Source organism: bacterium endosymbiont of Pedicinus badii (assembly GCF_002075085.1).
Lineage (GTDB): Bacteria > Pseudomonadota > Gammaproteobacteria > Enterobacterales > Enterobacteriaceae > PRUG.
In genome coordinates this window covers 125,168-170,491 of the sequence record NZ_LKAS01000002.1, presented here as the reverse complement: position 1 = coordinate 170,491, position 45,324 = coordinate 125,168, and the positions used below count along the sequence as shown (strand labels likewise).

The 45,324-nt window shown below is 24.2% G+C and carries 59 protein-coding genes, 6 tRNA genes and 3 pseudogenes; 9 read left to right on the top strand and 59 right to left on the bottom strand.

What is annotated here, in order from left to right:
• Positions 1-415 (bottom strand): single-stranded DNA-binding protein (gene ssb / locus AOQ89_RS02250; RefSeq protein ID WP_143715384.1); only part of this gene is annotated, 415 nt, incomplete at its 3' end.
• Between the two features lie 20 nt (positions 416-435).
• Positions 436-1,812: a replicative DNA helicase gene (dnaB, locus tag AOQ89_RS02245; protein WP_080873043.1), complete on the bottom strand. Its 1,377-nt coding sequence runs from the start codon at positions 1,810-1,812 to the stop codon at positions 436-438.
• Between the two features lie 162 nt (positions 1,813-1,974).
• Here dnaB and AOQ89_RS02240 point away from each other — a divergent pair, with 162 nt between their 5' ends.
• The gene (locus tag AOQ89_RS02240; RefSeq protein ID WP_080873038.1) at positions 1,975-4,299 is read left to right on the top strand and encodes a 1-acyl-sn-glycerol-3-phosphate acyltransferase; all 2,325 of its coding nucleotides are present in this window, start codon (positions 1,975-1,977) and stop codon (positions 4,297-4,299) included.
• Positions 4,300-4,301: 2 nt separating this feature from the next.
• Here AOQ89_RS02240 and AOQ89_RS02235 read toward each other — a convergent pair.
• A pseudogene (locus AOQ89_RS02235) lies at positions 4,302-5,116 on the bottom strand (4-hydroxybenzoate octaprenyltransferase).
• Between the two features lie 23 nt (positions 5,117-5,139).
• On the bottom strand, positions 5,140-6,738 hold the full coding sequence (gene pgi / locus AOQ89_RS02225) for a glucose-6-phosphate isomerase (protein WP_080873029.1): 1,599 nt from the start codon (positions 6,736-6,738) through the stop codon (positions 5,140-5,142).
• A gap of 118 nt (positions 6,739-6,856) precedes the next feature.
• Between pgi and AOQ89_RS02220 the strand changes: the two genes are divergently transcribed.
• The gene (locus tag AOQ89_RS02220; protein ID WP_195909767.1) at positions 6,857-8,194 is read left to right on the top strand and encodes an aspartate kinase; all 1,338 of its coding nucleotides are present in this window, start codon (positions 6,857-6,859) and stop codon (positions 8,192-8,194) included.
• 125 nt (positions 8,195-8,319) lie between these two features.
• On the opposite strand, the gene AOQ89_RS02215 is transcribed toward AOQ89_RS02220, so the two are convergent.
• Genes AOQ89_RS02215 through tsaC form a run of 4 tightly spaced genes read right to left on the bottom strand, consistent with a single transcriptional unit; the run spans position 8,320 to position 11,535 of the window.
• Complete coding sequence (locus AOQ89_RS02215; protein WP_080873027.1) at positions 8,320-9,117, bottom strand: biotin--[acetyl-CoA-carboxylase] ligase; 798 nt, start codon at positions 9,115-9,117, stop codon at positions 8,320-8,322.
• Positions 9,108-10,121 carry a UDP-N-acetylmuramate dehydrogenase gene (gene murB, locus AOQ89_RS02210; protein WP_080873025.1) on the bottom strand — a complete coding sequence of 338 codons (1,014 nt, stop codon included), beginning with the start codon at positions 10,119-10,121 and terminating at the stop codon, positions 9,108-9,110. Before murB ends, AOQ89_RS02215 begins: the two co-directional genes overlap by 10 nt.
• 33 nt (positions 10,122-10,154) lie before the next feature.
• A complete protein-coding gene (locus AOQ89_RS02205; protein WP_080873023.1) occupies positions 10,155-10,961 on the bottom strand; it encodes a hypothetical protein in 807 nt (268 codons plus the stop codon).
• On the bottom strand, positions 10,954-11,535 hold the full coding sequence (gene tsaC, locus AOQ89_RS02200; RefSeq protein ID WP_080873021.1) for an L-threonylcarbamoyladenylate synthase type 1 TsaC: 582 nt from the start codon (positions 11,533-11,535) through the stop codon (positions 10,954-10,956). Before tsaC ends, AOQ89_RS02205 begins: the two co-directional genes overlap by 8 nt.
• A gap of 25 nt (positions 11,536-11,560) precedes the next feature.
• On the opposite strand from tsaC, the gene def reads away from it, so the two are divergent.
• The 4 genes and pseudogenes from def to trkA all read left to right on the top strand — a co-directional run bounded on the left by def (position 11,561) and on the right by trkA (position 15,652).
• Positions 11,561-12,016 (top strand): peptide deformylase, encoded by a 456-nt coding sequence (gene def / locus AOQ89_RS02195; protein WP_080873019.1) that lies wholly within the window; start codon positions 11,561-11,563, stop codon positions 12,014-12,016.
• On the top strand, positions 12,013-12,972 hold the full coding sequence (fmt, locus tag AOQ89_RS02190) for a methionyl-tRNA formyltransferase (RefSeq protein ID WP_080873017.1): 960 nt from the start codon (positions 12,013-12,015) through the stop codon (positions 12,970-12,972). Before def ends, fmt begins: the two co-directional genes overlap by 4 nt.
• 72 nt (positions 12,973-13,044) lie before the next feature.
• Positions 13,045-14,274, top strand: a pseudogene (gene rsmB / locus AOQ89_RS02185) (16S rRNA (cytosine(967)-C(5))-methyltransferase RsmB); the annotation flags it as partial.
• A 13-nt stretch (positions 14,275-14,287) separates the two neighbouring features.
• Complete coding sequence (gene trkA, locus AOQ89_RS02180) at positions 14,288-15,652, top strand: Trk system potassium transporter TrkA (protein WP_080873014.1); 1,365 nt, start codon at positions 14,288-14,290, stop codon at positions 15,650-15,652.
• A 3-nt stretch (positions 15,653-15,655) separates the two neighbouring features.
• On the opposite strand, the gene rplQ is transcribed toward trkA, so the two are convergent.
• The 38 genes from rplQ to AOQ89_RS01995 form a co-directional block, all read right to left on the bottom strand.
• Entirely contained in the window at positions 15,656-16,033 is a 378-nt protein-coding gene (gene rplQ / locus AOQ89_RS02175; RefSeq protein ID WP_080873012.1) for a 50S ribosomal protein L17, read from the bottom strand.
• 18 nt (positions 16,034-16,051) lie between these two features.
• Positions 16,052-17,047 (bottom strand): DNA-directed RNA polymerase subunit alpha, encoded by a 996-nt coding sequence (locus AOQ89_RS02170; RefSeq protein WP_080873010.1) that lies wholly within the window; start codon positions 17,045-17,047, stop codon positions 16,052-16,054.
• Between the two features lie 17 nt (positions 17,048-17,064).
• Positions 17,065-17,685: a 30S ribosomal protein S4 gene (gene rpsD / locus AOQ89_RS02165; RefSeq protein ID WP_080873008.1), complete on the bottom strand. Its 621-nt coding sequence runs from the start codon at positions 17,683-17,685 to the stop codon at positions 17,065-17,067.
• Positions 17,686-17,700: 15 nt separating this feature from the next.
• Entirely contained in the window at positions 17,701-18,090 is a 390-nt protein-coding gene (gene rpsK, locus AOQ89_RS02160; RefSeq protein WP_080873006.1) for a 30S ribosomal protein S11, read from the bottom strand.
• A gap of 9 nt (positions 18,091-18,099) precedes the next feature.
• A complete protein-coding gene (gene rpsM / locus AOQ89_RS02155) occupies positions 18,100-18,456 on the bottom strand; it encodes a 30S ribosomal protein S13 (RefSeq protein WP_080873004.1) in 357 nt (118 codons plus the stop codon).
• A 3-nt stretch (positions 18,457-18,459) separates the two neighbouring features.
• On the bottom strand, positions 18,460-18,576 hold the full coding sequence (rpmJ, locus tag AOQ89_RS02150) for a 50S ribosomal protein L36 (protein WP_080873003.1): 117 nt from the start codon (positions 18,574-18,576) through the stop codon (positions 18,460-18,462).
• Between the two features lie 13 nt (positions 18,577-18,589).
• Positions 18,590-19,921, bottom strand: a complete 1,332-nt coding sequence (gene secY / locus AOQ89_RS02145) for a preprotein translocase subunit SecY (protein WP_080873001.1) — start codon at positions 19,919-19,921, stop codon at positions 18,590-18,592.
• A 3-nt stretch (positions 19,922-19,924) separates the two neighbouring features.
• Positions 19,925-20,368 carry a 50S ribosomal protein L15 gene (rplO, locus tag AOQ89_RS02140; RefSeq protein ID WP_080872999.1) on the bottom strand — a complete coding sequence of 148 codons (444 nt, stop codon included), beginning with the start codon at positions 20,366-20,368 and terminating at the stop codon, positions 19,925-19,927.
• Positions 20,355-20,552 (bottom strand): 50S ribosomal protein L30, encoded by a 198-nt coding sequence (rpmD, locus tag AOQ89_RS02135; protein WP_080872997.1) that lies wholly within the window; start codon positions 20,550-20,552, stop codon positions 20,355-20,357. The genes rplO and rpmD overlap by 14 nt, the downstream gene beginning before the upstream one ends.
• 1 nt (position 20,553) lies before the next feature.
• Positions 20,554-21,051 (bottom strand): 30S ribosomal protein S5, encoded by a 498-nt coding sequence (rpsE, locus tag AOQ89_RS02130; RefSeq protein ID WP_080872995.1) that lies wholly within the window; start codon positions 21,049-21,051, stop codon positions 20,554-20,556.
• Positions 21,052-21,076: 25 nt separating this feature from the next.
• Entirely contained in the window at positions 21,077-21,430 is a 354-nt protein-coding gene (gene rplR, locus AOQ89_RS02125) for a 50S ribosomal protein L18 (RefSeq protein WP_080872992.1), read from the bottom strand.
• Between the two features lie 5 nt (positions 21,431-21,435).
• Positions 21,436-21,969, bottom strand: coding sequence for a 50S ribosomal protein L6 (gene rplF, locus AOQ89_RS02120; protein ID WP_080872989.1), 534 nt, complete (start codon positions 21,967-21,969; stop codon positions 21,436-21,438).
• Between the two features lie 12 nt (positions 21,970-21,981).
• Positions 21,982-22,374: a 30S ribosomal protein S8 gene (gene rpsH, locus AOQ89_RS02115; RefSeq protein WP_080872987.1), complete on the bottom strand. Its 393-nt coding sequence runs from the start codon at positions 22,372-22,374 to the stop codon at positions 21,982-21,984.
• A 16-nt stretch (positions 22,375-22,390) separates the two neighbouring features.
• The gene (gene rpsN, locus AOQ89_RS02110; RefSeq protein ID WP_080873359.1) at positions 22,391-22,696 is read right to left on the bottom strand and encodes a 30S ribosomal protein S14; all 306 of its coding nucleotides are present in this window, start codon (positions 22,694-22,696) and stop codon (positions 22,391-22,393) included.
• A 16-nt stretch (positions 22,697-22,712) separates the two neighbouring features.
• On the bottom strand, positions 22,713-23,243 hold the full coding sequence (rplE, locus tag AOQ89_RS02105) for a 50S ribosomal protein L5 (protein WP_080872985.1): 531 nt from the start codon (positions 23,241-23,243) through the stop codon (positions 22,713-22,715).
• Positions 23,244-23,256: 13 nt separating this feature from the next.
• Positions 23,257-23,568 (bottom strand): 50S ribosomal protein L24, encoded by a 312-nt coding sequence (gene rplX / locus AOQ89_RS02100; RefSeq protein WP_080873358.1) that lies wholly within the window; start codon positions 23,566-23,568, stop codon positions 23,257-23,259.
• 15 nt (positions 23,569-23,583) lie between these two features.
• On the bottom strand, positions 23,584-23,955 hold the full coding sequence (rplN, locus tag AOQ89_RS02095; RefSeq protein ID WP_080872982.1) for a 50S ribosomal protein L14: 372 nt from the start codon (positions 23,953-23,955) through the stop codon (positions 23,584-23,586).
• Between the two features lie 16 nt (positions 23,956-23,971).
• A complete protein-coding gene (rpsQ, locus tag AOQ89_RS02090; RefSeq protein ID WP_080872979.1) occupies positions 23,972-24,232 on the bottom strand; it encodes a 30S ribosomal protein S17 in 261 nt (86 codons plus the stop codon).
• Positions 24,216-24,422: a 50S ribosomal protein L29 gene (gene rpmC, locus AOQ89_RS02085; protein ID WP_080872976.1), complete on the bottom strand. Its 207-nt coding sequence runs from the start codon at positions 24,420-24,422 to the stop codon at positions 24,216-24,218. Before rpmC ends, rpsQ begins: the two co-directional genes overlap by 17 nt.
• Before the next feature lies 1 nt (position 24,423).
• Positions 24,424-24,831, bottom strand: a complete 408-nt coding sequence (gene rplP, locus AOQ89_RS02080; RefSeq protein WP_080872971.1) for a 50S ribosomal protein L16 — start codon at positions 24,829-24,831, stop codon at positions 24,424-24,426.
• A gap of 11 nt (positions 24,832-24,842) precedes the next feature.
• The gene (gene rpsC / locus AOQ89_RS02075) at positions 24,843-25,526 is read right to left on the bottom strand and encodes a 30S ribosomal protein S3 (RefSeq protein WP_080872969.1); all 684 of its coding nucleotides are present in this window, start codon (positions 25,524-25,526) and stop codon (positions 24,843-24,845) included.
• A 16-nt stretch (positions 25,527-25,542) separates the two neighbouring features.
• Positions 25,543-25,884 carry a 50S ribosomal protein L22 gene (gene rplV, locus AOQ89_RS02070; protein WP_080872965.1) on the bottom strand — a complete coding sequence of 114 codons (342 nt, stop codon included), beginning with the start codon at positions 25,882-25,884 and terminating at the stop codon, positions 25,543-25,545.
• 3 nt (positions 25,885-25,887) lie between these two features.
• Positions 25,888-26,178 carry a 30S ribosomal protein S19 gene (gene rpsS / locus AOQ89_RS02065; protein WP_080872961.1) on the bottom strand — a complete coding sequence of 97 codons (291 nt, stop codon included), beginning with the start codon at positions 26,176-26,178 and terminating at the stop codon, positions 25,888-25,890.
• Between the two features lie 19 nt (positions 26,179-26,197).
• Entirely contained in the window at positions 26,198-27,028 is an 831-nt protein-coding gene (gene rplB / locus AOQ89_RS02060; RefSeq protein ID WP_080873357.1) for a 50S ribosomal protein L2, read from the bottom strand.
• Between the two features lie 20 nt (positions 27,029-27,048).
• On the bottom strand, positions 27,049-27,351 hold the full coding sequence (gene rplW / locus AOQ89_RS02055; RefSeq protein WP_080872957.1) for a 50S ribosomal protein L23: 303 nt from the start codon (positions 27,349-27,351) through the stop codon (positions 27,049-27,051).
• Complete coding sequence (gene rplD, locus AOQ89_RS02050; protein ID WP_080872953.1) at positions 27,344-27,958, bottom strand: 50S ribosomal protein L4; 615 nt, start codon at positions 27,956-27,958, stop codon at positions 27,344-27,346. Before rplD ends, rplW begins: the two co-directional genes overlap by 8 nt.
• Before the next feature lie 9 nt (positions 27,959-27,967).
• Positions 27,968-28,603: a 50S ribosomal protein L3 gene (gene rplC, locus AOQ89_RS02045; protein ID WP_080872949.1), complete on the bottom strand. Its 636-nt coding sequence runs from the start codon at positions 28,601-28,603 to the stop codon at positions 27,968-27,970.
• 14 nt (positions 28,604-28,617) lie between these two features.
• A complete protein-coding gene (gene rpsJ / locus AOQ89_RS02040; protein ID WP_080872947.1) occupies positions 28,618-28,929 on the bottom strand; it encodes a 30S ribosomal protein S10 in 312 nt (103 codons plus the stop codon).
• 128 nt (positions 28,930-29,057) lie between these two features.
• Complete coding sequence (gene fusA / locus AOQ89_RS02035; RefSeq protein ID WP_080872945.1) at positions 29,058-31,163, bottom strand: elongation factor G; 2,106 nt, start codon at positions 31,161-31,163, stop codon at positions 29,058-29,060.
• Positions 31,164-31,188: 25 nt separating this feature from the next.
• Positions 31,189-31,659: a 30S ribosomal protein S7 gene (gene rpsG, locus AOQ89_RS02030; protein WP_080872942.1), complete on the bottom strand. Its 471-nt coding sequence runs from the start codon at positions 31,657-31,659 to the stop codon at positions 31,189-31,191.
• 30 nt (positions 31,660-31,689) lie between these two features.
• Positions 31,690-32,064: a 30S ribosomal protein S12 gene (gene rpsL, locus AOQ89_RS02025; protein ID WP_080872939.1), complete on the bottom strand. Its 375-nt coding sequence runs from the start codon at positions 32,062-32,064 to the stop codon at positions 31,690-31,692.
• 176 nt (positions 32,065-32,240) lie between these two features.
• The gene (locus AOQ89_RS02020; RefSeq protein WP_080872937.1) at positions 32,241-32,837 is read right to left on the bottom strand and encodes an anthranilate synthase component II; all 597 of its coding nucleotides are present in this window, start codon (positions 32,835-32,837) and stop codon (positions 32,241-32,243) included.
• A gap of 34 nt (positions 32,838-32,871) precedes the next feature.
• Positions 32,872-32,994, bottom strand: coding sequence for a hypothetical protein (locus tag AOQ89_RS03065; protein WP_280938075.1), 123 nt, complete (start codon positions 32,992-32,994; stop codon positions 32,872-32,874).
• Between the two features lie 14 nt (positions 32,995-33,008).
• Positions 33,009-34,010: a tryptophan--tRNA ligase gene (gene trpS, locus AOQ89_RS02015; protein ID WP_080872935.1), complete on the bottom strand. Its 1,002-nt coding sequence runs from the start codon at positions 34,008-34,010 to the stop codon at positions 33,009-33,011.
• A gap of 10 nt (positions 34,011-34,020) precedes the next feature.
• Complete coding sequence (gene rpe / locus AOQ89_RS02010; protein ID WP_342585752.1) at positions 34,021-34,698, bottom strand: ribulose-phosphate 3-epimerase; 678 nt, start codon at positions 34,696-34,698, stop codon at positions 34,021-34,023.
• A 17-nt stretch (positions 34,699-34,715) separates the two neighbouring features.
• On the bottom strand, positions 34,716-35,807 hold the full coding sequence (gene aroB / locus AOQ89_RS02005; protein ID WP_080872933.1) for a 3-dehydroquinate synthase: 1,092 nt from the start codon (positions 35,805-35,807) through the stop codon (positions 34,716-34,718).
• A gap of 4 nt (positions 35,808-35,811) precedes the next feature.
• Entirely contained in the window at positions 35,812-36,339 is a 528-nt protein-coding gene (gene aroK / locus AOQ89_RS02000) for a shikimate kinase AroK (RefSeq protein ID WP_080873354.1), read from the bottom strand.
• Between the two features lie 86 nt (positions 36,340-36,425).
• On the bottom strand, positions 36,426-37,178 hold the full coding sequence (locus AOQ89_RS01995) for an alpha/beta fold hydrolase (RefSeq protein ID WP_080872931.1): 753 nt from the start codon (positions 37,176-37,178) through the stop codon (positions 36,426-36,428).
• 44 nt (positions 37,179-37,222) lie between these two features.
• Here AOQ89_RS01995 and AOQ89_RS01990 point away from each other — a divergent pair, with 44 nt between their 5' ends.
• Positions 37,223-37,810 carry a NifU family protein gene (locus AOQ89_RS01990; protein WP_080872929.1) on the top strand — a complete coding sequence of 196 codons (588 nt, stop codon included), beginning with the start codon at positions 37,223-37,225 and terminating at the stop codon, positions 37,808-37,810.
• Here AOQ89_RS01990 and AOQ89_RS01985 read toward each other — a convergent pair.
• A complete protein-coding gene (locus AOQ89_RS01985; RefSeq protein ID WP_080872927.1) occupies positions 37,807-38,910 on the bottom strand; it encodes an aspartate-semialdehyde dehydrogenase in 1,104 nt (367 codons plus the stop codon). The two genes, AOQ89_RS01990 and AOQ89_RS01985, sit on opposite strands and share 4 nt — an antisense overlap.
• A gap of 69 nt (positions 38,911-38,979) precedes the next feature.
• On the opposite strand from AOQ89_RS01985, the gene AOQ89_RS01980 reads away from it, so the two are divergent.
• Positions 38,980-39,576 (top strand): YhgN family NAAT transporter, encoded by a 597-nt coding sequence (locus tag AOQ89_RS01980; RefSeq protein ID WP_080872925.1) that lies wholly within the window; start codon positions 38,980-38,982, stop codon positions 39,574-39,576.
• 38 nt (positions 39,577-39,614) lie between these two features.
• Here AOQ89_RS01980 and AOQ89_RS01975 read toward each other — a convergent pair whose 3' ends face one another.
• Positions 39,615-40,415, bottom strand: coding sequence for a Cof-type HAD-IIB family hydrolase (locus AOQ89_RS01975; RefSeq protein WP_080872922.1), 801 nt, complete (start codon positions 40,413-40,415; stop codon positions 39,615-39,617).
• Positions 40,416-40,495: 80 nt separating this feature from the next.
• Here AOQ89_RS01975 and yigB point away from each other — a divergent pair, with 80 nt between their 5' ends.
• The gene (gene yigB, locus AOQ89_RS01970; protein WP_243469332.1) at positions 40,496-41,287 is read left to right on the top strand and encodes a 5-amino-6-(5-phospho-D-ribitylamino)uracil phosphatase YigB; all 792 of its coding nucleotides are present in this window, start codon (positions 40,496-40,498) and stop codon (positions 41,285-41,287) included.
• A 2-nt stretch (positions 41,288-41,289) separates the two neighbouring features.
• Here yigB and dapF read toward each other — a convergent pair whose 3' ends face one another.
• The 11 genes and pseudogenes from dapF to AOQ89_RS03040 all read right to left on the bottom strand — a co-directional run.
• Complete coding sequence (gene dapF, locus AOQ89_RS01965) at positions 41,290-42,084, bottom strand: diaminopimelate epimerase (protein WP_080872920.1); 795 nt, start codon at positions 42,082-42,084, stop codon at positions 41,290-41,292.
• A gap of 17 nt (positions 42,085-42,101) precedes the next feature.
• A tRNA-Pro gene (locus AOQ89_RS01960) sits at positions 42,102-42,175 on the bottom strand.
• Between the two features lie 7 nt (positions 42,176-42,182).
• Positions 42,183-42,255: transfer RNA gene (locus AOQ89_RS01955), tRNA-His, on the bottom strand.
• A gap of 23 nt (positions 42,256-42,278) precedes the next feature.
• Positions 42,279-43,538, bottom strand: a complete 1,260-nt coding sequence (gene rho / locus AOQ89_RS01950; RefSeq protein ID WP_080872918.1) for a transcription termination factor Rho — start codon at positions 43,536-43,538, stop codon at positions 42,279-42,281.
• A gap of 110 nt (positions 43,539-43,648) precedes the next feature.
• Positions 43,649-43,981 carry a thioredoxin gene (trxA, locus tag AOQ89_RS01945; protein ID WP_080872915.1) on the bottom strand — a complete coding sequence of 111 codons (333 nt, stop codon included), beginning with the start codon at positions 43,979-43,981 and terminating at the stop codon, positions 43,649-43,651.
• Between the two features lie 14 nt (positions 43,982-43,995).
• On the bottom strand, positions 43,996-44,361 hold the full coding sequence (locus AOQ89_RS01940) for a MaoP family protein (RefSeq protein ID WP_080873351.1): 366 nt from the start codon (positions 44,359-44,361) through the stop codon (positions 43,996-43,998).
• A 105-nt stretch (positions 44,362-44,466) separates the two neighbouring features.
• Positions 44,467-44,539: transfer RNA gene (locus tag AOQ89_RS01935), tRNA-Trp, on the bottom strand.
• Positions 44,540-44,544: 5 nt separating this feature from the next.
• A tRNA-Asp gene (locus tag AOQ89_RS01930) sits at positions 44,545-44,618 on the bottom strand.
• Positions 44,619-44,624: 6 nt separating this feature from the next.
• Positions 44,625-44,697: transfer RNA gene (locus tag AOQ89_RS01925), tRNA-Ala, on the bottom strand.
• 7 nt (positions 44,698-44,704) lie between these two features.
• Positions 44,705-44,778 (bottom strand) — tRNA-Ile (locus tag AOQ89_RS01920).
• Positions 44,779-44,874: 96 nt separating this feature from the next.
• Positions 44,875-45,324: pseudogene (locus tag AOQ89_RS03040) on the bottom strand (potassium transporter TrkG); the annotation flags it as partial.

Sequence of the window (45,324 nt, the reverse complement as noted above, 5' to 3'; positions counted from 1 at the left end):
TAATTGTTTCATTTTTTTCTTCATTTATATTTTTTTTCTCTATATTCTCAAAATCTTCTTTTTTATATCTTTTTCCTAACATTTGCATAACTCCATTGTTTCCTACAATTATTTCTGTAGTAGTTCTTTCATTCCCGTTTTGATCTTTCCATCTTCTATTTTTTAAACTTCCTTCTACATAAATTTGACTACCTTTTTTTAGAAAATTTTTAGCAATTTCCGCTATTTTTCCAAAAAGTACTATTTTATGCCACTCAGTTTTTTCTTTTCTTTCCCCAGTATTTTTATCTTTCCATATTTCGGAAGTAGCTAGAGAACAATTTGCAATAGTACTTCCATTTTGTGTATATCGTACTTCCGGATCTTGACCTAAATATCCTATTAGAATTACTTTATTAATTCCTTTACTCACTATATTTCCCTAATAATTATAGATTATTTATACATATAACCTAAATTAGAATAATTATCAAATCTAGAATATTTTCCATTAAATATCAAATTTATTTTTCCAATTGGTCCATTTCTGTGTTTACTAAGTATAATTTCTGCTATTCCTTTTTTCTTACTATTTTCATTATAAACTTCATCTCTGTATAAAAATATTACTATATCCGCATCTTGTTCAATAGAACCAGATTCCCTTAAATCGGAATTTATTGGTCTTTTATCAGATCTTTGTTCTAAACTTCTATTTAATTGTGATAAAGCAATAATTGGAAGATTCAGTTCTTTAGCCAAAGATTTAAGTGATCTAGATATTTCTGCAATTTCTAAAGCTCTATTTTCAAATTTTGCATTTGATCGCATTAATTGAAGATAGTCTATCATAATTAAACTCAATCCATTAGATTCTCTAAATATTTTTCTTGCTTTAGATCTAATTTCTGTTAAAGTGAGGAAAGAAGAATCATCTATATATATGTTATTTTTTTCTAGTAAAATAGATACAGTGCTATTTAATCTATCCCAATCTGAATGACTTAAATTTCCTGTCCTAATTTTTGTTTGTTCTACCCTTGATAAAGAAGACAAAATTTTAAAAATTATTTGTTCAAGTTGCATTTCTAAACTAAATATTAAAACTGGTTTTTTAGAATTTATTGCTACATTTTCACAAATATTGATTGCAAAAGTTGTTTTCCCCATAGATGGTCTTGCTGCAATAATGATTAAATCTGAATTTTGTAATCCTAATATTTTTCTGTCTAAGTCTATATATCCGCTTGGTAATCCTAAAATATCTTCTTTTTTATTTTTTAAAAATTTTATTTTCTTTATTGTATTTTTCAAAGTTTCTGTAATTTTTTTTGGACCTTGAAGCATTTTATATCTATTTTTTGATATTTGAAAAATTTTTTCTTCCGCAATATCCATAAGTTCATGGCTTGTTTTTCCAGAAGGATAGTAACCTATTTCTGCTATTTTAGAAGCTGCATTGATTATTTCTCTAATTATAGCTTTTTCTCTAATGATATCTGCGTATGCAGATATATTTGAAACATTTGGAGTATTTTTTGAAAGTTCTGCTAAATAAGCAAATCCACCTGCTGTTTCTAAAAGATTTTTTTTTTCCAAAGCATCTGACAAAGTAATTAAGTCAATTGGTTTTTTTTGTTCCACTAAATTTTGCATTTCTCTTACGATAATTTGATGTGCATAATTGAAAAAATCTTTTTCTACAATTTTATTAGAAATTTCGTGCCATTTTTCATTATCGAGCATTAATCCTCCTAAAAAAGATTGTTCTGCCTCTAAAGAATAAGGAAGAATTTTTATTTTGCTCTCCAATTGATTTTTAGAAAATTTCATCTTTAAATTTTTAGGTAATAAATACTTTTTACATTTTACTACAGAATTTTATTTTTATTTAAAAATAATAGATTTAGTATATAATTAATTTCATAGAATTTTGAATTCTACAAAATTTTTTTTATAAAGATAGATTTTAAATTTATAATATTCTTACTAAAAATGGAAAAAGTACTTTTTAAAAAAATAAAATACTTTAACTCTGAAAAGAGTAAAAAAATAGAAAAAAAATATATTATCTATGTTTTTTCTCAATATTCTTTTTTTGATCTTATACTATTAAGAATAATTTGTAAAAAAAAAAAATTTCCTAATCCTTTTGAAAAAATTAAAATTAATAAATTTTTTTACACAAGATACCTTAGTTTGAAGGAAGAGAAAAAAAAATTTTCAAAAAATGCATTTTATAATTTTTTTAATAATTTTTTTACAAAAAAAAATATAAAAGTTATTAAAAATACTATTTTTTTGCCAGTCTATATAGAAAAAGAAGAAAAAAATATTCTAAATTCAAAAATAAAAAATATTTTTCTTTTTATAAAAAAAATATTCTTTTTTTTTATTTTACAAAAAAAAAATATTGTACAATTTGGAAATTTTTTTTTGGTAAAAAAATTTTTTTATAAAAACAAAAAAGATAAAAAAAATATTTTTAAAAAAATTAAAAAATCTTTTAAAACTCATTTTTTTAGACAAAAAATTTTTTTTAGCAAAAAAAATTTCTTACAAAAAAATTTATTTATAAAAAAAATTTTAAATATTTATTTTTTACAAATTTCACAAAATAAAAAAAAACAAGAAATAAAAAAATACTATTATAAAAAAAAAAGTAATATAGAAAATATTATTAAAGAAATTTCCGCTAATTTTTCTTTTTTTGCAATCAAAATATGCAATTTTTTCATTACTCCTATTTTAAAAAATTTGTTTAGTAAATTAAAAATAAAAAATATAGAATCAATTCAAAATTGTGCAAAAAAAAATGAAAATATAATATATCTTCCTTGCCATAGAAGTCATATAGATTATTTTTTATTATCGTATGTATTGTATCAAAATGGGTTGACTCCACCATATATAGCAGCCGGTTCAAATTTAAATTTTTTTCCAATTAGTTACTTTCTTAGAAAACTAGGAGCTTTTTATATTAGAAGAACTTTTCAAGGAAATAAACTATATTCTTTAGTTTTAAGAGAATATTTTCATGAATTATTTAAAACAAAACATCCTGTTGAATATTTTATTGAAGGAGGAAGATCTAGAACAGGAAAATTGCTGTATCCTAAAATAGGAATACTTATTATGACAATACAATCCATAATGAAAAAAAAAAGAACTATATATTTAGTTCCTGTACATTTTGGATACGAAAAAATTTTAGAAATTAAAAGTTATCTTCAAGAAAGTTTAGGACAAAGAAAGAAAAAAGAAAATGTACTTCAAATATTTTTAGGATTGTTTCTTTTAAAAAAACTAGGTATTGCATGTATAAATTTTGGAAATCCTATTAATTTGTTAAAAGAAATTAAGTATAAAGATAGAAACTTTTTTAAAAACTATTCTTTTAAAAAGAAAAAAGATCATAAATTATTTAAAATAGCTCAAAAAATTTCTATAGAAATTATGAAAAAAATTAATTCCTGTTTTGTAATAAATCCAATTAATTTAGGATCAAGTATTCTATTTAGTTCTAAAAAATATTCTATGGAAAAAAAAAATTTTTTGTTTTTAATCACATTTTATATAAGCTATTTAAAGAATTTACCTTACTCTTCTAATTTCATAATTTTTGAAAAAAATCCAAAAAAAATTTTTTTGTATGCTGTATCCAGTAAAAATTTCACTTACTTTCGTAAAAAAGAAAAAAAATTGATTTTTTTTTCTAAAAAACAAGCTTTAGAAAATAGATACTATAAAAATAATATACAACATGTATTTATATTACAAACTTTAGTATCCAAAATTATACTCTCTAATGAAAAGAATAATTTTTTAGAAATTTTTAATAAGGTTTATTGTTTGTATTCTATATTAGAACTAGACTTTTTTTTATTTTTTAAAAGAAAAATGCTGTTTTCTTTTGTAAAAAAAAACATAAAAATTCTTCAAAAAAAAAAATTAATTTTTACTAAAAAACTACAAATTCGTAAAAATAAGAAAAATATGAATATATTAGAGTATTTATCAAAAAATGGATCAGAATCTTTTTGTCAATATCTCATAATTGTTTTTTTAATTTTTTCGAATCCAAAAATTAGTTATACTTGTCTAAAGAAACAATCAAAAAAAATTGCAAAAAGTATTTCTTCAGAATACGAAATGAGTAGTAAATTTTTTGATAAACATTTTTTTTTCGTAGTTAAAAAAATTTTTTTTGAAAAAGAACAAAAAACTTCTATTAAAAAATACTATAAAAAAGTTAAAAAAATTTATAGAATTCTTAGAAAAATTGTAGATAATGAAGTACTTCAAAAAATAGAAAAATAGAATTAAAAAAATTTCTGCAAAAAACTTAAAACCATAAAAATTCCAGAAAAGTTATTATTTAAAAAAGCTTTATAATAGTATTTATCTTTTTTCTTTCTAATATATATATTTTGCACTAAAAAAGTACAAAAAATCAAAAAATTAAAAAAATAAAATAAAAAATTAAAATTTTTATATATACCTATACAGATTAAAAAAAATATTTTTAAAAATTGTAGTATAGAAATAAAAAATACTATATGATCTTTAAATAAAATTGCAGTTGATTTAATTCCTATCTTAATATCGTATTTCATATCTACCATTGCATACTGAGTATCATAAGATACAATCCAAAAAAAATTTGCTAGATACAGTAGAATAAATTCTAAAGAAAAAATCTTTTTCGTTTCTAAAAAAACTATTACGATTGACCAATTAAAAGTAATTGCTAAAAATAATTGTACGAAATTAGTATATTTTTTCAATTTTGGATATACAATCATACAAAAAAAGGAAAAAATAGAACTAATTATAGAAAAAATACTTAGATTTAAAGATATTAGAAAACATGCGGTAGAAAGAAAAATGAATAATAAAAAAACTTTTTTTTTTTAACTTTTTTAGTAACAAATGGTCTTTTTTTTGTTCTTTGCACAAATCCATCCAATTTTCTATCTACAAAATCATTTATTATGCATCCTAATGAACGAGAAAAAAAAGCACCTAATATTAATAGTACTAGAAGATTTAAAGAAATACTATTTGAAGCTAGAAAGAAAGCAGATAATGTGCTATGTAAAAGTAGAAATAATCCATTTGGATTATTAATTCTCATTAAAAAAAGATAATTTTTCATTTTTAAATAAAATCTCTACAGAATTTTATTAGTCCATTTGTAGAACTATCATATTCATCACCAGAGGTTTTCTTTTTAAAATTAATTAACATTTTTTCAGCTATTTTTTTACCTAATTCTACCCCCCATTGATCAAAACTACATATATTCAGTATTACTCCTTGTACAAAAATTTTATGCTCGTATATAGCTATTAGAGATCCTAAATTATACGGATTAATTTCTTTTAATAGAATAGAATTACTAGGATTATTTCCTCGTACTTTTTTATAAACGTATTCTTCTTTTTTATATTCTTCTCCAAAAGCTAAAACTTTTGTTTGTGCTAAAAAATTAGCAAGTAACATATTATGATGCAATTTTATTGAATTCTTCTCTTTTATAGAAATAATAAAATCACAGGGAATTCTTCTAGTACCTTGGTGCATTAATTGAAAAAATGAATGCTGACAATTCGTTCCTATTCCACCCCAAATAATATTTCCTGTTTGATAATCTACAATTTTTCCATTTCTATCTATAAATTTTCCATTAGATTCCATACAAACCTGTTGTATAAATTGAATAAAATATTCCATGTTGTAGTCATAAAATAGAATTGCTTCTGTTTCAAAAGAAAAAAAATTATTGTACCAAATCCCTATTAGGGCTAACAAAACAGGTATATTATTGCAATAATCTGTACTATAAAAATGTTCGTCTATATGATTTGCTCCAAGTAAGAAAGATTCAAAATTTTCAAATCCTATTGATAAAGCTACAGATAATCCTATAGAAGACCAAACTGAGTATCTTCCTCCTACCCAATTCCAAATTTTAAAAAAATTTTTCTTTTCTATACCAAAAGATTTTACAGATTCAAAATTATTTGATATAGCAAAAAAATGCATTTTCATATTTTCTTTTTTCTTAGCATGATTTAAAAACCAACTCTTTATCGTTTCAGCATTGACTATAGTTTCTTTAGTAGAAAAAGTCTTTGAAGAAATTAAAAATATAGTACTTTCTGGATTTATTTTTTTTACTACTTCCAAAACATTTTTTCCATCTATATTCGATACAAAATGAATATTAAGATGATTTTTGTAATTTTTTAAAGCATCAATTACCATTTTTGGACCCATTTCAGATCCTCCAATTCCTATATTTACTACATCTGTAATTCTTTTTCCTGTATATCCTTTTCGATTTCCGCAAATTATATCTTTACAAAATAATTTTATTTTTTCTAAAGATTTTTGAACTTTTTTACTAATTTTTTTATTATTGAAAAGACTATTTTTTAATTCTCTTTTTCTTAAAGATACATGTAAAACAGATTTTTTTTCTGTTAAATTTATTTTTTCTCCTTTGAACATGGAAAGAATTGCTTCTTTTAAATAGCATTCTTTTGCTAACTGAATAAGTAATTCAATAGTCTTTTTTGTTATTATGTTTTTCGAAAAATCAACAAGTATCGTATTATTAAAAACTTTAGAAAAGTTTTTAAATCTATTTAGGTCTTTTTTAAACAGTTCAATAATTTTTGTATTTTTTATACTTTCATAATGTGCTTCTAATTTTTTCCATGCATTTGTTGTTTTTGGATTTATATTTTTCATATTATTTGTTTGATTGAATTTATTTAAAAAACTTTACAAAATCTATCTTCAAAATTAAATTATAAAGTTAAATCAAAGTAAAATAAATAGATAATTTCATTAAAATTAGGAAATGAATATGAAGAAAAAAAATATGGAAATTGCAAAATTTGGAGGAAAAAGTATCTCAAATATAAAATTGATTGATACAGCTATTAAAATAGTAGTAAAAAATAATATTAAAGTTATTGTATTATCTGCTTTTAGTAATACTACTGAACTTTTAATTTCTTTAGCGAAAGAAAAAAACAAAAAAAATTTTTATAATTTTTTTACAAAAATTGAAAATATTCAATATAGAATAATAAAGTTTTTAAAGAATAAAAGAAAAATAGAAAAAAAAGTTTCGAAAATAATTAGAAAAATTAAAAAATTGGCAAAATACCTAGTTTTCAAATTCGAAAAATCTAAATATCAACAATTACTTTCATACGGAGAAATAATTTCTACTTTAGTATTTGCAGAAAGATTAAGACAAAAAAAAAAAAAAATTAAATGGTTTGATATAAGAAATGTACTCTATACAAAAATGGAATTTTATGAAAATATTCCTATTGATAAAATTATTAAAAAGAAAATAAAAAAAATTTCAGAAATATTAAAAAAAGGATACACTATTGTTACACAAGGATTTATTGCCAAAGATATTAATACAAAATGCACTACTTTATTAGGAAGAGGAAGTAGTGATTATACTGCTGCATTATTAGGGAAATTCCTGCAATTTAAAAAAATTAGTATTTGGAAAGATGTAGTAGGAGTACATAAAATAGATCCTAAAATAGCTAAAAATAAAAATATTATAAGAAAAATTAATTACAGATTTATAAAAGATATGTCATTTTTTGGAGCAAATATAGTACATGAAAAAGCAGTTGGAACAATTATGAAAAACAGAATAATTTTGTATATTAACTCTATTACGCATCCAAAAAAAATAGGAACTATTGTGTGCAATAATGCAAAATTTTCTAATGCAATAGCTATAAGAACAGAACAAATTTTATTAAAAATATTTATAAAAAATATACTACAAATAAGATACGTACTAAATTCTGTAGTAAATATTCTTTTTAAAAATTTTATTTTTTTTGATTTTTTAGTGTTCTCTAAGAAAATTTTATATATTGTAATAGATTCTAAAAAAAAACAAATTTTTATAGATGATTTAGACTTAGAAAAAATTTTTAAAAAAATGAAAATTTATAACATAGAAATTATAAAAAATCTATTTTTGATAACTATAATAGGTAAAAATACAAAAAAAATAAAAGATTTATTTTTTTATAAAATTATTAAAAAATTTAAAATAGAAACACTATTTTTCGGAAGAAGCAAAAAAAATTTTTGCATACTATCCAATAGAAAAGAATCTGATTTTTTAGTTAAACAAATATGCAAAGTCTTTATATTTTGAATTTTCTGCAGTATACTTATAACAATTTAAAAGATTCTTACTAAGAATTTTAGCTTTTTTATTTTTTAAAATTGTGAATCTTTTTATAAAATTAGTATATTTTTAAATACCTATTTAAAATGCATCTAATTATAAAAATACGGATCAAAACCATATTTTTGAAATTCTAAAATTGTCTCTCTTACTTCTTTAATTATTTTGATTAGAAGAGCATCTCTATCAACAGACATACCAAATTTTTGAAGATAAGACCATTCTTGATTTATACTTTTTGCAATAAATTTAGGTATTTTTTGTATATTTATTCCAATTCCAATAATTACATGAAAAATTTTTCTTCTATTGTAGATTTCTACTAATATACCTGCTACTTTTTCATTTTTAAAAAATAGATCATTTGGCCATTTTACGCTAATATCTTTAAATCCTATACTTTTTAAGATTTTTGCAATCTTAATACTAATAGCTGTATCTAAACCATAAATTTGTTTTTTATTTCTATCTAATTTCCAATATATAGAAAAATTTAAATTTTTTCCAATAGGAGAAACCCATCTTTTTCCCATTTTTCCTCTTCCATTTGTTTGATATTCTGCTATACAAACATCTCCATTCTTATATTTTTCTATGTTATCAATAATGTATTGGTTTGTAGAATTGGTAATAGTTAGGATAGTAATTTTTCCATCTAATTCAGAAAGTATTTTTTCTCTATTTAAAAAATTTGCATAATAAGATAAAAAATATTCTTTTTTATTAATTTGAAAAACTTTTATACCAATTTCCTGAAAAATTTTTATATAAAAATAATAAAAATTACTTTTTTTTACTTTAAAAAATTCGTAGAATTCTTTAACAGAAAAAAATTTTTTTTTATATAAAAAAAGGAATATTTCTAAAAATAAAGATTTTTTCAATTCCATTTTATTCTTCCAAATTTAGAAATTAGATGTACTTCTGGAAGCAAGAAAACACCGAATTTGTTTTTTACTTTTTTTTGTACAATTCTAGAAAGTTTTAAAATAGATCTTCCAGTTGCTTTTCCAGTATTTAGTAGTATCAAAGCTTGTTTATCCCAAATTTTTGCTCCTAAATATTTGTATCCTTTTAATCCACATTTTTCTATCATCCATCCAGCAAAAAATTTATATTTTTTTTTATAAAAAGAAAATTTATAAGGAATATCTGGATATTTTTGGATAATATTTTTTGATTTTTCAAAAGAAACAATAGGATTTTTAAAAAAACTTCCAGCATTTCCAAAAATATTTATGTTTGGAAATTTCTTTTTTCTGATTTTACAAATTTCTTTATAAATTTTTTTTGGAGTAATATTCTGGTTCTTTAAGTAAAGAATACTTTTGTGATTAATTCTCGGATTCCATTTTTTTTTTATGATCAAACCAACAGCTATTACGACATATTCAGAAAAAAAATTGCTAAATATGCTACTTCTATATTCAAATTTACAATTTTCTCTATAGATTCTTTCTACTCTTTCCTTCTTTAAATTAAATACATCTACGTATTCACAAAAATCTTTGAATTCCACTCCATAGGCTCCTATATTTTGTATTGGTGCTCCTCCTACTCTTCCTGGTATTAAAGCTAAATTCTCCAGTCCAGGAATATTTTGATCAATACATTTTCTTACTAAATTTTTCCATATTTCTCCAGATCTTACATATATTTTCCATAAGTATTTTTTTTCAAAAACTTTGTATCCATAGATTCTATTAACTAGTATTGTTCCATAGTAATTTTTTAAAAAAAGTACGTTACTTCCATCTCCTAGAAATAGGATAGGCTGATTTTTTGATTTTTCTATCTTCCAATAATTGTACATTTGTTTTACAGAATAGAAAAAAAGTATTTTTTTAGAAAAAGCATTTAATGCAAATGTATTGTTGTTTTTTAAAGAAAACATATTTATATTGTACTATACAAATTTTTTATAAATTTACTTATGTTTATAGAGAATTTTTTTTAGAATTTCTATATTAGGAAAAATTCCATTCCAAAAAAAAAATGCATGCGCTGCTTGATAAAATAGCATTCCTATACCATTGGTATATTTCTTTACTTTTTTTTTATAATAGGAAGAATACGTGGTTTTTTTATTAGAATAATTTAAATCATAGAACAATGTGTTTTTTGAAATTTTCACAAATTTAGTTAGATTTTGTATTTCTCTGTAACTTACTATAGAAGTAGCTTGAATAATCAAATTATAAATTTGATTTTTTTTACAAGTATCTGCTATTTGAATATTTCTATTACCAAAAAAATTCTGTATTTCTTTGATTTTTCTAGCATTTCTAGCATGCAAAAATATTTTTATACTTTTAAAACTCATTAAACTAAGTACTATAGATTTTATTACTCCACCAGATCCTAAAATTAAAATTTTATAATTTTTTTTTAAAAATCCAATTTTTACTAAATCTTGCAGTAGTCCTATACCATCAGTATTATCTCCTATAAGAAATCCATTAATTTTTTTTATAACATTAACAGATCTACATTTTATACTTCTTTCAGTGTGAAAATCACATATACTATACGAAATATTTTTGAAAGGACTAGTAATATTCATACCAAAACCATCATTCAAAAAAAATTTTTTTATGTAGTAAAAAAAATTCTTTTTACTACAAGATATGCATAGATAATCTGACTTTTTATTATAGTACTCAAAAAATACTTTATATATGCTAGGAGACAAACTATCTTCTATGTTTTTACCAATAAGAGCAAATTTAGTCATAAAATTTATATTTTCTTAGTATTTTCCCATCTTTTGCATTTCTAATTTCTGAAGTATTTGTGTAATCTCCAGTCTTTTCTTGTAGAACATATACAGATTGAAATTTTCTTTTCACTTGATGGAATTTTTTATACGGTTTTTCTCCAGAAATATTAGCACTAGTAGAAATTATTGGTTTTTTAAAAAGTATACAAATTTTTCTTATTACATCAAATGCACTAATTCTTATAGCAATTGTAGAATAATTTCCAATTATCCATTTAGGAGTTGTTTTATTAATAGGAAATGTCCAAGTAACATTTCCTGGCCAAGTAGAAAAAATTTTTTTTTTCATTTTGTCGGAAATACTGCATTCGTTAACGTATTTTTTTAATTTTTCGTAATTACTTGATACAAGTACAAAACCTTTATTTTTATTTCTCTTTTTTATTGATATAATAGAATTAACTGCTTGTTCACAATCTGGATCACATCCTAAAGCAAAGACACATTCTGAAGGATAAGCTATAACTTTTTTATTTTTTAAAGCATATAGTATTTTATAAAAATTATTTTTGTCTTTTATTTTTTTCATCTTAAAATTATTAAAATAGTAAATTATGACTATACTAAAAATACTGCAGTATCCAAATAAAAACTTAAGAAAAGAAGCTAAAAAAGTTATTAAAGTAGATAGATATATAAAAAAAATTATACAAGATATGTTTGAAACAATGTACTATACAAAAGGAATAGGATTAGCAGCAACTCAAGTAAATATTCATAAAAGAATAATTGTAATAGATATTACAAAAAGTCGCAATCAAAAACTAGTTTTTATAAATCCAAAATTGTTGAAATATTCTGGTAGTATAAAAATGCAAGAGGGATGTCTTTCCATACCAAATAAGTTTGCTTATGTAAAAAGATATAAAAATATTAAAATAAGTGCTTTAGATGAAAATAGTAGATACTTTGAAATAAAAGCAAAAGATTTATTATCTGTATGCATACAACATGAGATAGATCATCTATTTGGAAAATTATTTATAGATCGTATTTCAGAAAATTTATGAAAAAATCTCATCTAAAAATTATTTTTGCAGGAAGTACAGAGTTTTCTTTGAATTACCTAAAATTTTTGCTAGAAAAAAATATTAATGTTGTTATGCTCATAACTCATAAAGATAAAAAATTTGGAAGAGGGAGAAAAATTCAAAAAAATGCAATTAAAAAATTTGCAGAAAACAATAAAATCTTTGTTTTACAAACAAACTGTATGAAAGATAAAAAGGTGTTTCAAAACATATCTTTTATAAAACCAGACTTAATATTAGTAATAGCATTTGGATTAATATTTCCAAAAAAAATTATACAAATTCCTAAATTTGGATGTATCAATGTACATCCTTCTATTCTTCCACGATGGAGAGGTCCATCTCCTGTACAAAGATCAATAATTTACGGAGATAAATATACTGGAGTTACCTTCATTAGCATGGATGAAAATATTGATACAGGAATGATGATAGAACAAATTTTTTGTAGAATACTAGAAACTGATACATCTGAGATACTTTATAAAAAACTTTTTGAATCTAGTAAACATAAACTAGTTTGTTTACTTAAAAATATAAAAAAAAGACATAAAATTTTTTTTAAAAAACAAATTGGAACTGCTACATATGCAAATAAGATATCTAAATGCGAAGCGAAAATTGATTGGAATCTCCCTGCTAAAAAAATAAATAGATATATAAGAGCTTTTATTCCTTGGCCTGTTTGTTATTTCTATCTAAATAAGTATAGAATTCGTGTTTTTAAGTCTAAAATAATAAAAAAAAAACAGGAAAGTAAAAAAAAAATATCTGGAACTGTAATAAAAATTGATAAATCTGGACTATATATTCAAACTGGAGATGGTATACTAAAAATAGAAAAAATCCAATTTCCTGGGAAAAAAATAGTATCAGTAAGAAATACTTTAGATTATCAAAAAAAAATTTTTCGTATAGGAGAAATACTAAAATAGAAATATGTATAATGTCAGAATGCAAATAATTAGCACTATTTTTCAAGTTTTAAATAAAAAAAAAGTTTAAAATTAATTTTTCAAAAATCTGCTAAAAAAGTTAAAAGAAACGATTTTTCTTTTTTTAAAGAAGCTTGTTTTGGAATTTTAAGAAGAAAGATAGTTTTAGATAGTTTAATAAAAAAATTAGTTAGTAATATAGATAAGAAAAAAATTTCCTACTATTTTATAGTACTAGGTCTGTATCAAATGATTTATATGAGAATTCCAGATTATGCTTCTATATCAGAAACTGTAAAAACTTTGTGTATGTTTCGTATGGAAAAACAAAAAAAATTTATAAATGCAATTCTAAGAAAATTTCAAAGAAATAGAGAAAATTTTTTAAAATATGTTTTAGTAAATAAAAAATATTCTATTCCATCATGGTTTAAAAAAAGAATAATTTCTAGCTATTCTGAAAAGATTTTATTTTATATAGTACAAGAAATGCAAAAAAAACCTCCTTTATGGATAAGAATAAATAGAAAAAAAATTACAAAAAAAGAGTACCAAAAAATTCTTAAAAAACGTAAAATACCTTATTTTAGCATTAGTAAATTTCCAGATTCTGTACAAATAAAAAAAAATTGTAGTACTAATAATATTCCAGGATTTAAAAAAGGTATATGTACTATACAAGATCTTTCTTCTCAAAAAAGTGTACTTTTATTAAATCCAAAAAATAAAGAAAATATTTTAGATATGTGTGCAGCTCCTGGTTGTAAAACAACTTATATACTAGAAATAGCTCCAAAATGTTCTTTAACTGCAGTAGAAAAAAATAAAAGTAGAATCAATCTAATTTATCAAAATTTATTTAGATTAAATCTTTCTTGTAAAATAATTTTAGGAGATGGAAGAAATTCAAAAAAATGGAATAAAGAAAAAAAACTTTTTGATAAAATTTTATTAGATCCTCCTTGTTCTAGTACAGGCATAATAAGAAGGTATCCAGATATTTTGTATAATAGGAGTCAAGAAGACATTGCTAATTTCGTAAAAATTCAAAAACAGTTACTAAATACAGTTTGGAAATTTTTAAAACCTGGTGGAATTTTAGTATATTCTACCTGTTCTATTCTTAAAGAAGAAAACGAAAAACAAATTTTAAATTTTATTGCAAATCATCCTGATGCTAAGATAGAAAAAAATAGAAAATCTTTTCATACTGGTATACAATTACTTCCTAAATCTTCTCAAGGAGATGGTTTTTATTTTGTTAAAATTTTTAAAAATTTTTTAAATTTTAAAGATTTTTAACTTTGGAAATTTAATGAAAATCATAATTGTTGGAGCAGGAAAGATAGGAAAAATTTTAATAGAAAATTTAGTTAGAAAAAATCATGATATTACGATCATAGATGTTGATAAAAATCAAATTAGAAGTATACAAAATAAATTTGATTTAAAAACAATCAATGGATTTGGTTCTCATCCAAAAATTTTAAGAAGTGCACAAGCACAAGAATGTGACATTTTAATAGCTACAACTAATTCAGATGAAATAAATATTATCATTTGTCAAATATCTAGTATTCTTTTTAAAATTCCAACTTGTATAGCAAAAATAAAATCAAATAAATATATTCAAGAATCAAAAAACCTTTTCAGAAAAAAAAGCATACCTATAGATTTTTTAATAATTCCAAAAAAAATTCTTTCAAAAAGTATCTATAAAATTATTAAATATCCAGGACTCTTGAGAGTAGTAGAATTTGCAAAAAAGAAAATCAGTTTTGTATCCGTAGATATTTGTAAGAAAAGCATTTTTTTAGGAAAAAGAATAAAAGAATTATACCAGTACTTTAGTATAAACTTTTTTTTATTTGCTATACTCAGAAAAAACAGAATTTTTTACCCAAAAGAAGAAACAAAAATTTATTTAAAAGATGAAATTTTTTGCATTTTAGATACAAAAAATTTAAAAAAATTTGTAAAACAAATTAAAAATAGAGTCTATAAAAGAATTATGATTTTCGGAGGAAATAGTATAGGGATAGAGTTAATTAAGTATTTAAAAAATAATTATATTATAAAATTGATTGAAAAAAATTTTAAAAGAGCAGATAATTTAGCAAAAAAATTACAGAACGTTACTATTTTATTTGGAAAATATTCAGATCGAAATTTAATGAAAGAGGAAAATATCAAACAAGTAGATTTATTTATTTCAATTACAAAAAATGACGAAGAAAATATTATATCAGCAATCCTAGCTAAAAAGATGGGAGCTAAAAGTAATTTAGCAATGATTACAAAAGTTTCTTATATAAATATTATAAAAGAAATTGATAAAATAGATTATTTTTTTTCTAAAAAATTAGAAATTTTTTCTTCTTTTTTGAAATATAAATATAAAAAACAGTATTCTATAAATAATTTAACTCTTCTTCAATATAAGAATGATAAAAAAGTTATAGAAATTATAGTAAAAAAAAATAAAAATTTTTCTAAAATGATAGGAATTAAGATAAATACAATAAAATTTTCTACAAACTTTTTTATTATAGCAATTGTAAAAAAGGAAAAAGTCTACATATATAGAGAAAGTATTGAAATTTTAATAGAAGATGGAGATAGAATAATCTTCTTTTTAGAAAAAGAAGAAGAATTATTTTCTATGATAAAAAATTTGTAGTTGCTATTTTTTTATTTTATTTTTTTTTCTTCTTAAAATTTCTATGTATGCCATATTTGCACTATCTCCTTTTCTAAAATGAGATTTTATAATTCTTGTGTATCCTCCTTTCGTATGCATAAATCTATTACGTATTTCAGAAAATAATTTTTTAACAATTCCTTTATCTTTCATAAGAGAAAAGACTTTTCTTTTATTGTGTATACTATTTTTCTTTGTTAAATTAATTATAGGTTCTATAAATCTCTTTAATTCCTTTGCTTTTTGCAAAGTAGTAAGAACTATTTCTTTTTTTATTAAAGAATATGCTAGATTTTTAAATAATGATCTTCTATGATCTGATTTAAGATTTAATCTTTTTCCAATTTTTTTATGTCTCATATTCTCTCTTTTTGAATTTTATTTATTTTCTTTTTTTATTTTTTCTGGATTCCAATTTTTTAGTTTAGTTCCTAAAGATAATCCTCTAGAAGATAGAACATCTTTAATTTCTGTAAGAGATTTTTTTCCTAAATTAGGAGTTTTTAGTAGTTCTACTTCTGTTTTTTGCACTAAATCTCCTATATACTGTATAGATTCAGCTTTTAAGCAATTTGCTGATCTTACTGTCAATTCTAAATCATCCACATTCTTAAGTAGTATAGGATCAAATTTTGGTAATTCTTTTTCTTTTTTTTGTTTTTTAATATCTTGTAAATCTACGAAAGATGATAGTTGTTCTGATAGTATTGTTGCTGCTTTTCTTATTGCAAAATCTGGTTCTATTGTTCCGTTTGTTTTAATCTCTATAATTAGTTTATCTAAATCAGTTCTTTGTTCTACTCTAGCAGCTTCTACTGCATATGATATTCTTTCTATAGGACTATAACAAGCATCTAAAAATAATCTACCTATTGGTCTAGAATTTTTTAAATTTCTAATTCTATTAGCAGCAGTTGAATATCCTCTTCCTTTTTCTATTTTAATTTTCATTTTTATAGAAGATTTTTTGTCTGTTAAATGGCATAAAACTTGATCTGGTTTTACAATTTTAATTTCTTCTGAATGGATTATATCTGCTGCCGTCACTTTTCCAATTCCAAATTTTTCAACAGTTACAATAGTACTTTGTTTTTCTTTTAGTACAACTGAGAGTTCTTTTAGATTTAGTAGTATTTCTAAAATATCTTCACGAACTCCTTCTTTTGTACTGTACTCATGTAGTACACCTTCTATCTCTACTTCTGTAACTGCATAACCTGGCATGGATGATAAAAGAACTCTTCTTAATGCATTTCCTAAAGTGTGACCAAAACCTCTTTCTAACGGTTCCAAAGTAACTTTGCTATGTGTTAAATCAATTTTTTCTATTTCTACAATTCTAGGAGTTAAAAAATTCATTATAGAATTTTGCATTTTTTCCTCACAAAATTTTATTTTGAATAAAATTCAATAATTAAATGCTCATTTATATCTGAATAAAGTTCATTTCTTTCTGGAAATCTTTTTATAGTTCCTTGCATTTTTTTATAATCTACTTCTATCCAAGATGCTTTTTCTCTAGATTCAGATATTTCTATAGAAGAAATAATTCTAGAATGATTTTGTGCTTTCTTTTTTATATAAATTTTATCTCCTACTTTAATTTGATAGGAAGGAATATTAACAATTTTTTTATTTACTAAAACGAATTTATGATTTACAATCTGCCTTGATTCTATTCTAGTACATCCAAATCCCATACGATAAATTATATTATCTAATCTTCTTTCTAAAAGAAGAAGTAGATTTTCTCCAGGTATACCTTTCATTTTAGAAGATTTTTTATAATAATTTCTAAATTGTTTTTCTAATATTCCATAAATTTTTTTTACTTTTTGTTTTTCTCTCAGTTGTTTTCCATAATCAGAAAATCTTGGTTTTTTTAAATTATGTTGTCCAGGTAATTGTCCAATTTTACATTTTGATTCTATAGATCTAATTCCAGATTTTAAAAATAAATCTGTCCCTTCTCTTCTACTAATTTTGAGTTTTGATCCTAAATATTTTGCCATTTAAATCCCCCTATTTTATACTCTTCTTTTTTTAGGAGGTCTACAACCATTATGAGGTATAGGAGTTACATCAGTAATATTAGTTATTCTAAAACCTGCAGAATTTAGAGTTCTAATTGCAGATTCTCTACCTGGACCAGGACCCTTTACCATAACTTCTAAATTTTTTATTCCATATTCTTTAACAGATTCTATACATCTTTCTGTAGCAACTTGTGCAGCAAAAGGAGTAGATTTTCTAGAACCTCTAAAACCGGAACCTCCAGAAGTAGCCCAACCTAAAGTATTTCCTTGTCTATCACTTATAGTTATGATTGTATTATTAAAAGAAGCATGTATATGTGCAATTCCATCTTTTATATTTTTTCTTTTTTTTTTTTTATTTTTAGAAAAAGTTTTTTTCATAAATTTTCCTTACCTTTTTATTGGTTTTCTAGGACCTTTTCTGGTTCTAGCATTTGTCTTTGTTCTCTGACCACGAACTGGAAGACGCCATTTATGTCTAATTCCTCTATACGATCCAATATCTATTAATCTTTTAATATTTAGATTTTTTTCTCTTCTTAAATCCCCTTCTATTAATAGCTTTGATACTTCATGTCTTATTTTTTCAATTTCTTCCTCAGATAAGTACTTAATTTTTTTATTTGCTTCTATTTTTAAAGAATTACAAATTTTATAAGAAAGACTCTTTCCTATTCCATATATAGAAGTTAATCCAATAAAAACATGTTTTTCGTCTGATATATTAATTCCAGCAATTCGGATCATATTTTAACCTTGTCTTTGTTTATGTTTTGGATCGACTTTACAAATAATTCTCAAAACTCTTTTTCTTCGTACAATTTTACAGTTTCTACATATTTTTTTTACTGAAGCTCTAACTTTCATTTTAAAATATCCGTTATTTTTTATAAAAACTTTTCAGATTTGCTTTTTTGAAAACAGATTCGTACTGATTAGACAAAATTAAAGTTTGAATTTGCGAAATAAAATCGATTATTACTACAACTACAATTAATAAAGAAGTCCCTCCAAAATAAAATGGTACTTTCAGCGCATTATGCATAAATTCTGGAACTAAGCAAATTAATGATATATATATTGATCCTAAAAAAGTTAATCTATTCATAATCTTTTCTATATGTATAGAAGTTTGTATTCCAGGTCTGATTCCAGGTAAGAAAGCACCAGATTTTTTTAAATTTTCTGCTGTTTCTTTTGCATTAAACATTAAATGTGTGTAAAAAAAACAAAAAAATATAATCGTAGCAGTGTATAAAAAGATATAGAAAAGCTTTCCCGGTTGCAAATTGTAAGTAATAAAGTTAAGGAATTTTATATTTTTATTTCCAAACCAAGAAAGTAAGGTAACAGGAAACAAAACAACACTGGATGCAAATATAGCAGGGATAACTCCAGCCATATTAACTTTTAGAGGAAGATGTGTACAATGAGAGTTATATATTTTTCTTCCTTGTTGTCTTTTTGGATAATGCACAGTAATTTTTCTTTGTCCCCTTTCTACAAAAACTACTAGAAAAGTTGTTAAAAAAACTAGCAAACAAACGAACAGAAACGAAAAAAAATGCAATTCCCCTTGTCTAGTTTGTTCTATAGTATTTGCTATTGCTTGAGGTAATCCAGCAACAATTCCAGCGAAAATTATTATAGATGTTCCACTTCCTATACCTCTTTCTGAGGCAATTTCTCCCAACCACATTAGAAACACTGAACCACAAACCAAACTTATAATTGCTGTAGAATAAAATTCGAAACTAGAATTTATTATAAGATCTTGCATTCCTGGTAAATTAGGAAGTCCAAATGATATTCCAATTGCTTGTAAAATAGAAATGCATAATGCTCCATATCTAGTGTATAGACTAATTTTTTTTCTTCCAGATTCTCCATTTTTTTTCATTTCTGAAAAAGAAGGATGTACAACTGTTAGCATTTGCACTATTATGGAAGAAGATATATACGGCATAATACCTAAAGAAAATATAGAAGCTCTACTAAAAGAACCTCCAGAAAACATATTAAACATTTCTATTATCGTTCCTTTATTTTTTTCTAAGAGTTTTGATAGTATTGTGGTATCTATACCTGGTATAGGAATATAAGATCCTATTCTAAATACAACTAGTATCAAAAATACAAAAAAAACTCTTTTTTTAATTTCTTTTATTCCATTTTTATTTCTCAAAATTGTTGAATAAAAATTTTGCACCATGTGTTATTTCTCCAAATTTTCACTCAATTTTTTAATTGCTAAATTCACTCCCTTAGTAATTTTTAGTCCTTCTATTTTTAATGGATTTTTAAGTATCTTTTTAGATAGTATTATTTTTACGAATTTTATGTTTTTAGAAATAATCTTTTTTTCTTTTAAAAAATTCAGATTTATTTTTTTACTACTATCGAAAATTTTTTGAAGACTAAAAAGTTGAATCTCCTTAAATCTAACTTTAGATTTTCTTGAATTGAATCCAAATTTCGGAAGCCTTCTGTACAAAGGCATCTGTCCTCCCTCAAAACCTCTTTTTATAGAAAATCCAGATCTAGATTTTTGCCCCTTATGTCCTCTTCCACATGTTTTTCCAAATCCTGATCCAATTCCTCTTCCCAATCTTTTTTTCTTTTTTTTTTTAGTTTTTAAAGAAATTTTATTTATTTTCATAAAATTCCTCAAATTTGATCATATAAGAAACTAAATTCATCATACCTCTTATTGATTTAGTATTTTTTACTATAGATATACTTCCTATTTTTTTCAAACCTAAACATAAAATAGTAGCTCTGTGTTTTGGTTTTTTCCCTATAGTACTTTTTATTTGTACAATTTTAAAAAATTTATTTTTCATCTTATTCAAAAATCTCTTGTATTGATTTTCCTCTCTTTTTAGAAATATAGTACACTGATTTCATATTTTTTAGAGATTCAATAGTAGCTCTAACAACATTCATAGGATTAGTAGAACCGTATATTTTAGTGAGTATATTTCTTATTCCTAAAACTTCTAATATTGGCCTCATGGATCCACCTGCAATAATTCCTGTACCTTCAGATGCAGGTTGCATAAAAATTTTAGATTTTATGTATTTCCCGTATATTTTGTACTGTATTGTTCCATTCTTTAAAAATACATTAATCATGTTTTTTTTAGCTTTTTCCATAGCCTTTTGTATTGCTATAGGAACTTCTCTTGCCTTTCCGTATCCAAAACCTACTTTTCCGTTTCCGTTTCCTACAACCGTTAATGCTGTAAAACTAAATATTCTTCCTCCCTTAACTGTTTTAGAAACTCGATTTACAGAAATTAATTTTTCTTTAAGATCTCCGTTTATTTTATCTATTTGCATAATTCCTTCTTAAATTTCATAATATTTAAAACTTCAGTCCAAATTCTCTTGCAGATTCCGCTAAAATTTTTATTTTTCCATGATACTTAAAACCAGATCGATCAAATGCTACTCTTTTGATATTTTTAGCAATAGCTCTTTTAGCTATTATTCTTCCTATTTTTTTAGCTGCTTCTATACTTCCAGTTTTAGAAAGATCTTTTCTAATTTTTTTTTCTATTGTAGAAGCAGAAACAATTGTTGATTTGTTATCAATAGAAAAAATTTGTGAATAAATATGTTTAGCAGTTTTGTATACAGAAAGTCTAAAGATATCTAAATTTTCTATTTTTTTTCTAGCATTTTTTGCTCTTCTTTTTCTAATTATTTTTTTTTTCATAATCTTTATTTCTTTTTAGTTTCTTTAATTTTAATAATTTCATCACTATACCTTATTCCTTTTCCTTTATACGGTTCTGGTGGTCTATAAGAACGAATTTCTGCAGCTACTTGTCCAACTTTTTGTTTATCAATACCTTTAATAAGAATTTGCGAATTTTTTTTACATTCTGCTAATATTCCTTCTGGTAATTTGTACTTAATACTATGCGAAAATCCTAAAAATAATTCTAAAATACTATTTTTAACAGAAGCTCTATATCCTACACCAAATAAAATAAGTTTTTTTACAAAACCATTTTTTACTCCTAAAATCATATTGTTTAGTATTGCTCTTGATGTTCCTGCAATAGACCAGTTTTTTGAAGTATCTTTTCCTACTTTTATATAGATTTTATTTTTTTTTATTTCTATAATTAAGCAATTATGAATAAAAAATTCTAATTTTCCTTTTTTTCCTTCTATAAAAATTGATTTTTTTCTCAATGAAACTACTACTTCTGTAGGAATTTCTATTGGCAATTTAGCTATACGAGACATGTTATTTCCAATTTATGAAATAGAACAAATAATTTCTCCACCTAGATTCATTTTTCTTGCTTTCTTATCTGTCATAATTCCTTTAGATGTGGAAAGTATTACGATTCCCATACCTCCCATAATTTTAGGAATATCTTTTTTTTTAGAATATATTCTTAACCCAGGTTTACTAATTCTTTTAATATTTTCTATTACTGGTTGCTTTTGGAAGTACTTTAGTACAATTTTAATACAAAAAAACTTTTTTTTTTTTAAATCACAATTTTGTATATATCCCTCTTTTTCTAAAATTTTGGCAATTTCGTATTTTATTTTTGAATAAGTTGAAAAAATTGATTTTTTTCTAGCTTTTTGAGCATTTCTTATGCTAGTTAAAAAATTTGCAATTGGATCTTGTAGACTCATAATTTCTCCTAATATTTTACCAACTTGCCTTTCTGAGGCCAGGTATTTCTCCTTTCATAGCTGCTTCTCTAACTTTCATACGACTCATTCCAAATTTTCTTAAAAATGCATGAGGTCTTCCAGTTTGCATACATCTATTTCTTTGTCTAGAAATACTAGAATCTCTAGGTAAAGATTGTAACTGCATAACAGCTTTCCATCTTTCTTTTTGATTTACTGTTCTATCAGATATAATTTTTTTTAATTTTTTTCTTTTTTTAAAAAATTTTTTTGCTAATTTTTTTCTTTTTAATTCTCTAGCTATTATTGATTTTTTGGTCATATTTTCTCCTAAAAAGCTAATCATAAAAAGGAAAACCAAAAAATTTTAAAAGTTCATAACCTTCTATTTTTGATTTCGCACTTGTTACTAAAGTTATATTCATGCCTCTAATACAATCAATTTTTTCGTAATCTATTTCTGGAAATATAATTTGTTCTCTAATACCTATATTATAGTTTCCCTTTTGATCAAAAGATTTTTTTGAAAATCCTCTAAAATCCCTAATTCTAGGTATTGCTATAAAAATAATCTTTTTTAAAAAATTCCACATATTATTTTTTCTAAGTGTTACTTTGCAACCAATTGCGTATCCTTGTCTTAGTTTAAAACTAGATATAGATTTTTTAGCTTTTGTGACAATTGGTTTTTGGCAAGATATTTTTTGCAAATCAACTATAGCATTTTCTAAAAATTTTTTATCTAAAATAGATTTTCCAACTCCTATGTTAATGACAATTTTTTTTATTTTTGGTACTTGCATAATTGATTTGTAAGAAAACTTTTCCATCATTCTGTGTACTATTTTACTCTTGTAGTATTCTTTCATATTATTTTAAATTTTATATACGCTTCTTATTGGATTTAAAAATTCTTATTTTTTTTTCTTTTTCAAATATAAACCTAACTTTATCTGCTTTTTTTGTGTATCTATTAAAGATAGCTACATTGGATATATTGATAGGAGCTTCTTTTTCTATAATTCCTCCAGAATCTTTTTCATTTGGATTTGGTTTTTTATGTTTTTTGACCATATTAATACCAGAAATAAATACTTTTAATTTATTTTTTATTTTTATCACTTTTCCAACTTTTCCTTTTTCTTTTCCTGATATAACTATGACTTCGTCATCTTTCTTAATTTTTCTTGACAAATTTTCCTCCAAAAATTACAGCACTTCTGGTGCTAAAGAAATTATTTTCATGAATTTATCTTTTCTTAATTCTCTAGTAACAGGACCAAATATCCTTGTTCCTATAATTTGTTCTGTAGTATTATTAAGAAGAACGCATTCATTTTGATCGAATTTTATTTGAGTTCCGTCTTTCCTTCTGATTCCAAACTTTGTTCTTATTACTACTGCTTTTAGTACTTCTCCTTTATTTACTTTTGATCTTGGTATTGCTTCTTTAACTGCAATTTTTATAATATCTCCAATATTTGCATATCTTCTTTTTGAACCTCCTAATACTTTTATACAAATTACATTTTTTGCTCCAGAATTATCTGCAACACGCAATATAGTTCTTTCTTGAATCATAGTATTTCTCTTATTTTTATAAATTTTTGGTTTTTTGTACTATTTTGATTAGAATCCAAGATTTTTTTTTTGAAATAGGTCTGCATTCTTTTATTCTAACTAAATCTCCTATTTTTCCAATATTTTTTTCGTCATGAACTTGTAGTTTTGTGGTTTTTCTGATTATTTTCTTATAGATTTTATGCTTTACAATTCTGTTTACAGAAACTATAATAGTTTTCTTCATTTTATTATTAACAATATATCCTAATAAAGTTTTACTATTTTTTTTTGACATTGGAAGACCTTTCTCTTTCTTTCAATATTGTTTTAATTCTAGCAATATTTTTTCTTGATCTACTAAAAAGATGTGTTTTTTTCTTTTCTTTAGAAATTTGCATTCTTAAATTAAATTGTTCTTTTAAAAGAAGAAGAATTTCATCAAATAGTTGCTTACTATTTTTTTTTCTCATTTCGTCAATATTCATTTTAGTATTCCTTTTTTACAAAAATAGTTTTTACAGGAAGTTTAGCAGAGGCAAGATTAAAAGCACATTTTGCTTCTTCTTCAGAAAAATTTTCTACTTCATATAAAATAGTTCCTGGTTTCACTATTGCAACCCAATATTCTACATTTCCTTTTCCTTTTCCCATTCTGACTTCAAGAGGTTTTTTAGTAATTGGTTTATCTGGGAAAATACATATCCAAATTTTTCCTTGTCTTTTTACAGATCTAGTTATTACTCTTCTAGCTGATTCTATCTGTTGAGCAGTAATTCTTCCTCTTGTAACAGCTTTTAATCCATAAGATCCAAATTGTAGTGTTGTTTTTGAAGCAATTCCCTTATTTCTTCCTTTTTGCATTTTTCTATATTTTGTATTTTTTGGTTGTAACATAATAAGTATTCTCAATTTTTATTATATTTACTGTTATTTTTCTTTTTTTTTCTTTCTATATTAGTTTTACCAAGTATTTCTCCTTTAAAAATCCAAACTTTTACACCTATAATTCCGTAGTTTGTTTTTGCTACAGAGTCACTATAATCTATATCTGCTCTAAAAGTATGAAGAGGTACTCTTCCTTCTCTATGCCATTCTGTTCTAGCTATTTCTGTTCCTCCTAATCTTCCACTAATTTCAATTTTTATACCTTTAGCTCCTGTTCTAATAGCATTTTGTACAGAACGTTTGATTACTCTACGAAACATAGCTCTTTTTTCTAATTGCATTGAAATTGATTCAGCTACTAATTTTGCATTTATTTCTGGTTTTCTAATTTCAGAAATATTAATTTTTGCTGGAACACCAGATATTTTTGCTATATCCTTTCTTAGTTTTTCTACATCTTCTCCTTTTTTTCCTATTATAATTCCAGGTCTAGCTGTATATATCGTAACACGAATACTTTTTGCTGGTCTTTCTATAATAACTTTTGAAACTGATGCTTTAGATAATTTTTTCTTTAAAAATTCTCTAACTTCAAAATCACTTTGTAAATTTTTAGCAAATTCTTTTTTTTCTACATACCAAATTGAACTCCAAGATCTTATTATACCTAATCGAATTCCATTAGGATGAACTTTTTGTCCCATTTTAGCAAATCTCCTTTTATCGTTGTTTTGAAGATAGAATTAAAGTAATATGACTTGTTCTTTTAAGAATTCTATCAGCTTTTCCTTTAGCTCTTGGCATAATTCGTTTCATTGATACTGCTTTATCAATAAAAACTTTCTTTATAAATAGGTATTTAGGTAAAATTCCATAATTATTTTCAGAATTTGCTATAGCAGATTTTAGTACTTTATATAAAAGAAAAGCAGATTTTTTTTTACTAAACTGTAGTATTTGTAAAGCAAGAATAGCTTTTTTTCCTTTTATTAAATTTGCTATTAAACGAATTTTTTGTGCTGAAGATTTAGCATAAAGATGCTTTGCTAATATTTCTTTCATATATTACTCTCTTTTTCCTTTGTTTTTTTCTTTTTTCTCTTTATTATGCCCTCTATAAGTTCTAGTAGGAGCAAATTCTCCTAATTTATGTCCTACCATTTCGTCTAAAATGTAAATCGGTATGTGAGTTTTACCATTATGAACGGAAATAGTTAAACCTACCATATTAGGGAAAATAGTAGAGCGACGAGACCAGGTACGAATTGGTTTTCTACTTTTTTCTTTTATTGCTTTTTCTACTTTTTTTAGTAAATGTTTATCAATAAATGGACCTTTTTTAATAGATCTTGGCAAAATTTTTCTCCATTATTTATTATTTTTTTGTTTTTTTCTTAATTATATATTTATCAGTTCTTTTATTTTTTCTTGTTTTTTTTCCCTTACTTTGTATTCCAGAAGGAGAAACAGGATGTTTACCAAAATTTTTTCCTTCTCCTCCTCCATGAGGATGATCTATAGGATTCATTGCAGTTCCTCTTACTGTTGGTCTAATTCCATGCCATCTTTTTGCTCCTGCTTTTCCTAAAGAACGTAGCATATGTTCGTTATTTCCAACTTCTCCTATTGTAGCTCTACAACTAGTATGTATTTTTCGAATTTCTCCTGATCGTAATCTAATAGTTGCATAATTTTCTTCTTTTGATAAAATTTGTGCGTAAGATCCTGCAGATCTTGCTATTTGACCCCCTTTTTTTGCTTTAATTTCTATATTAAAAATATTTATTCCTATAGGAATATTTTTAATTGGTAAACAATTTCCTATTCTAATATCTATATTTTCTCCAGATTGTATTTTATCTCCAACTTTTATCCCTTTTGGAGCAATAACATATCTTTTCTCCCCATCTTGATATACTAAATACGCTATATTTGCAGAACGATTAGGATCGTATTCTATTCTTAAAACTTTAGCAAAGATATTATCTTTGTTTCTCTTAAAATCTATTAATCTGTATTTTCTTTTTTGTCCCCCTCCTATATGTCTTGTGGTAATTCTTCCAATATTATTTCTTCCTCCAGTTTTTTTAATTTTCTTTAATAAAGATTTATTTTTTTTTTTCTTAAATTTAGTTATTTCTTGACTTTTTATTTTTATTAAATGCCTTCTACCAGGAGAAGTTGGTTTACATCTTATAATTATCATAATTTTATTCAATTAATATTTTATCTAATATTACTAATAGACTTCAAATTTTGTCCTTTTTCAGCAATCAAATAAGCTTTTTTATAATCTTTTCTTCTTCCAAAAAAATTTTTATACTTTTTTTTCTTTCCTTTCACAACTAAAGTATTAATTTTTTTGATTTTAATTTTAAAAATTTTTTCAAAACAATATTTAATAATTTTTTTATTAGTATTTTTTGGAACTCTAACAACAATTGTTCTATTTTTTTCAAAAGAAACAGAAGATTTTTCTGAAATATGCATATTTTTTATTACTTTAAAAGGATGGAAATTATCATTCATGCAGGTTTTCCTTTATTTTTTTAATAGAATTTAAAAAAATTACTATTTTTTGATAAGAAATTAAATTAACTGGATTAATATTTTGAACTTTTATAATTTTTATTTTTTTTAAATTTCTAGAAGCAAGAAAAAGATTTTTTGAAATTTCTTCTGAAATAATTAAAATGTTGTACTTTTTTGGTTCCATAAATTCTATAGAATTTAAAAAATCTTTAGTTTTATTAGTTTTTAAATCTATTTTTTCTATAAAAAATATTTTTTTTTTTCTAAATAGCTCTGAAAAAATTGATTTTATAGCTAATTTGTACATTCTTTTATTAATTTTTATTTTTCCTTTTTTTATTTTAGTACCAAAAGTTACTCCACCTGATCTCCATATCGGACTTTTCACACTTCCTGATCTTGCTCTTCCAGTACCTTTCTGTTTCCAAGGTTTTCTATTTGATCCTTTTACACACGATCTATTTTTTTGTACAGATCTACCTTTATGTATACTGTAATTATAGTAGTTCAATACTTGATGTACTAAGTTTGGATTATATTGAGTTTGAAAAATACTAAATAGTTCTTTTTTTTTTTTTATAACTTTTTCTATAGGAATATACATATTTCCTCTTTATTTAAAATAAATTTTAATTGCTGGTTTTACGATAATATTTCCTCCTACTGATCCAGGGACACATCCTTTTACTAGCAAAATATTTTTTTCTTCATCAATACGAATAATTTTTAAATTTTGTATAGTGACTTTTTTATTGCCTAACCTTCCAGACATTTTTTTTCCTTTAAATGTCCTTCCTGGAGTTTGATTTTGTCCAATAGAACCAGGCGCTCTATGAGATAGAGAATTACCATGTGTGGCATCTTGAGATCTAAAATGCCATCTTTTTATGGTACCGGAAAATCCTTTACCTTTTGAATATCCCAAGATATCTACTTTTTTGACTTTTGAAAATATTTTTAGATTTATTTTTTGACCAATCTTATAATTTTCTTTATTTGTTCTAAATTCCCATAATCCTATACCTGGAGTTAAAGAGGACTTTAAAAAAATTCCTAAATATGGTTTTTTGACTTTTTTATTTTTTTTTTCTCCTGTTGTCACTTGTATAGCAGAATATCCATGTTTTTTTTTTGTTTTAATAGAAACTATAAAGTTATCTTCAAATTTTACAATTGTAACTGGTATTGAATTTCCTTTTTGATCAAAAATTCTAGTTATACCAATTTTTTTTCCTACTAAACCTATCATAAAATTACCTTTATTTATCCTAAGCTAATTTGTACATCTACACCAGCTGCAAGATCTAATTTCATTAAAGCATCTACTGTTTTTTCAGTAGGTTCTACTATATCAACTAATCTTTTATGTGTTCGAATCTCGTATTGATCTCTAGCATCTTTATTTGCATGAGGAGAAATTAGAATTGTAAATCTTTCTTTTTTTGTAGGCAAAGGTATTGGACCTCTAACTTGTGCTCCTGTTCTCTTTGCTGTTTTCACAATTTCTACTGTCGATCGATCTATCAATCTATGATCAAATGCTTTTAATCGTATTCTTATTCTTTGCTTTTGCATTGACTATAATTCTCTATTATTAGATTATAAATATATTTAAAAATAAATTTTGCAGAAATTATAAATCTTTACTATACACAAATATTTTCAGTAAGCAATAGAAACTATTTGAAAATTATAAATAATATTTATTTTTTTCTTTCAATAATAATTTTTTCAGAAATATTTTTTGGAGCCTCTTGGTATTTCAAAAATTCCATAGAATAGCAAGCTCTTCCTTGTGTTTGAGATCTTAAATCAGTGGCGTAACCAAACATTTCAGATAAAGGAATACTTGATTTAATTTTTTTTCCAAAAGAAAAACTTTCCATACTTTCTATTGTTCCTCTTCTTCTATTTAGATCTCCTATTACATCTCCCATATATTGCTCTGGAGTCTCTATTTCTACAGACATAATTGGTTCTAAAATTACAGGATTAGCTTTCATAAATCCCTCTTTAAATGCAATAGAACTAGCTATTTTAAAAGCTATTTCAGAAGAATCTACTTCATGAAATGATCCATCAAACACTGTAACTTGAACATTTACTATGGGATATCCAGCTAAAACTCCACTTTTAATTTGTTCTCTTATTCCTTTATCAATAGCAGGTATGTATTCTTTCGGTATAGTTCCTCCAACTATCTTATTAACAAATCTATAAATTTTATTTTCAGATTTTTTTATGGGTTCTATTCTGATCCAAACATGCCCAAATTGTCCTCTACCACCAGATTGTCTAATAAATTTTCCTTCTTGTTCTACAGATTTTTTTATAGTTTCTCTATAAGCTACTTGAGTTTTTCCAACATTAGCAAGAACTTGAAATTCTCTTTTCATTCTTTCTATCAGTATTTCTAAATGAAGTTCTCCCATACCTGCAATTACTGTTTGTCCAGATTCTTGATCAATCCATACTTTAAATGAAGGATCTTCCTGTGCTAATTTATTTAGTGCCAAACTCATTTTTTCCTGATCTGCTCTTGTTTTTGGTTCTATAGCAACTGAAATAACTGGATCAGGAAATGCCATTTTTTCTAGTATAATGGGATTTTCTAAATCACAAAGAGTATCTCCAGTTGTAATTTGTTTAAGCCCTACTGCAGCTGCAATATCTCCAGCTTTTACTTCCCTAATTTCTTCTCTTTTATTAGCATGCATCTGTACTATTCTTCCTATTCTTTCTTTTTTTTTCTTTGTAGAGTTTAAAATTGTACAACCAGAATGTATTTTTCCAGAATATACTCTAAAAAATGTTAAATTTCCAGAAAATGCATCGTTGGATATTTTAAAAGCTAAAGCTGAAAAAGGCTCATTTTCATCAGATTTTCTAAAAATTTTCTTTTCACTCTTCTCATCTATTCCATAAATTGGAGGAAGATCTTTTGGAGAAGGAAGGTATTCTACTATAGCATCTAACATGGACTGCACTCCTTTATTTTTGAATGCTGAACCACAAGTTACTAAAGTAATTTCGTTATTTAGAACTCTTTTTCTTAGTCCAGATTTTATTTCTTTTTCTGTTAATTTTTTTCCTGAAATATATTTTTCTAAAAGATCTTCTGAAGATTCTGCAGCAGATTCTATAATTTTTTGATTGTATTTAAAAGAAATTTCTTTTAGAAAATGAGGAATTTCTGAATATGTGAAAGATATTCCTTGATCATTGTCTTTCCAATGTATTGCCTTCATCTTTATTAAATCAATAATACCTGTAAAATTTTCTTCAGATCCTATAGATAGATGAATTGGAATAGGATTTGCAAGTAATCTTTCTTTTAACTGTTTTATAACAAGAAAATAATTCGCTCCAATTCTGTCCATTTTATTTACGAAAGCAATTCTGGGAATTTTATATCTATTTGCCTGTCTCCAAACAGTTTCTGATTGAGGTTGTACTCCTCCAACAGCGCAGTATATCATTACTACTCCATCTAGAATTCTCATAGATCTTTCTACTTCTATAGTAAAATCTACATGTCCTGGAGTATCAATGATATTAATTCTATGAGGCTCAAATTGATTTGCCATACCACTCCAAAAACAAGTTGTTGCTGCAGAAGTAATTGTAATGCCTCTTTCTTGTTCTTGATCCATCCAATCCATAGTAGCTGAACCATGATGGACTTCTCCAATTTTATGGTTTACTCCTGTATAAAACAGTATTCTTTCAGTAGTTGTTGTTTTTCCAGCATCTATGTGAGCACTAATTCCTATATTCCTATATCTTTGAATTGGTGTAGTTTTTGTCAAATTATACTCCTTTATTTAAATTAAGTTACCATCTATAATGAGCAAAAGCTTTATTTGCTTCAGCAATTTTATGCATATCTTCTTTTCTTTTAACAGAAAAACCTCTATTTTTTTCTGCGTCAGAAATTTCTTCTGCTAATTTTAAGAACATAGATTTTTCTTTTCTCTTTCTAGCAGATTCTATAATCCAACGCATTGCTAAAGTATTTTTTCTGCTACTTTTTACTTCTACTGGAACTTGATATGTTGATCCTCCTACTCTTCTAGATTTAACTTCAACACTAGGTTTAACATTTTCTAATGCGGATTCGAAAGTTTCAATCCTACTTTTTCCTGATTTTTTAGCACATATTTTGAGTGCTTTATACACTATTTTTTCTGCTAAAGATTTTTTTCCATCGAACATCAAAATATTAATAAATTTTGCTAAAAGAACAGAACCGAATTTAGGATCTGGTAGTATTTTTCTCTGTCCAATAAATTTTTTTCTAGACATTTGTAGAACTCCAAAATTTTTACTATTTTATTATGTTTTATTTTTTTTTACTCCGTACTTAGATCTGCTTTTTTTTCTATTTTTTACCCCAGAACAATCCAAAGCACCTCTAATTGTATGATACCTCACTCCTGGAAGATCTTTTACTCTACCTCCTCTTATCAAAACTACGGAATGCTCTTGTAAATTATGACCTTCTCCTCCTATATAAGAGGTAACTTCAAACCCATTAGTTAATCTAACTCTACATACTTTACGAAGAGCAGAATTTGGTTTTTTAGGAGTAGTAGTATACACTCTAGTACAAACTCCTCTTTTTTGTGGACACTTAGATAAAGCTGGAACACTACTTTTTATAGATTTTATAGATCTTTTTTTTCTAACTAATTGATTAATTGTACTCATAAGTACCTTCCTTATAGAAATTTTGTTGTTTTTATTAATTCATAAATAAAGTTTTTTAATTTTTACAAAATTGTACTAATTTTTAAAATTAGTAAATTATAAATTAGATTCTTTCTATTATAAAAATTTTTATATTTTATTTAAAATGAAATTTTAGGATCAAATAATAAAATGAGTTAAATAGATAAAAAATTATATAATATTTCTTTTCCAAATTCTGTAAATATACTTTCTGGATGAAATTGCACTCCATATACTGGAAATTTTTTATGTTCAATTGCCATAATTTCTAAATTTCTTTTTGATTTTGTATGAGCTATAATTTTTAGACAATTTGGAAATTTTTTTAAACTTACTACGTAAGAATGGTACCTGTTAACTAAAATTTTATTAGGAATCTTATAAAATATTTTAGATTTTTTTCTAAAAAGAATAGAAGTTTTTCCATGCATTATGATTGGTGAATTTTTTAATTTAGCTCCAAAGAATTCTCCTATAATTTGATGCCCTAAACATACTCCTAGTATAGGGATTTTCTTATGGAAATTTTTCATTATTTTTTTACAGACTCCAGAATCTTTTGGTATACCAGGACCAGGAGAAATAATAATACTATTCGGATTGATTTTTCTAATTTTTTTTATATCAATTTTATCGTTATAAAAAACGAATACTTTTTTGCAAAATATTTTTATATATTGGTATATATTCCAAGTAAAAGAATCATAATTATCAATAATCAGAATTTTTTTTTTTAAAATATTTTCTTTCATTAAAATAAATTTTAATTTTTGTCTAGTACTATTTTTAATAAATTCTATAAATTTTATTAAGTAATTTTTTATTTTTAAAAAAATTAGTACAAAATTTTACAATTTTTATATACAAAATTCTTAGTAGTATATATAAAATTTCTATTTTTATAAACAAAATAGTAGTAATTTTTATTTTAAGTGTAATTTTTGATAAATTTTTGTAAGATTTTTTTTTGCTATTTTTTTAGCTATAATAGAGCCTTTTAATAAAATAGATTTAAGATAATTCTCTTCTTTTCTAATAAAAAAATATTTTTTTTGTATTTTCTCAATTTTTTTACATACTTCTTCAGCAACTATACATTTGAATTTTTTGTATGATTTAGTATCAAAAAATTTTTTTTCTAATTCTTTTATATTTTTCTTTTTTATGCATGCTAAAATTTCTAGTAAATTAGAAACTCCAGGTTTTTTAGATAGATCATATCGTATATTAGGTGGATTTTCACTATCTGTTACAGATTTTAATATTTTTTTTTTTATTAGCTCTACATTTTCTAAGACGAGTATTTTTCCACTATTATTTGGATCTGATTTAGACATTTTTAATTTCGGATTTTGTAAAGACATAATCTTAGATCCTATTCTAGGAATAAAATATTTAGGTAAAATAAATGTTTTTCCATAAATTGCATTAAAATTTTTTCCTATTTTTTTTACTAGTTCCATATGTTGTTTTTGATCTAATCCTATAGGAACTAGATTTGTTTGATAGAGTAGTATATCAGATGCCATAAGAACGGGATAAGTAAAAATTCCAGAGTTTGTTACTCTTTTTTCTAATAGTATTTTTTTAAATTGTGTCATTCTTTTTAAATCATTCACTTTCGTAAAACAATTTAAAATCCAATATAATTGAGTATGTTGAGGAACTTCAGATTGTAAAAAAATAATACTTTTTTTATGATTTATTCCACAAGACAAATAGTAAGCACATAAATCTAAAGAAAATTTATAGATTTCTTTTTCTTTTCTTATTTTTTTTGTAGTTATAGAGTGCAAATCCGCTATTCCATAAATACATTTATAATTTTTTTGAAAAGATTTCCAATGTAGTAAACAACCTAAATAATTTCCTAATGTTATTTGTCCAGATGGCTGTATGCTGCTAAAAACTATTCTTTTTTTCATATTTTTTCTTTCAATTAGATAATATTTTATTAATTTTTCTGATAATTTTAAAATAGTTTTTTTCTTTAAAAATTTCTTTTCCTATGACGAAAGAACTTGCTCCAGAATCATACAATTTTTTAATATTCTTAGTATTAATTCCACCATCTACTTCTAAAATTATATTTCTTCTTCCCAAATTTTGAATAATTTTTTTAACTTTTTTAATTTTTTTTATTATGGATGGTATATATTTTTGTCCAGAAAATCCAGGATTAACTAGCATAATTAGAATTATATCCAGTTTATCTATAACATATTCTAGTATTTCAATAGAAGAGGTAGGACTTAATGCAATTCCAGAACAGCAATTTTTATTTTTGACAATTTGCAAAAATTTATCCAAATGATCAGTGGAATCAGAATGCAATATAATACAATTTGCTCCAAATTCTATAAAATCTAGTACTATTTTTTCTTCTAATGGTTTTATCATTAGGTGTACATCAATAGGAATATTAATTCCGTATTCTCTGATAGATTTTAATACTAAAGGTCCTATAGTTAAATTTGGTACATAATGATTATCCATAACGTCAAAATGTATACTATCTATTCCACAATGAATTAGATTCTCTATTTCTTTTCCAAGAATTGCAAAATTAGCACATATGATAGATGGTTTAATTAAAAATTTTTTAATTTTCATATTTTGTAGTACTATTTTTAATAAAAGATTTTATTGTTTATAGATTCTATTGATGAAATTATTATATCTTCGGAAATTCCATAAAATTTTTTTACCTTTCCTATTTTTAAAGGAAGAATTAAAGCATTTTTTTTTTCTAAATTTTTTTTATCGTATTTCATAATTTTTAAAAATTTATCTATTTTAATCTTATGAGGGAAATTAATAGGAAGATTTGACTTTTCTAAAATTTCTTTAGTTCTTTGTATTTCTTTTTTAGAAAAAATTTTTAGTAAAAAAGAAGAATAAGAAGCAAGCACTATCCCTAAAGAAACTGATTCACCATGATTCCATTTTCCTTTAAATAAAGATTCTATAGCATGTCCATAGGTATGTCCCAAATTTAATAAAGATCGAATCCCTTTTTCTTTTTCATCTTTAGAAACTATCCTGCACTTAATTTTACAGCATTTTTCAATGCAATAAAAAATTTCTTTTTCTTTCAAAGAAAATATAGAATCAATATTTTTTTCTAACCAATGAAAGAAAATTTTGTCGAAACTAATAGCATATTTAATAATTTCTGCTAAACCATTGGACAATTCTTTACTTTTTAGAGAAGATAGGAAAATTATATCTATAACTACTAAGCTAGGTTGATAGAAAGTTCCTATAATATTTTTTTTGTTGCTAAAGTTAATAGAATTTTTTCCTCCTATTGAAGAATCTACTTGTGATAATAAAGTAGTTGGAAAAATAAATAAACTTATTCCTCTTAAATAGGTAGAGGAAGCAAATCCTACTAAATCAATTAAAGAACCTCCTCCGATAGCAATTATACAAGAATTTCTACGAATTAAATTTTTTAGTAAAAAAAACAGTATTTTCTTATAGTAAAAAAAAGATTTAATTTTTTCTCCTCCAGGTACAATATACAATTTCGTATTTTTCAAGTTTAAAATCATTTTTTTTATATATTTTGAAAAAATTTTCTTTTCGGTTATCAAGATAATTTTTCTGTTTTTTTGGATAGAAAAAATAGAAGAAAAAACTAGAAATTTAGAAAAAATATTTTTTCCAATATAGATAGGATATGTAAAATTTTGATTTTTTAAACTTATTTTTTTCATAAAACTAGATATCTTCTATAGAAGATATGATTTGATTTACTATTACTTTTGCACTTTGTGAATCAGTAGGAATGATAAAATCAGATATTTGTTCGTATAAAGGATTTCTTTCTTTTGCTAATTTTTTCAAAGCATTATATAAAGACTCTCCTTTATATTGTTGAATAAAGGGTCTTTTTTTATCTCTTTTTGTTCTAGAAAGTTGTTTTTCTATTGTAGTTTTTAAGTATACAACTGTACCATTTGAAGAGAGACAATTTCTATTTTTTTGAGATTGAATTGATCCTCCTCCTGTTGCTAAAACAATTCCATTTTTTTTTGTCAACTCTTCTATGATTTTTTCTTCTCTTATTCTGAATCCATTTTCTCCTTCTACGTCAAATACCCATCCAATATCTGCACCTGTTCTTTTTTCTATTTCAAAATCTGAATCAAAAAATTCCATATTAAGTTGTTGAGCTAAATATCTTCCAATTGTACTTTTTCCAGCTCCTAAAGGTCCAATTAAAAAAATATTTCTATTTTTTGTTATCATAAAATCCTATAACTATTAATTTTAAGACTATTTTAGTAGTATACAGAATTATTTTACAATTAATCAATATTTTATTTATAGATTTACTTGAATGAGATTTTAGAAAATTTCTCTATTACTGAAACAAACTGTTCTTTTTCTGATATAAAAGGGGCATGTCCTGAAAGAAAAAAAACTTTTTTTTTACTTTTTTTTACAAGAACATCAATATTTTTAATACATTTTTCAGAAATTAAAAAATCTAATCTTCCATAAATTCTTAATAAAGGAATATCAATGTTTTTTAAAGAATTTCTTAAATCGCAATTTTTAATAATATCTAATCCTTGCAGTAAAGTTCTTTTACAAGGAATATACTGCTTTTGTAAAAAATCTTTTTTACTTTTTTTAAATTTGTGCACACAATTTTTAGTTTTAATAAAGTTTAGCAATAAAAATTTTTCTATACTTTGTAGTCTGTTTGTTTTTACTCTATTTTCGAATTGTAAAAAAATTTTTTCCGACACTCCTGACCAATTCTCTTTTTCAATAAAATAAGGAGAGCAACAAACTAGTATGCATCCAAGGAAATCATCTTTTTTTTGATTTATACATTGTATAGCAAACAAACCTCCTAAAGACCATGCTAATAAAATAGCATTTTTAGGAATCTTTTTTTTAATTAAATCACATAGTTCTTCAAAAGAAGCATCAATAAAATTTTTTTTATACCCTGGAATATCTATAGTATAAATTAAAAAATTTTTTGAAAAAAACTTTAAAATTTTTGACCAAATTATAGAATTTATTCCCCAACCGTGTATAAATACTAATTTTTTTCTTGTATTTCTTTTCATAAAATAATAGAATTTTAGTAATTTAACGATTTTTTTAAATAAGAATGATTACAATTAGCAAATCAGCTCAAAATCACTTTTCAAATATATTAAAGAGAAAAAAAGATAAATGTATAAAAATTTCTGTACTGTATCCTAATACAAATTATACGGAATGTAGTATACTTTATTGTAAAAAAAAAGATAAAAAAGACAACATTAAAGAAATAAAATTTTCAAAATTTTCTGTATATATAGACGAAAAAAGTTTTAAATTTTTAAAAAAAGCAAAAATTGATTTTATAAATACTGAAATAGAATCAAAACTAGTCTTAAAAGTTCCAAAAAAAAATACAAAAAATAAGTATAGCAAAAAAGAAATTTTTAACGAAATAAAAAAATTTTTTAAAAAATATATAGATAAAAAATTAAGTATACACAATGGAAAGATAAAATTAGTAAAAATTACAGAAAATATGAAATTGTTAGTGCAATTTCATGGATCTTGCAATGGTTGCTCTATGAGTAATCTTACACTAAGAGAAGGCATAGAAAAATCTGTTATTAAAAGATTTCCAGAAATTAAAGGTATCATAGATGTTACGAAACATAAAAAAACTAGAAAAAACTATTTTACAAGCTTTGATTTTTAAAAAACTCCAAAAATTAATCTTTTTAAGACCCTTAGAATAGGTTCAGAAGAACCCCATATTAATTGATCTGCTACAGAAAAAACAGAAACATAATTCTTACCTAAATTTTTAGATTTTGCAATTCTTCCTACAAATATTTTTGTGCTTCCAGAAACATAAAATGGATTTAAAAACTTTTCTGTATATTTTTTTTTATTTGGTACAATTCTAATCCATTTACTATGATTTTTTAAAATATTTTCAATCTCATTTAAAGAAATATCTTTTTTAAGTTTGATTATAAATGATTGACTATGGCAACATAAAGCGTTAATTCTGACACAAGTGCTATAAACAGATACATTTTGATTTAGTATTTTTTTAGTTTCTACTTCACCTTTCCACTCTTCTTCAGGAAGAAATTCAAATTTTGTTTTACCGATCCAAGGAATTACATTCCAGGATACAACTTTTTTAAAAGTTTTTTTATTTTTTTGCATTTCATGTGAAATTGCTTTATTTATTTGAGAAATAGAAATATATTTTTTCTCAAAAAACTTTGAGGAAACTTCGTAAAATCTCTTCATTTGAAGAAACCAAGTTTTTAAAAATTTTGATCCTCCTCCAGAAATAGACTGATAGGTAGAAACAAAAATTTTTTCTACAAGATTTTTTTGAAAAAGTCCTCCAAGAGACATTAGCATTAAATTTACAGTGCAGTTTCCAACTGCAAAATTTTTTATTCCTTTTGATATAGAATTTTCTAATTCTTTTGAATTGATTGGATCTAAAGCTATCATTGTATCTTCTTGCATTCTTAAAGTTTTTGAAGAATCTAACCAATATCCTTTCCATCCTATCTTTCTAAGGGTATAATAAATTTTTTTAGTATAATGTTCTCCTTGACAGTTAATAATAATGTCTAAATTATATAAAATTTTTAAATCAAAAGCGTTTTGTAAAACTCGGTTTTTTACTTTTTTTTTTAAAAATGAATTACTAAATTTAGAAGTGGACAAAAAAACTATGTTTACGAAACTAAAAAAATTTTTTTCAATAATTCTTTCTAGTAAAATTGAACCAACCATACCTCTCCAACCTACAAAACCTACTTTTTTCATAAAATCTCCTATTTATTTTTTATTTAATCTAATAATCTATACAAAAATGATTTTAAAGGGAATAAAAAAATGAATAATATAATGTCTTTTACTATACTAATGTTTCTTATTATAGATCCAATTGGAAATTTGCCAATTTTTATGTCTATACTAAAAGATATGGAACAAAAAAAAAGAAATTTTATTATTTTTAGAGAAATGATTTTAGCTTTATTAGCTATGTTTTTTTTTCTATTCGCCAGTAAAAAAATTCTTGAGATTTTGAATCTAAAATCAGAAACTATTTCTATATCAGGAGGAATAGTCTTATTTATTATAGCTATGAAAATGATATTTCCTTCAAAAAATGGAAATGCAATTGGTTTAAAAAAAGGAGAAGAACCATTTTTAGTGCCTTTAGCAATACCTCTAATTGCAGGACCTTCTATTCTAGCAACTTTAATTTCATTATCACAAAAATATCCAAAACAAATACTAGATTTGTGCATTTCTTTATTAATCTCTTGGGTTTTATCACTTATAGTGCTTATGATGTCTGGTACTTTATTTCGTATTTTAGGAAAAAAAGGATTTTCCGCACTAGAAAAAATTATGGGATTGTTATTTGTTATGATTTCTATGCAAATGATACTAGAAGGTGCAAAAGTATATATGAATAATTACTAAAATTTCTGGTACAAAAGTACCAGAAAATATTTTAGCATTTACAAAAATATTTTTTTTAAGTATTTTGCGACTGCTTGTTCTTCATTTGTTCCAATTATTTCTAAATGAGGTAGTTTTTCTTTTAATCTCTTATGTCCATTTTTCATAATACATCCTTTTCCTGTACTAGAGAGCATTTCTATATCGTTCATTCCATCTCCAAAAGATATACAATCTTTCATTTGATATCCCAATATTTTAATAACTTTTTTTAAAGATTTTCCTTTGCACACTCCTTTTGGCATAATTTCTAAACATATTGGAAGAGAGAAACTTACATTAATTTTATCCTCCAAATTGATTTTTAAAAATCTTTCTATTTTTAAAAGATATTTAGGATCATGACACGTAAAGTATATTTTACATACTCCCAAATAGTTTGGAAGTTTTCCATTTTTATAAATTTTGTAGTTGAATGAAGATTCAAAAAAAAAGTCTTTTCTATTTATTTCTTCTTTACTGATAAACCATTCTTTATCTCTAAATATATTTGTAGATATTTTTTTGTCTTTATAAAACATACTTGCTAATTCTCTTACTATACTTTCTTCAAAATCGTGAGAAAAAATTAGATTTCCAAAATTATCATGTATTCTAGCTCCATTAGAAGTAATCATATAAGTTTTTATTTTTAAATCATTTTGAATTTTTTTTACATCAATGTGATGTCTTCCTGTTGCAAATATAAAATGTATTCCTTTTTTTATTACTCTTTGTAAGATTTTTTTTGTAAAAATTTCTATCCTATGATTTTTAGATAACAGAGTGCCATCAAGATCGGATACAACAATTCGAAACATATCAAAATCCTTTAAAAATATTAAAAATTTTAAATTTCTTTCTGAAATTGTTCTGTATATAAAATTTATTTTATTATATATTGATATTTTTATTAGAAAAACTAGAAATAATTTTTGAATTTTTATTTTTAAAAAGGAAAAAAATGCGAATTTATAAAAATCTTATCAATGTGAGAGCTATAACTTTTGATCTTGATAATACATTATACGACGATAAACCTATAGTAAAAAAAGCAGACTATGAATCTATGAAGTTTCTTAAAGACTATCATCCTAAGTTGAAAAAAATAAAAAAAAAAGAATATCAAAAACTCAGGGAATTTTTAAGAAATAAGTATCCTCATTATTTTCATGATGTTAACTATTGGAGATGGTTTTCTATATATTTAGTAATGAAAAACGTTGGCATATCAGAAAAACAAGCTAAAAATGGAGCAAATATTGCTATGAAAATTGTCCAATATTGGAGAAGTAGAATACACATACCTAAACAAACACACGAAATACTAAAAAAATTAAAAAATAGCTTTCCTTTAATTATTATTACTAATGGAAATGCTAATCCCTATCTCTTTGGAATTGGAAAATACTTTTTTTGTATACTAAGAGCTGGAATAGACGGAAGATCTAAACCTTATAAAGATATGTATAAGCTGGCTTCTTTAAAATTGTGCTTACCTATTAATAGTATTCTTCATGTAGGAGATGACATTATTACAGATATTAAAGGTGCAATAGATTCTGGAATGCAAGCATGCTGGATTAATAAAAATAAAGCAAAAAATTTTAAAAATTTAAAAAGAGAAAGAATCCTTCCTCATTTAGAAATATCAAATTTACATTCTCTTTTGGATATTTTGGAAGAAAAATAGTGTTATAAAGTTATTTTTCCTTCGTATATTTGGTGAGCTATTCCGGTTGTATATATTTCGCTATCTTGTTTTTTCCAAAAAACTTTTAGTGCACCTCCTTTAGATTTTACATTAATGTTTTTATTAAAAAGCAATTTTTTTTTTATAGAAGAAATACAAACTGCTGCACAAGAAGCACTTCCACAAGATAAAGTTTGTCCTGAACCAAATTCAAAAGTTCTAATTATTAATGATGTTTTATTTACTACTTTAACAAAACTGATATTTAATTTTTTTAAAAAATCGTATTTTTTTCTTAAATAATAATTAAATTTAAAAAGTTTTTTATAAAAAATATTTTTAAAAAAAATTATACTATGCATGTTTTCAACAGAGACAATGTAACAAATGAGCTTTTCGTTTTTTTCTAATATAATTTTTTTTTGGTATAAAAATTTTGGTTTTCCCATGTTGATTTTTACAAGATTTTTTTTTAAAAAAGTTGCACAAAAAATTCTTTTTTTATTACTAAGATAAATTTTTTTTTTTGGAACTTTTTTTTGTAGATATTTAGAAAGACATCTCAATCCATTTCCGCATTGTTTAGCTAAACTTCCATCTGAATTAAAAACTGTATAAAAATAGTCTACTTCTTTTATGTTTGACTTATAAAAATAGATTAGTTGATCAAATCCTATCCCGAAATATCTGTTTGAAATTAAAGAAATTTGTTTTTTTTTTAGAAAATTTTTACTTTGCAAAAGTATACAATCGTTTCCGTTGCAATGCATTTTTGTGAAAAAAATAATTTTCTTCATAAATAGTTATTTTTAATTCGGCGAGAGAGGATTTGAACCTCTGACCCACTGGTCCCAAACCAGTTGCGCTACCAAACTGCGCTACTCGCCGAATGATGGGTGATTGATGGGATTCGAACCCACGACATCCGGAACCACAATCCAGAGCTCTACCAACTGAGCTACAATCACCATATATTTTTTATATTTTTATTTTATGATCTTTTCATCATAACGAAAAATTCTTTATTTGTTTTGGTCATAGATAATTTATTAATTAAAAATTCTATAGCATCGATTTCATTCATAGGATGCATAATTTTTCTTAAAATCCACATTTTTTGTAATTCTTCTTTTGTTGTAAGAAGTTCTTCTTTTCTTGTACCTGATCTATTATAGTCTATAGCAGGAAATACTCTTTTTTCTGAAATTTTTCTTGAAAGATGAAGCTCCATATTTCCAGTTCCTTTAAATTCTTCGTATATCACTTCATCCATTTTTGATCCAGTGTCGATTAAAGCAGTAGCAATAATAGTCAAGCTTCCTCCTTCTTCCATATTTCTTGCTGCTCCAAAAAATCTTTTTGGTCTATGTAAAGCATTAGAATCAACTCCTCCAGTTAATATTTTACCGGAAGCAGGTACTATACTATTATACGCTCTAGCTAGTCTAGTTATAGAATCTAGTAGTATTACAACATTTTTTTTATGTTCTACCAATCTTTTCGCCTTTTCTATTACCATTTCAGAAACTTGTACATGTCTTAAAAATGGTTCATCAAAGGTAGATGCAATTACTTCTCCTTTTACTAGTCTTTGCATTTCAGTTACTTCTTCAGGTCTTTCGTCTATTAATAGAACCATTAGTATGCAGTCTGGATGATTATATGCTATACTTTGAGATATATTTTGTAAAAGCATAGTTTTTCCAGCTTTCGGAGGAGCTACAATCAGTCCCCTTTGACCTCTTCCTATAGGAGCAGCTAAATCTAGTACTCTAGCAGTTAAGTCTTCTGTGGAACCATTACCTCTTTCCATTCGTAGTCTGGAATTTGCATGCAAAGGAGTTAAATTTTCAAATAAAATTTTATTTCTAGAAATTTCTGGTTTGTCGTAATTAACTTCATTTACTTTTAGTAAAGCAAAGTATCTTTCTCCTTCTTTAGGAGGTCTGATTTTTCCGAATATTGTATCACCTGTACGTAAATTAAATCTTCTTATTTGACTAGGAGATACGTATATGTCATCTGGTCCAGCCAAGTATGAGCTATCACTAGATCGTAAAAAACCGAATCCATCTTGTAAAATTTCCAGAACACCTCCTCCGAAAATGTCTTCTCCACTTTTAGCATGTTGTTTCAGAATGGCGAATATAATATCTTGTTTTCTCATACGAGCTAAATTTTCTAGTTCCATATTTTCTCCAATAGAGACTAGTTCTGAAACTGATATGTTTTTGAATTCGGAGAGATTCATATTTTATTTTCTATTTAAAGGATTTGAAAAAGTTATAAAATCAATCGAAAAAGAAATGTATTTATAGAAGAGTCTTATAAGACTTTTATATCTTACTTTCATTAAAGATTTTAAGTATTAAAATTTTTTTTTATAAGTTCTTTTATTTTTTCAGCGGAAATCATTCCAATTTTTGTATCTATAAGTTTATTGTACTTAAAAAATAAAAAAGAAGGTATACTTCTTATGTTGTATTTTTCTGCTATTGAAGAGCAAGTATCTATATTAACCTTAGAAAAAACTACTTTTTTTCCTAGTTCTTTTGCAACTTCTAAAAATATATCACTCATTTGTTTACAAGGAGAACACCAATCTGCCCAAAAATCTACTATGACAAAATTATTTTTTTTTAAAGTTTCTTGAAAATTTTTTTCGTTTAATTCAAAAATAATATTTTCTTTCATATTTTCCTATAATTTTATTCTTCGTTTTCAGAATATTCTTCTAAGCAGTGTATTTCAGGTTTTCCTCCAGATAAAGTATGAAATTTTTTTGGCTTATTTACAAACTCAACGTATTTATGCCATACTTTTTCATGCTTATTCGAAGGTTTTTTTTTTCCGTTACACATTCTAATAAATTGTTTCTCTATTTCTGTTTTTGGTATTCTTATTCCTTGACTTAATTCTTTATAAGCATGACCAAAATTTTCTAAAAGTTTTGCTTCCTTGATTGTAAAATTTCCGTGTCTAGAAAATCCATATGGATAGTTTTTTTTATCAAAATAAAGTTTTTTAGTTATAAAACTGTTTTGTACTTTTTCTCGCTTTCTTATAATTTTCATAAATTGAAATTCAAAAATAAAATTTATAATAAGCATAGTTATTATAAATAAAAATTTTTAAAAATCAATATTTTAAATTTTATAAAATTTGCATAAATAAATACACAGGGACGGAGAGATTCGAACTCTCAACTTTCGGTTTTGGAGACCGATACTCTACCAATTGAGTTACATCCCTAAAATCGGTGCGGACGGGATTCGAACCCGCGACCCCTGACGTGACAGGCCAGTATTCTTACCATCTGAACTACCGCACCAAATTTTGGAGCTAAGCGGGATTGAACCGCTAACCTTCTGCGTGCAAAGCAGATGCTCTTCCAATTGAGCTATAGCCCCCTTAAAATAGGCCTGAGTGGACTTGAACCACCGACCTCACCCTTATCAGGGGTGTGCTCTAACCAACTGAGCTACAAGCCTAGAAATTTTTATTTTTATTTTTTACTAAATCTAATTTTATTATATTATACATTCAAAATATAAAATATATAAATTATTTTACAAAATTTATGTATTTTATTCTTTCCAAAAAGTAGGAGTAAATATTACCAGTAAAGTAAAAATTTCTAGTCTTCCAAAAAGCATATTTAATACTAAGATCCATTTCGCAGTATTATTAATAGATGAAAAATTTTCTGAAAATATTCCTAATCCAGGACCTAAATTATTTAAAGTTGCTGTTACTGCAGTAAAAGCAGAAAAATTTTCTATCCCAGTAGAAATTATTGCTAACATACTAGATATAAAAACAAAAATATAAGCGGAAAAGTATCCCCAAACTGTTTCCAAAAACGCAGAAGAAAAATACTTATTACCTACTTTTATAATATAGACTGCATTTGGATGAATAAGTTTTTTTAATTCTCGAATACCTTGTAAATAAAATAGTAGTATTCTAATTACTTTAATTCCTCCAGCTGTAGATCCTGAGCATCCTCCTATAAAAGCAGAACAAAGTAATAAGAT

Excerpts from the sequence above, each read along its gene's own strand:
- rplE (WP_080872985.1), bottom strand. The coding sequence starts at position 23,243 with ATGAAAGAATACTACAAGAGTAAAATAGTACACAGAATGATGGAAAAG.
- AOQ89_RS02170 (WP_080873010.1), bottom strand. The coding sequence starts at position 17,047 with ATGCAAAATTCTATAATGAATTTTTTAACTCCTAGAATTGTAGAAATA.
- rpsH (WP_080872987.1), bottom strand. The coding sequence starts at position 22,374 with ATGAGTCTACAAGATCCAATTGCAAATTTTTTAACTAGCATAAGAAAT.
- rho (WP_080872918.1), bottom strand. The coding sequence starts at position 43,538 with ATGAATCTCTCCGAATTCAAAAACATATCAGTTTCAGAACTAGTCTCT.
- rplD (WP_080872953.1), bottom strand. The coding sequence starts at position 27,958 with ATGTATATTCCTATAGAAAAAGTTATAAAAAAAAAAAAAGAACTATTT.
- aroB (WP_080872933.1), bottom strand. The coding sequence starts at position 35,807 with ATGAAAAAAATAAGTTTAAAAAATCAAAATTTTACATATCCTATCTAT.
- AOQ89_RS02240 (WP_080873038.1), top strand. The coding sequence starts at position 1,975 with ATGGAAAAAGTACTTTTTAAAAAAATAAAATACTTTAACTCTGAAAAG.
- tsaC (WP_080873021.1), bottom strand. The coding sequence starts at position 11,535 with ATGAAAAAAATAAAAGACAAAAATAATTTTTATAAAATACTATATGCT.
- rplW (WP_080872957.1), bottom strand. The coding sequence starts at position 27,351 with ATGAATGATAATTTCCATCCTTTTAAAGTAATAAAAAATATGCATATT.
- AOQ89_RS02020 (WP_080872937.1), bottom strand. The coding sequence starts at position 32,837 with ATGAAAGAAAATATTTTAAAAAAAAAAATTCTGATTATTGATAATTAT.
- rpsJ (WP_080872947.1), bottom strand. The coding sequence starts at position 28,929 with ATGCAAAAGCAAAGAATAAGAATACGATTAAAAGCATTTGATCATAGA.
- murB (WP_080873025.1), bottom strand. The coding sequence starts at position 10,121 with ATGTTTTCTTTAAAAAACAACAATACATTTGCATTAAATGCTTTTTCT.
- rpsE (WP_080872995.1), bottom strand. The coding sequence starts at position 21,051 with ATGCAAATAGATAAAATAAACGGAGATCTTAAAGAAAAATTAATTTCT.
- AOQ89_RS01990 (WP_080872929.1), top strand. The coding sequence starts at position 37,223 with ATGATTACAATTAGCAAATCAGCTCAAAATCACTTTTCAAATATATTA.
- rplP (WP_080872971.1), bottom strand. The coding sequence starts at position 24,831 with ATGTTACAACCAAAAAATACAAAATATAGAAAAATGCAAAAAGGAAGA.
- rpsN (WP_080873359.1), bottom strand. The coding sequence starts at position 22,696 with ATGACCAAAAAATCAATAATAGCTAGAGAATTAAAAAGAAAAAAATTA.
- rplF (WP_080872989.1), bottom strand. The coding sequence starts at position 21,969 with ATGTCTCGTATAGCTAAATTGCCAATAGAAATTCCTACAGAAGTAGTA.
- pgi (WP_080873029.1), bottom strand. The coding sequence starts at position 6,738 with ATGAAAAATATAAATCCAAAAACAACAAATGCATGGAAAAAATTAGAA.
- AOQ89_RS02205 (WP_080873023.1), bottom strand. The coding sequence starts at position 10,961 with ATGACTAAATTTGCTCTTATTGGTAAAAACATAGAAGATAGTTTGTCT.
- rplR (WP_080872992.1), bottom strand. The coding sequence starts at position 21,430 with ATGAAAAAAAAAATAATTAGAAAAAGAAGAGCAAAAAATGCTAGAAAA.
- AOQ89_RS01995 (WP_080872931.1), bottom strand. The coding sequence starts at position 37,178 with ATGAAAAGAAATACAAGAAAAAAATTAGTATTTATACACGGTTGGGGA.
- dnaB (WP_080873043.1), bottom strand. The coding sequence starts at position 1,812 with ATGAAATTTTCTAAAAATCAATTGGAGAGCAAAATAAAAATTCTTCCT.
- AOQ89_RS02215 (WP_080873027.1), bottom strand. The coding sequence starts at position 9,117 with ATGGAATTGAAAAAATCTTTATTTTTAGAAATATTCCTTTTTTTATAT.
- AOQ89_RS01985 (WP_080872927.1), bottom strand. The coding sequence starts at position 38,910 with ATGAAAAAAGTAGGTTTTGTAGGTTGGAGAGGTATGGTTGGTTCAATT.
- rpsM (WP_080873004.1), bottom strand. The coding sequence starts at position 18,456 with ATGATCCGAATTGCTGGAATTAATATATCAGACGAAAAACATGTTTTT.
- trxA (WP_080872915.1), bottom strand. The coding sequence starts at position 43,981 with ATGAAAGAAAATATTATTTTTGAATTAAACGAAAAAAATTTTCAAGAA.
- fmt (WP_080873017.1), top strand. The coding sequence starts at position 12,013 with ATGAAAAAATCTCATCTAAAAATTATTTTTGCAGGAAGTACAGAGTTT.
- rplC (WP_080872949.1), bottom strand. The coding sequence starts at position 28,603 with ATGATAGGTTTAGTAGGAAAAAAAATTGGTATAACTAGAATTTTTGAT.
- rpmC (WP_080872976.1), bottom strand. The coding sequence starts at position 24,422 with ATGAATATTGACGAAATGAGAAAAAAAAATAGTAAGCAACTATTTGAT.
- AOQ89_RS01980 (WP_080872925.1), top strand. The coding sequence starts at position 38,980 with ATGAATAATATAATGTCTTTTACTATACTAATGTTTCTTATTATAGAT.
- rplN (WP_080872982.1), bottom strand. The coding sequence starts at position 23,955 with ATGATTCAAGAAAGAACTATATTGCGTGTTGCAGATAATTCTGGAGCA.
- rplO (WP_080872999.1), bottom strand. The coding sequence starts at position 20,368 with ATGAAAATAAATAAAATTTCTTTAAAAACTAAAAAAAAAAAGAAAAAA.
- rpsD (WP_080873008.1), bottom strand. The coding sequence starts at position 17,685 with ATGGCAAAATATTTAGGATCAAAACTCAAAATTAGTAGAAGAGAAGGG.
- dapF (WP_080872920.1), bottom strand. The coding sequence starts at position 42,084 with ATGAAGAAAATTATTTTTTTCACAAAAATGCATTGCAACGGAAACGAT.
- rpe (WP_342585752.1), bottom strand. The coding sequence starts at position 34,698 with ATGAAAATTAAAAAATTTTTAATTAAACCATCTATCATATGTGCTAAT.
- rpsL (WP_080872939.1), bottom strand. The coding sequence starts at position 32,064 with ATGAGTACAATTAATCAATTAGTTAGAAAAAAAAGATCTATAAAATCT.
- AOQ89_RS01940 (WP_080873351.1), bottom strand. The coding sequence starts at position 44,361 with ATGAAAATTATAAGAAAGCGAGAAAAAGTACAAAACAGTTTTATAACT.
- trkA (WP_080873014.1), top strand. The coding sequence starts at position 14,288 with ATGAAAATCATAATTGTTGGAGCAGGAAAGATAGGAAAAATTTTAATA.
- rpmD (WP_080872997.1), bottom strand. The coding sequence starts at position 20,552 with ATGAAAAATAAATTTTTTAAAATTGTACAAATAAAAAGTACTATAGGG.
- rpsC (WP_080872969.1), bottom strand. The coding sequence starts at position 25,526 with ATGGGACAAAAAGTTCATCCTAATGGAATTCGATTAGGTATAATAAGA.
- AOQ89_RS01975 (WP_080872922.1), bottom strand. The coding sequence starts at position 40,415 with ATGTTTCGAATTGTTGTATCCGATCTTGATGGCACTCTGTTATCTAAA.
- rplB (WP_080873357.1), bottom strand. The coding sequence starts at position 27,028 with ATGATAATTATAAGATGTAAACCAACTTCTCCTGGTAGAAGGCATTTA.
- secY (WP_080873001.1), bottom strand. The coding sequence starts at position 19,921 with ATGGTGCAAAATTTTTATTCAACAATTTTGAGAAATAAAAATGGAATA.
- rpsK (WP_080873006.1), bottom strand. The coding sequence starts at position 18,090 with ATGAAAAAAACTTTTTCTAAAAATAAAAAAAAAAAAAGAAAAAATATA.
- rpsG (WP_080872942.1), bottom strand. The coding sequence starts at position 31,659 with ATGTCTAGAAAAAAATTTATTGGACAGAGAAAAATACTACCAGATCCT.
- def (WP_080873019.1), top strand. The coding sequence starts at position 11,561 with ATGACTATACTAAAAATACTGCAGTATCCAAATAAAAACTTAAGAAAA.
- rplQ (WP_080873012.1), bottom strand. The coding sequence starts at position 16,033 with ATGAGACATAAAAAAATTGGAAAAAGATTAAATCTTAAATCAGATCAT.
- AOQ89_RS02220 (WP_195909767.1), top strand. The coding sequence starts at position 6,857 with ATGAAGAAAAAAAATATGGAAATTGCAAAATTTGGAGGAAAAAGTATC.
- trpS (WP_080872935.1), bottom strand. The coding sequence starts at position 34,010 with ATGAAAAAAAGAATAGTTTTTAGCAGCATACAGCCATCTGGACAAATA.
- rpsQ (WP_080872979.1), bottom strand. The coding sequence starts at position 24,232 with ATGTCAAAAAAAAATAGTAAAACTTTATTAGGATATATTGTTAATAAT.
- rpmJ (WP_080873003.1), bottom strand. The coding sequence starts at position 18,576 with ATGAAAGTTAGAGCTTCAGTAAAAAAAATATGTAGAAACTGTAAAATT.
- rplV (WP_080872965.1), bottom strand. The coding sequence starts at position 25,884 with ATGAAAGAAATATTAGCAAAGCATCTTTATGCTAAATCTTCAGCACAA.